General features: G+C 64.5%; 53 protein-coding genes and 1 tRNA gene (2 of these 54 cut by a window edge). 29 read left to right on the top strand and 25 right to left on the bottom strand.

Annotated elements, in window-relative coordinates:
- On the bottom strand, positions 1–40 hold the 5' portion of the coding sequence (locus tag GE253_RS00785) for an SOS response-associated peptidase (protein ID WP_153202240.1). Its footprint begins 665 nt before the window's first position; the window shows 40 of its 705 coding nt (coding positions 1–40); the start codon lies at positions 38–40; the stop codon falls past the left edge of the window.
- Between the two features lie 134 nt (positions 41–174).
- On the opposite strand from GE253_RS00785, the gene cysQ reads away from it, so the two are divergent.
- Both cysQ and GE253_RS00775 read left to right on the top strand, forming a co-directional pair.
- Entirely contained in the window at positions 175–957 is a 783-nt protein-coding gene (gene cysQ / locus GE253_RS00780; RefSeq protein ID WP_153202804.1) for a 3'(2'),5'-bisphosphate nucleotidase CysQ, read from the top strand.
- 137 nt (positions 958–1,094) lie between these two features.
- Positions 1,095–2,609: a hypothetical protein gene (locus GE253_RS00775; RefSeq protein ID WP_153202239.1), complete on the top strand. Its 1,515-nt coding sequence runs from the start codon at positions 1,095–1,097 to the stop codon at positions 2,607–2,609.
- Positions 2,610–2,815: 206 nt separating this feature from the next.
- On the opposite strand, the gene GE253_RS00770 is transcribed toward GE253_RS00775, so the two are convergent.
- The 6 genes from GE253_RS00770 to thrC form a co-directional block, all read right to left on the bottom strand.
- Positions 2,816–2,891, bottom strand: a tRNA-Ile gene (locus GE253_RS00770).
- Positions 2,892–2,971: 80 nt separating this feature from the next.
- Positions 2,972–3,682 carry a response regulator transcription factor gene (locus GE253_RS00765; RefSeq protein ID WP_153202238.1) on the bottom strand — a complete coding sequence of 237 codons (711 nt, stop codon included), beginning with the start codon at positions 3,680–3,682 and terminating at the stop codon, positions 2,972–2,974.
- A complete protein-coding gene (locus GE253_RS00760; RefSeq protein ID WP_173012425.1) occupies positions 3,679–5,781 on the bottom strand; it encodes an ATP-binding protein in 2,103 nt (700 codons plus the stop codon). The genes GE253_RS00765 and GE253_RS00760 overlap by 4 nt, the downstream gene beginning before the upstream one ends.
- A gap of 135 nt (positions 5,782–5,916) precedes the next feature.
- Positions 5,917–6,546 carry a GNAT family protein gene (locus GE253_RS00755; protein WP_153202236.1) on the bottom strand — a complete coding sequence of 210 codons (630 nt, stop codon included), beginning with the start codon at positions 6,544–6,546 and terminating at the stop codon, positions 5,917–5,919.
- 41 nt (positions 6,547–6,587) lie between these two features.
- Positions 6,588–7,805: a pitrilysin family protein gene (locus tag GE253_RS00750; protein ID WP_153202803.1), complete on the bottom strand. Its 1,218-nt coding sequence runs from the start codon at positions 7,803–7,805 to the stop codon at positions 6,588–6,590.
- Positions 7,806–7,898: 93 nt separating this feature from the next.
- Positions 7,899–9,302: a threonine synthase gene (gene thrC / locus GE253_RS00745; protein ID WP_153202235.1), complete on the bottom strand. Its 1,404-nt coding sequence runs from the start codon at positions 9,300–9,302 to the stop codon at positions 7,899–7,901.
- A 279-nt stretch (positions 9,303–9,581) separates the two neighbouring features.
- Between thrC and GE253_RS00740 the strand changes: the two genes are divergently transcribed.
- On the top strand, positions 9,582–10,163 hold the full coding sequence (locus tag GE253_RS00740; RefSeq protein WP_089367386.1) for a hypothetical protein: 582 nt from the start codon (positions 9,582–9,584) through the stop codon (positions 10,161–10,163).
- A 27-nt stretch (positions 10,164–10,190) separates the two neighbouring features.
- Positions 10,191–10,715: a hypothetical protein gene (locus tag GE253_RS00735; RefSeq protein WP_153202234.1), complete on the top strand. Its 525-nt coding sequence runs from the start codon at positions 10,191–10,193 to the stop codon at positions 10,713–10,715.
- A 4-nt stretch (positions 10,716–10,719) separates the two neighbouring features.
- On the opposite strand, the gene GE253_RS00730 is transcribed toward GE253_RS00735, so the two are convergent.
- A complete protein-coding gene (locus tag GE253_RS00730; protein ID WP_153202233.1) occupies positions 10,720–11,349 on the bottom strand; it encodes a DsbA family protein in 630 nt (209 codons plus the stop codon).
- Positions 11,350–11,532: 183 nt separating this feature from the next.
- On the opposite strand from GE253_RS00730, the gene GE253_RS00725 reads away from it, so the two are divergent.
- Complete coding sequence (locus GE253_RS00725; protein WP_153202232.1) at positions 11,533–12,063, top strand: GNAT family N-acetyltransferase; 531 nt, start codon at positions 11,533–11,535, stop codon at positions 12,061–12,063.
- A gap of 35 nt (positions 12,064–12,098) precedes the next feature.
- On the opposite strand, the gene GE253_RS00720 is transcribed toward GE253_RS00725, so the two are convergent.
- Positions 12,099–16,943 carry an NAD-glutamate dehydrogenase gene (locus GE253_RS00720; RefSeq protein ID WP_153202231.1) on the bottom strand — a complete coding sequence of 1,615 codons (4,845 nt, stop codon included), beginning with the start codon at positions 16,941–16,943 and terminating at the stop codon, positions 12,099–12,101.
- 251 nt (positions 16,944–17,194) lie between these two features.
- On the opposite strand from GE253_RS00720, the gene GE253_RS00715 reads away from it, so the two are divergent.
- Positions 17,195–18,223, top strand: coding sequence for a hypothetical protein (locus tag GE253_RS00715; protein WP_348770751.1), 1,029 nt, complete (start codon positions 17,195–17,197; stop codon positions 18,221–18,223).
- Between the two features lie 52 nt (positions 18,224–18,275).
- On the opposite strand, the gene GE253_RS00710 is transcribed toward GE253_RS00715, so the two are convergent.
- Both GE253_RS00710 and trxA read right to left on the bottom strand, forming a co-directional pair.
- Positions 18,276–19,757: a pyruvate kinase gene (locus GE253_RS00710; protein WP_153202229.1), complete on the bottom strand. Its 1,482-nt coding sequence runs from the start codon at positions 19,755–19,757 to the stop codon at positions 18,276–18,278.
- Positions 19,758–19,897: 140 nt separating this feature from the next.
- The gene (trxA, locus tag GE253_RS00705; protein WP_153202802.1) at positions 19,898–20,221 is read right to left on the bottom strand and encodes a thioredoxin TrxA; all 324 of its coding nucleotides are present in this window, start codon (positions 20,219–20,221) and stop codon (positions 19,898–19,900) included.
- Between the two features lie 246 nt (positions 20,222–20,467).
- On the opposite strand from trxA, the gene GE253_RS00700 reads away from it, so the two are divergent.
- Both GE253_RS00700 and GE253_RS00695 read left to right on the top strand, forming a co-directional pair.
- Positions 20,468–21,610: a hypothetical protein gene (locus GE253_RS00700; protein WP_153202228.1), complete on the top strand. Its 1,143-nt coding sequence runs from the start codon at positions 20,468–20,470 to the stop codon at positions 21,608–21,610.
- An 18-nt stretch (positions 21,611–21,628) separates the two neighbouring features.
- Positions 21,629–23,020, top strand: a complete 1,392-nt coding sequence (locus tag GE253_RS00695) for a hypothetical protein (RefSeq protein WP_153202227.1) — start codon at positions 21,629–21,631, stop codon at positions 23,018–23,020.
- A 14-nt stretch (positions 23,021–23,034) separates the two neighbouring features.
- On the opposite strand, the gene GE253_RS00690 is transcribed toward GE253_RS00695, so the two are convergent.
- Positions 23,035–23,427, bottom strand: coding sequence for a hypothetical protein (locus GE253_RS00690; RefSeq protein WP_153202226.1), 393 nt, complete (start codon positions 23,425–23,427; stop codon positions 23,035–23,037).
- Between the two features lie 112 nt (positions 23,428–23,539).
- Here GE253_RS00690 and fumC point away from each other — a divergent pair, with 112 nt between their 5' ends.
- A complete protein-coding gene (gene fumC / locus GE253_RS00685) occupies positions 23,540–24,934 on the top strand; it encodes a class II fumarate hydratase (RefSeq protein ID WP_153202225.1) in 1,395 nt (464 codons plus the stop codon).
- 7 nt (positions 24,935–24,941) lie between these two features.
- On the opposite strand, the gene GE253_RS00680 is transcribed toward fumC, so the two are convergent.
- The 3 genes from GE253_RS00680 to GE253_RS00670 form a co-directional block, all read right to left on the bottom strand.
- Positions 24,942–25,487 carry a hypothetical protein gene (locus tag GE253_RS00680; RefSeq protein WP_153202224.1) on the bottom strand — a complete coding sequence of 182 codons (546 nt, stop codon included), beginning with the start codon at positions 25,485–25,487 and terminating at the stop codon, positions 24,942–24,944.
- Between the two features lie 83 nt (positions 25,488–25,570).
- Complete coding sequence (locus tag GE253_RS00675) at positions 25,571–26,074, bottom strand: thermonuclease family protein (RefSeq protein ID WP_348770750.1); 504 nt, start codon at positions 26,072–26,074, stop codon at positions 25,571–25,573.
- Positions 26,075–26,232: 158 nt separating this feature from the next.
- Entirely contained in the window at positions 26,233–26,412 is a 180-nt protein-coding gene (locus GE253_RS00670) for a succinate dehydrogenase assembly factor 4 (protein ID WP_153202223.1), read from the bottom strand.
- 150 nt (positions 26,413–26,562) lie between these two features.
- Here GE253_RS00670 and htpX point away from each other — a divergent pair, with 150 nt between their 5' ends.
- Positions 26,563–27,489, top strand: a complete 927-nt coding sequence (gene htpX / locus GE253_RS00665) for a zinc metalloprotease HtpX (RefSeq protein WP_153202222.1) — start codon at positions 26,563–26,565, stop codon at positions 27,487–27,489.
- Positions 27,490–27,491: 2 nt separating this feature from the next.
- On the opposite strand, the gene GE253_RS00660 is transcribed toward htpX, so the two are convergent.
- A complete protein-coding gene (locus GE253_RS00660) occupies positions 27,492–28,373 on the bottom strand; it encodes a ribose-phosphate diphosphokinase (protein ID WP_153202221.1) in 882 nt (293 codons plus the stop codon).
- Between the two features lie 277 nt (positions 28,374–28,650).
- Between GE253_RS00660 and GE253_RS26435 the strand changes: the two genes are divergently transcribed.
- From GE253_RS26435 to GE253_RS00640, 4 genes are all read left to right on the top strand, one after another.
- Entirely contained in the window at positions 28,651–29,637 is a 987-nt protein-coding gene (locus tag GE253_RS26435; protein ID WP_173012424.1) for a protein phosphatase CheZ, read from the top strand.
- 9 nt (positions 29,638–29,646) lie between these two features.
- Entirely contained in the window at positions 29,647–30,921 is a 1,275-nt protein-coding gene (locus tag GE253_RS00650; protein ID WP_153202219.1) for a pentapeptide repeat-containing protein, read from the top strand.
- Between the two features lie 87 nt (positions 30,922–31,008).
- Positions 31,009–31,770, top strand: a complete 762-nt coding sequence (locus GE253_RS00645; protein ID WP_153202218.1) for an SDR family NAD(P)-dependent oxidoreductase — start codon at positions 31,009–31,011, stop codon at positions 31,768–31,770.
- 98 nt (positions 31,771–31,868) lie between these two features.
- A complete protein-coding gene (locus tag GE253_RS00640) occupies positions 31,869–32,312 on the top strand; it encodes a hypothetical protein (protein WP_153202217.1) in 444 nt (147 codons plus the stop codon).
- Here GE253_RS00640 and GE253_RS26635 read toward each other — a convergent pair.
- The 6 genes from GE253_RS26635 to GE253_RS00610 form a co-directional block, all read right to left on the bottom strand.
- The gene (locus tag GE253_RS26635) at positions 32,278–33,603 is read right to left on the bottom strand and encodes a divergent polysaccharide deacetylase family protein (RefSeq protein WP_153202216.1); all 1,326 of its coding nucleotides are present in this window, start codon (positions 33,601–33,603) and stop codon (positions 32,278–32,280) included. The two genes, GE253_RS00640 and GE253_RS26635, sit on opposite strands and share 35 nt — an antisense overlap.
- Before the next feature lie 48 nt (positions 33,604–33,651).
- Positions 33,652–35,112 carry a S41 family peptidase gene (locus GE253_RS00630; protein WP_153202800.1) on the bottom strand — a complete coding sequence of 487 codons (1,461 nt, stop codon included), beginning with the start codon at positions 35,110–35,112 and terminating at the stop codon, positions 33,652–33,654.
- Between the two features lie 2 nt (positions 35,113–35,114).
- Complete coding sequence (locus GE253_RS00625) at positions 35,115–36,344, bottom strand: peptidoglycan DD-metalloendopeptidase family protein (RefSeq protein WP_153202215.1); 1,230 nt, start codon at positions 36,342–36,344, stop codon at positions 35,115–35,117.
- Between the two features lie 150 nt (positions 36,345–36,494).
- Positions 36,495–36,944, bottom strand: a complete 450-nt coding sequence (locus GE253_RS00620) for a hypothetical protein (RefSeq protein ID WP_153202214.1) — start codon at positions 36,942–36,944, stop codon at positions 36,495–36,497.
- Between the two features lie 229 nt (positions 36,945–37,173).
- On the bottom strand, positions 37,174–37,710 hold the full coding sequence (locus tag GE253_RS00615) for a hypothetical protein (RefSeq protein WP_153202213.1): 537 nt from the start codon (positions 37,708–37,710) through the stop codon (positions 37,174–37,176).
- Between the two features lie 98 nt (positions 37,711–37,808).
- Entirely contained in the window at positions 37,809–38,135 is a 327-nt protein-coding gene (locus GE253_RS00610; protein WP_153202212.1) for a hypothetical protein, read from the bottom strand.
- Positions 38,136–38,337: 202 nt separating this feature from the next.
- Here GE253_RS00610 and GE253_RS00605 point away from each other — a divergent pair, with 202 nt between their 5' ends.
- Genes GE253_RS00605 through GE253_RS00595 form a run of 3 tightly spaced genes read left to right on the top strand, consistent with a single transcriptional unit; the run spans position 38,338 to position 41,508 of the window.
- Positions 38,338–39,618 (top strand): 3-deoxy-D-manno-octulosonic acid transferase, encoded by a 1,281-nt coding sequence (locus GE253_RS00605; protein ID WP_153202211.1) that lies wholly within the window; start codon positions 38,338–38,340, stop codon positions 39,616–39,618.
- Entirely contained in the window at positions 39,615–40,619 is a 1,005-nt protein-coding gene (gene lpxK, locus GE253_RS00600) for a tetraacyldisaccharide 4'-kinase (RefSeq protein ID WP_153202210.1), read from the top strand. Before GE253_RS00605 ends, lpxK begins: the two co-directional genes overlap by 4 nt.
- Positions 40,606–41,508: a lipid A biosynthesis lauroyl acyltransferase gene (locus GE253_RS00595; RefSeq protein WP_153202209.1), complete on the top strand. Its 903-nt coding sequence runs from the start codon at positions 40,606–40,608 to the stop codon at positions 41,506–41,508. Before lpxK ends, GE253_RS00595 begins: the two co-directional genes overlap by 14 nt.
- Positions 41,509–41,585: 77 nt before the next feature.
- Here GE253_RS00595 and GE253_RS00590 read toward each other — a convergent pair whose 3' ends face one another.
- Positions 41,586–41,948, bottom strand: coding sequence for a cupin domain-containing protein (locus tag GE253_RS00590; RefSeq protein ID WP_153202208.1), 363 nt, complete (start codon positions 41,946–41,948; stop codon positions 41,586–41,588).
- Positions 41,949–42,056: 108 nt separating this feature from the next.
- Here GE253_RS00590 and GE253_RS00585 point away from each other — a divergent pair, with 108 nt between their 5' ends.
- The 9 genes from GE253_RS00585 to GE253_RS00545 all read left to right on the top strand — a co-directional run bounded on the left by GE253_RS00585 (position 42,057) and on the right by GE253_RS00545 (position 53,516).
- Positions 42,057–43,340, top strand: a complete 1,284-nt coding sequence (locus tag GE253_RS00585) for a GAF domain-containing sensor histidine kinase (protein ID WP_173012423.1) — start codon at positions 42,057–42,059, stop codon at positions 43,338–43,340.
- A 116-nt stretch (positions 43,341–43,456) separates the two neighbouring features.
- Complete coding sequence (gene fliG, locus GE253_RS00580; protein ID WP_089287977.1) at positions 43,457–44,479, top strand: flagellar motor switch protein FliG; 1,023 nt, start codon at positions 43,457–43,459, stop codon at positions 44,477–44,479.
- Positions 44,480–44,622: 143 nt separating this feature from the next.
- Complete coding sequence (locus GE253_RS25745; protein ID WP_173012422.1) at positions 44,623–46,203, top strand: hypothetical protein; 1,581 nt, start codon at positions 44,623–44,625, stop codon at positions 46,201–46,203.
- 50 nt (positions 46,204–46,253) lie between these two features.
- Positions 46,254–46,628 (top strand): type II toxin-antitoxin system RelE/ParE family toxin, encoded by a 375-nt coding sequence (locus GE253_RS00570; protein WP_153202206.1) that lies wholly within the window; start codon positions 46,254–46,256, stop codon positions 46,626–46,628.
- Positions 46,625–46,951: a helix-turn-helix transcriptional regulator gene (locus GE253_RS00565; protein ID WP_153202205.1), complete on the top strand. Its 327-nt coding sequence runs from the start codon at positions 46,625–46,627 to the stop codon at positions 46,949–46,951. Before GE253_RS00570 ends, GE253_RS00565 begins: the two co-directional genes overlap by 4 nt.
- A 160-nt stretch (positions 46,952–47,111) precedes the next feature.
- Positions 47,112–48,788 carry an energy-dependent translational throttle protein EttA gene (ettA, locus tag GE253_RS00560; RefSeq protein WP_153202204.1) on the top strand — a complete coding sequence of 559 codons (1,677 nt, stop codon included), beginning with the start codon at positions 47,112–47,114 and terminating at the stop codon, positions 48,786–48,788.
- Between the two features lie 227 nt (positions 48,789–49,015).
- Complete coding sequence (locus GE253_RS00555) at positions 49,016–51,274, top strand: EAL domain-containing protein (RefSeq protein ID WP_153202203.1); 2,259 nt, start codon at positions 49,016–49,018, stop codon at positions 51,272–51,274.
- A 107-nt stretch (positions 51,275–51,381) separates the two neighbouring features.
- Positions 51,382–52,677 (top strand): phosphoribosylamine--glycine ligase, encoded by a 1,296-nt coding sequence (gene purD, locus GE253_RS00550; RefSeq protein WP_153202202.1) that lies wholly within the window; start codon positions 51,382–51,384, stop codon positions 52,675–52,677.
- Between the two features lie 329 nt (positions 52,678–53,006).
- Positions 53,007–53,516, top strand: a complete 510-nt coding sequence (locus GE253_RS00545) for a hypothetical protein (RefSeq protein WP_153202201.1) — start codon at positions 53,007–53,009, stop codon at positions 53,514–53,516.
- 49 nt (positions 53,517–53,565) lie between these two features.
- Here the strand turns inward: GE253_RS00545 and GE253_RS25740 are convergent, their stop codons facing one another.
- On the bottom strand, positions 53,566–53,970 hold the full coding sequence (locus GE253_RS25740; protein ID WP_173012421.1) for a GreA/GreB family elongation factor: 405 nt from the start codon (positions 53,968–53,970) through the stop codon (positions 53,566–53,568).
- A 226-nt stretch (positions 53,971–54,196) separates the two neighbouring features.
- Here GE253_RS25740 and GE253_RS00535 point away from each other — a divergent pair, with 226 nt between their 5' ends.
- From GE253_RS00535 to pncA, 3 genes are all read left to right on the top strand, one after another.
- On the top strand, positions 54,197–54,349 hold the full coding sequence (locus tag GE253_RS00535) for a DUF3309 family protein (protein ID WP_153202199.1): 153 nt from the start codon (positions 54,197–54,199) through the stop codon (positions 54,347–54,349).
- A gap of 74 nt (positions 54,350–54,423) precedes the next feature.
- Complete coding sequence (locus GE253_RS00530; protein WP_153202198.1) at positions 54,424–54,924, top strand: nucleoside deaminase; 501 nt, start codon at positions 54,424–54,426, stop codon at positions 54,922–54,924.
- Between the two features lie 28 nt (positions 54,925–54,952).
- Positions 54,953–55,603: a bifunctional nicotinamidase/pyrazinamidase gene (gene pncA, locus GE253_RS00525; protein ID WP_153202197.1), complete on the top strand. Its 651-nt coding sequence runs from the start codon at positions 54,953–54,955 to the stop codon at positions 55,601–55,603.
- 37 nt (positions 55,604–55,640) lie between these two features.
- Here pncA and GE253_RS00520 read toward each other — a convergent pair whose 3' ends face one another.
- On the bottom strand, positions 55,641–55,947 hold the 3' portion of the coding sequence (locus tag GE253_RS00520) for a methyl-accepting chemotaxis protein (protein ID WP_153202196.1). Its footprint extends 1,373 nt past the window's final position; only the last 307 of its 1,680 coding nucleotides appear in the window; its start codon lies off the right edge, out of view; the stop codon is at positions 55,641–55,643.

The following is a 55,947-nucleotide window of genomic DNA, read 5'->3' as shown; positions in this document are numbered from 1 at the left end:
CCAGTGCCGCCAGATCCTTTTGCACAAACCGCCCGCACATCGCCCTGTCCCCAAATGGAAACCGGCTGCCAGCATAGCAGCCGCCCGACGGCAGTGCAAAAGCCACCGGGCAAGGTGCTTGCCTCGCCCCCTGCCGCCGTTATGATCTCAGCCCTTAACAGATGGAGCCCCATGATGCTGAATCCGGATCAATTGGCTGCCCTGCTGCCGCCCGTGCGTGAACTGGCCGTGCAGGCTGCCGCCGCCATCATGGAATTCTATACCGATGACATGGAGACGGAGACCAAGGGCGATGGCAGCCCCGTCACCCGCGCCGACCGCGCCGCCGACGCCGTGATCCTGGCCGGCCTGCGCGCGCTGACCCCGGATATTCCCGTGGTGACGGAGGAAGAGGTGGCGGAAGGCCGTATCCCCGATATCAGCGCCGGCACCTTCTGGCTGGTCGACCCGCTGGACGGCACCAAGGAATTCATCAAGCGCAATGGTGAATTCACGGTGAATATCGCCCTGCTCCTGAATGGGGAGCCGGCGCTGGGTGTGGTGCTGCTGCCGGCCACGGGGGAGCTTTACGCCGCCGCCGGCCCCGGCACGGCCATCCGCAGCCGGCCTTTGGCCAAGGATGAACCGATTACCGTGCGTCCGGTGCCGGCGGCCGGCCTGACGGTGCTGTCTTCGCGCAGCCATGCCGATAATGCGGCGGTGGATGAGTTCCTGGCCGGCCGCCGTGTCGCCGCCCGGCTGGCCGCCGGCAGTTCGCTGAAATTCTGCCGTGTGGCCGAAGGGGCCGGCGATGTCTATCCCCGGCTTGGCCCCACCTGCGAATGGGACATCGCTGCCGGCCACGCCGTGCTGCTGGGCGCCGGCGGCAGCCTGACCCAGATTGATGGCGAGCCCTTGATCTATGGCAAGGCCCCCCGCTTCCTCAACCCGCATTTCGTCGCCTGGGGTGGGGTGTAATACCGGTTCCCAGTGAGTTCTGATCGTCAGGAACTGGTATGAGGCAGGAAATTGGCTCTATGAATAAATCGTGATTATCTTATTCCTGTCAGGCGGCGTGATTAAACGGTGCCACCTCTCCTGTTAGGGGGAATGACTTGCTTCATTCGCGCGTGTTCCTCCTGACTTGGGGTATCCTGTGTATCTGCGCTGCGGCTCAGACGGCGCAGGCTGTCGCTCAGCCCGTTTCGACAACGGAGGTCGGGCATAATATCTCCGGTTCCGACTTATCTGTCGCGGATTGGCGGAAACGGGCGACGGTTGATCTGGCTGCCTTTGCTGATGCGCTGCGGGAGAACTACATCTACGCCGCCTATCCAGATCCAGAGCGGTGGCGGGAGTGGTTTGGGCGCACGCTCAAGCTGGTGGAGGCTGAACTTCCGCTGGTCCGGGATGAAGCCGGCTATCAGGCTGTGATGCGGCATCTGGTTGCCACCTTTCAAGATGCGCATGTCAATGTCCGCTTCAATGCGTTATCGCCGATCCCGTCGAACTGGCCCGGTTTCCTTGCCCGGTTCGATAATGGTGCCTACAGCATTATGGCGTCGCGGCAGGCCCATATCGCCGACGGTGCCCAGGTGTCCGCCTGCGATGGCAAGCCGATATCATGGTGGACCGGGGTTATCGCGCAATATGAAATTGGCTTCCCCGACACGCTGGACGAGGTCCGCAACGAAGCGGCGTTGCGCCTTTTTGTCGATCGGGGCAGTCCGCTGAGGCCGCGACCAGCACAATGTGTGATCGGGGGCCAGTCGGTAATGCTGAATTGGGCCCCGGCACCAATGGCGGAAATCAATCAGGTCATCCGGTCATGGTCGGGATCTCGCCCGCCCGAGGTGAGCACGCGATTGATCGGCAATGATGGCGCCTGGGTAAGGCTCGGCTACTTTCAGCCGAACAGCGCGGCGCAGGCCGAAGCATTCCACGCAGCGATTGACGCTGCACCGTCACTTCGGGCCAAGCGCTTCATCGTCTTGGATGTGCGGGGCAATGGCGGTGGGCCCTATAAATGGTTCATGGCCTATCTGCGGGGGCTCTACGGTGAAGCCTATACCGACCATTATGCCACGGCGCGGCTGCATATTCGCGGCGTCTTCCGCCTGTCTCCGGCCTATCTGAAGCAGGAGGAGGATGGTGAATCGCAGGCGAGCGACTTCAAGGAGCCGCCTGACCCGCCACACGAGATCAACAGTGCCGTTGACAGCAGGCGCCAGGCAGCGGCGGTTGCCGCAGGTGAAACGATTTTCCGCACAACGCCAATTCCCCTCCCGCACAACGGCACAGCACCGGCGAACCCGGTCCGTGCCCAAGTTTACGTCCTTACAGATTACGGCTGCGGTAGCGCCTGCATCTCGTTTGTCGACGAGTTGAAACGATTTCCGGGCGTGCAGCAGATCGGGCTACCGACATCGGTGGACAGCCGGTCTGGCACCGCTGTCCAGATCAATTTGCCGAGTGGGCGGGCGACCGCCATGATCGCAACGATGACGCGAGATGGACGCATTCGCGACGACAATGAACCGCAGCTACCATCGATCAGGTTTACCGGCGACATTAGCGACGATAAAGCAGTGGAGACTTGGTTCCTCCGTGAGGTGTTCGCTGGCAACTGAATAGGGAACCCATTCAGCATACGACTTGGCCTAAACGGCTCTTCTTCATTTGATCGCCCTTTTCCGGGGATCAGGTCACCTGGAGAGCGAACCGGCTTTATCGCTGGCCTCCAAGGGTCATGTCCCATGACCCTTGCTATTAATGCCTCAACCCCGGTTTGCCAGCATCCGTCACCGTCCCGGTGACGCTGACCCCTTGAAAAGAGTGGTGGGCCCGGAGGGACTTGAACCCCCAACCAGACCGTTATGAGCGGTCGGCTCTAACCATTGAGCTACAGGCCCACGCGAGGACCGCAATTTGCACAAAACATTCGGCGAAATCAACAGCTGCAGTGCGGGAGAGTTACATATCCCCAAACGCGCTATTTCTCCCCCCGGCCTTCCACCGCATCGGACAGGGCATAGCCCGCCCCGCGGATGGTGGTAATGATCAGGCCGCCGCCCTGGGGCAGGTCCAGTTTGCGGCGCAGGCGGCCGATCAGCGTGTCCACCGTGTGCGCCGTCACCGAGCGCGGGTCGCGGTTGCTGATCACATCCAGCAGGAAATCCCGGTCCAACGGCTGCGGCCGGGCCGCCGCCAGGGCCGCCAGGATGTTGAATTCCCCCGTCGTCAGCGGCAGCAGGCTGCCGTCAGGGCGGAACAGTTCACGCCGGATCGGGTCCAGGTTCCAGCCGTCAATCTCCACCAGCACCACCGCCTTGGCGTCGCGCAGGCGGCGCACATTATTGATGCGGGCGATCAGCTCGCGCACCGAGACCGGCTTGGTCAGATAATCATCGCCGGCCTTTTCCAGCGCCAGGACACGATCCTCTTCCGCATCGCGGGCGGTGACGAAGATCAGCCCGGCCTTCTCACGCAGGCGCAGTTCAACCGCCGCCGTCAGGCCATCGCCATCGGGCAGGTTGATATCCAGCAGGATGACATCGGCCTTGGCCCAGGGCAGGCTGCGGCGCAGATCGGCCAGATTGCGCGCCCGCACCACGGCAAAGCCCTGATCCTCCAGCGCGCCGGCGATCAGTTCCAGCATTTCCGGCGCGTCCTCCACCACCAGGATGGTCGCGGACTTGTTCATGTCGGGGCTCCGTCCGGTTCCAGTACGCGGGTGATCTGGATCAGCAGCTTTTCTACCAGTAAAATCAAGGCGAAATCATCTGTGCCCATGCCGTCGGCCAGGGCCGTTTCCAGCGCGCCGGCGGCAATCGACAGGTCGCCATGGCCGAAACTGGCGGCAGAGCCGCGCAGCCGGTGGGCGCTGGCGGTCAGGGACGCGCCGTCGCCCTGCAGCAAGGCGGCTCGCAGGCGCGTTTGCTGTTCCCGGCACGCCTCCAGGAACAGGCCCTGGGCCGTGCCGGTACGGCTGGGCGGTTCCCGCATGGCGGCGGCGGGCAGGGGGCTGGCGGCGGGGGCGTAGCGGTGCAGCATGGCATAGAGCCGGTCCGGCTCCAGCGGCTTGGCCAGCATCTCATCCATGCCGGCTTCCAGATAGCGCGCCTCATCCAGCGGGCTGGCATTGGCGGTGACGGCAATGATGGGCAGCAGGGCCAGATCGGGATCGGGCAGGGCCCGCACCCGCTTTGTTGCCTCCACCCCATCCACGCTGCGCAGGCGGATATCCATCAGCACCAGATCGAACCGGTCGCGGGCCAGTGCCGCGCAGACCTCCCCGCCATCCTCCACCACCGCCACCCGGTGGCCCTGCGGTTCCAGCAGGCCGCGCAGCAGGGCCTGGTTTTCCGCTGCATCATCCACCACCAGAATGGACAGCGGTGCCAGCGGCGGCGCGACCGGTGCAGGGGCAGGCGGTTGCAGGGGCTGCGTGGGCCGGGCGGGAAAGCGGAAGCTGAACAGGGCCCCGCCGCCCGGCCGGTCGGCCACCGTCACCACCCCGCCCATCGCATCGGCCAGCCGCCGCACGATGGACAGGCCCAGCCCGGCCCCATCGGCCCGATCCGAGGCGCCATATTGACGGAACGGTTCAAAGATCAGCTGTTTGGCCGCATCGGGGATGCCGGGGCCGCGATCTGCCACGCTGAGCGTCAGTTCATCGCGCCCATCGGGCAGGGGCTGGCTGTGCAACCCCACCTCCACCGCACCGCTGGGCGCATATTTGATGGCGTTGGAGAGCAGGTTGATCAGCACCTGCTGCACCCGCAACCCGTCGGCCACATGGGCGGGGGCCAGGGGGCCGATATCCAGCAGGATGGCCAGCCCCTTTTCATCCGCCGCCGGGCGCATCAGGGCGGCCACCTCGTCCAGCAGGCGCGGCAGGTCCACCGGGGCCGGCTTCAGGCCGATGCCATCGGCCTCGAACCGCGACAGGTTCAGCGCATCATCCAGCAGATGCACCAGCCGCCGCCCGGCTGCCAGCATGATATCCAGCCGCCTTTCCTGATCCGACCGGGGAGCGTCGCGGTGCAGCAGGCCGGCCATCCCCATGATGGCGTTCATCGGCGTGCGGATCTCATGGCTCATCATCGCCAGGAAATCAGCCTTGGCGGAGGCGGTCAGCTCGGCCTGCCGCTTGGCCTCGGCCAGTTCGCGGTTGCTGGCCTGTTCGCGCAGCACATTCAGGAACTGTTCGCGCCGCATCCGGTTGGAACTGGCCCGCAAGACCCCGCCGACGCAAAAGGCCACGATGGTCAGGGCCACGAGGATCAGCAGATCAATCGGCGGTTTGGGCTGCTGGCCCAGCACCCCCCACCAGAGCAGGCTGACCCCCGCCCCATAGGCGGAGATCGCCATGGCCGGCGTGAAAGCACCGGGCAGGCTGGCCGACAGGCCGATGGCGATCAGCGGGAAGAAGGCCCCACCATGCACCTGCAGCGTCGGGTGATCGAAGACCAGGGCATTCAGGGTGAAGAAGACGAACTGGTGCAGGAAGGTGACGGCGGGCAGCCGTGCCGGACTGGCCCGGGCCATGGCCAGCAGCGACAGAACGCACCAGACCAGGATCAGGCCCCGGATGGAGAGGAACCAGCTCAGCCGCTGCGGATCGACGGTCAGGAAATCCAGGGGCGCGAACAGCAGGCTGGTCAGGGTGGCGGCAATGACGCAGACATGCGCCATGTTGAAATCCAGGCGCCGGTTGCGCAGGGCGAATGCTGCTTCCTGGTCTGTGTCGGTGAATTCACCGGTCCAGCGGAACTGGCTTTGTCCTGTCTGTCGCTTCACGGATGATCCTGCCCCGGGGCGGTGCGCCTGAGGCACCATCATGGCGCAGGACCAGGGGGAATTGCCAGTCACGCCATGCAATTACCGGCCGTCGCGGTCTGTGCAGGGCGGGAAAAGGGGGCCGATGTCGATCTTTCAAGGCACGCGGACCGGGGCCGGATTCGCCATCTCGCCACGTGCCGCCCAGTCATCGCGCAGAATCGCATAGAGCAGATGGTCCGCCCATTTGCCATCGATGCGCAGATATGCCCGCGCATAGCCTTCGCGGGTGAAGCCTGCCTTTTCCAGCAGCCCGCTGCTGGGAATGTTGCTGGGCAGACAGGCGGCTTCCACCCGGTGCAGCCCCAACTGCCCGAAGGCGAAGGACAGCATCAGCCGGGCGGCTTCGGAGATATAGCCATGGCGGGCATAAGGCTTGCCGGCCCAATAGCCCATGGTGCCCATCTGGGCCACACCCCGGCGCACATTGGTCAGGCCGATGCCGCCCACCACCGCGTCCCCCGATTGGGTGAAGACCAGGAAGCTATAGGCTTCGTCATCGCGCCATTCCCCGGCCTGACGGCGCAGCCGGCGGTTGAAGGCCTCACGCGTCAGGGCATCGGGGGGCCAGGTCGGTTCCCATGGCACCAGAAAATCGCGGCTGGTGTCGCGCAGCTCCGCCCAGGGGCGCCAATCCTTGGGCTGGGCCGGGCGAATATAGACACGGGCGCCATCCACGCGCAGCGCCGGGGGGCTCAATAACCCATCGGGGATCAATCTGATCAACGAAGCCGCCCCCCTTTGCTGTTCTTATTATTGTTATCGGCTCAGGCAACCAGACGACCGGTCACGTCGCCATAGCTTTCCAGCCCATCCAGCGGCCCCAGCGCCGTCAGGGTGGGTTTGCTGGCAAAGATGCGGTCGGCACAGGCGGCGATGGCGTCCAGATCCACCGCATCCAGTCTTGCCACCGTTTCGGCGGGCGGGATGTAGCGGCCATGTGACAGCATCTGCGATCCCAACTGTTCGGCCCGGTTGGTGGTGCTTTCCAGCCCCATCAACTGGCTGGCCTTCAACTGGGCGCGGGCGCGCGACACCTCTTCCTGGGTCAGGCTGCGCGCCAGCCGGCGCACCTCCTCGCACACCACGGGCACCAGTTCGCCCATGCTTTCCGGGCCGGTGCCGGCATAGATGGCAAAGACGCCGGTATCGGCCATCGACCAGTTGAAGCTGTGGATGGAATAGACCAGCCCGCGCTTTTCCCGCACCTCCTGGAACAGGCGGGACGACATGCCGCCACCCAGCAGGGTGGACAGCATCAGCGTAGCGTACAGATCGGGATCGGTGTTGGACAGGCCCTGGAAACCCAGCAGCAGATGCACCTGCTCCAGATCGCGTTCCTCGCGGAACTCCCCACCCTGATACAGCGCCTGTTCGGCCTGGATGGCCTCACCGGTCGGCAGGTCGGTGAACAGGCGGGCGGCCAGTTCCACCACCTGTTCATGGCTTACATTGCCGGCGGCGGCGACCACCATATTGGCCGGTACGTAGCGGCCATGCACATAATCCACCAGGGCGGTACGCGGCAGGGAACCGACAATATCCGCCGTGCCCAGCACCGGGCGGCCCAGCCGCTGGCCGGGGAAGGCGGTGGCCAGGAAATGGTCATAGACGATATCGTCGGGCGTATCCTCCGCCTGACCGATTTCCTGAATGATGACTTGGCGTTCCTTGTCCAGCTCCTCCTCATCGAACAGCGGGTGCTGCACCATGTCAGCCAGGATGCCCATGGCCAGCCCCAGATCCTCTTTCAGCACCTTGGCGTAATAGGTGGTCTGTTCGCGGCTGGTATAGGCGTTCAGGTGCCCGCCGACATTCTCGATCTCCGCCGAAATGGCGAAGGCGTCGCGCGTCGGCGTGCCCTTGAACAGCATATGTTCCACCACGTGGGCCACGCCATTGGCGGCCAGCGGTTCATGCCGGCTGCCGACACCGAACCACACGCCGACCGTCACGGTCTCCACATGCGGCATGGTGTCAGTCATGACCCGCAGACCGTTGGGCAGGGTGGTCAGGCGGATATTCTCAGGGGTCGGGAAAGCGAAGTTGCTCACGTACCAGTTTCTTCCATCAATGCCTTAGACGCCCAGAATGCGGGCGCGGGCTTTCACATGATCTTTCAATATCTGGATATCATTGGGAAGGATGTCCATCCTCTCCACCCGGTCATAAAGATCGGCCAGATGACGCGGCAGCGGGGGGCGCACGCCGGTGGCCTTTTCCACCGCATCGGGGAACTTGGCCGGATGGGCGGTCCCCATCACCACCAGGGGCACCGACGGGTCCAGGTTCGACGCGCGGGCGGCGGCCACACCGACCGCGCTGTGCGGATCGACCAGATAGCCAGAGCCGTCATAGGCATCCTTCATCACCGCCAGCGTTTCGGTGGTGTCGCAGCGATAGCCTTCGAACAATTCCCGCACGCGATCCAACTGACCCTGGCTCACCTCAAACCGGCCGGTTTTACGGAAACCATCCATACACTGGGCGACGGCGGCGCCGTCGCGGTCCATCAGGTCGAACAGCAGCCGTTCGAAATTGCTGGAGACCTGGATATCCATCGACGGGCTGATGGTCGGCACCACCCCGTCGGCCTGCATGGCGCCAGAGGCGAAGAAGCGGGCCAGAATGTCATTCTCGTTGGTGCCGACAATCAGGCGCTTCACCGGCACGCCCATCTGGCGGGCGGCATAGGCGGCATAGACATTGCCGAAATTGCCCGTGGGCACGGCAAAGGCCACTTCCCGGTCGGGTGCCCCCAATGCCACGGCGGCGGCAACATAATAGACGATCTGGGCCATGATGCGGGCCCAGTTGATGGAGTTCACCGCCGACAGGTTCAGCAAATCGCGGAACGGCTGGTCGTTGAACATCGCCTTCACGGCGTCCTGGCAATCGTCGAACGTGCCCTGAAGGGCGACGTTATGCACGTTGCTGGACAGAACCGTTGTCATCTGCCGGCGCTGCACTTCGGAGGTGCGGCCCTGCGGGTGCAGGATGACGATATCCACCCGTTCCCGGTCCCGGCAGGCCTCAATCGCGGCCGAGCCGGTATCACCGCTGGTGGCGCCGACGATGGTGACGCGGCTGTCCTTCTTGGCCAGCACATGGTCGAACAACTGACCAAGCAACTGCAAGGCCACGTCCTTGAAGGCCAGCGTCGGCCCGTGGAACAGTTCCATCATCCAGGTGCGCTGGTCGATCTGCACCAGCGGCACCACGGCCTTATGGGCAAAACTGCCATAGGCGGCGTTGACCAGACCGGCGAAATCTTCCTTTGCGATGGTGCCGTCCAGGAAGGGGAACATCACCTCCACCGCCAGTTCGGCATAGGTCAGGCCACGGAAACGACGCAGATCATCCGGGGTGAGCTGCGGCCACGCCGCTGGCACATAAAGCCCGCCATCGCGGGCAAGCCCCGCCAGCAGAACATCATCGAAAGCCAGGGACGGCGCCTGGCCGCGCGTGCTGATGTAAGACAAGTTCACCCCGTTACCCGGAATTCTCCCAAACCGCGATACCCTATCCAGCGCGGCGGCTCGCAGCAAGGACGGGGCGTCCGGCGGCACGCAAACCCGTCATGCCCGACACGCCCGGCGGGTGCCGCTTTGTTAATTTTTCACTTTCGGATGGGGCCTAGGCAGCAGGCGCTATATCGTTGGCACCCGAAGCGCGGGTATATTAGAGCGTGTAGGGTTTCTGCTGGCGGATATTCCAGGCGGCAGGGACGCATAACATGTTCGTGCGGACAGACAGGCCGGATGGCGATGGGTTATATGCACGGGATCATGGTGGGGGTGATGATGGGCTTCGGCGCCTATCTCTTCACCTATCTGCTGGGCCGCTTCGTGGAAAGCAGCATCCTGTCGCGTCCCGATCTGCGCCGGGCGGAGGAGGCGTTGCCCCGTCGTTCCCTGCTGGAAGCCAAGTTCGACACACGGCGCAGCGACCGCCGTGCCCGGCTGGGGGTGTTGACGGCGGAAATCACCGACCTGCGCCGCCGCCGTTTCCTGCAGGATAAGGCGCTGGCCGATGCGCGGCGGGAGGCACAGGCCCCCATTCGCGTGGTGGGGGCGGAAGGCCAGGCCTTCCTGAAATTCCGCGCCTGGCTGGTGAACCGGCAGGTGCAGATGGCGGTGGCCGACCGCAAGCGCCATCCCACCCTGGATGGTGAATGGGCCCAGCCGCAAATCGTGGAGGTCTGGGCCGATTCGCTGGGCGATGCCCGCAAGGAAATCCAGCGATTTTACCCTGTGCCGCTGGGTTTCAGTACGTTATCCATCTCCCTGGAGCAGGCGGGCCCCGCGGAGGGTCAGGAAACGGCCAAGGCTGTGGCCGGTTGAGGCTGGGGCGAACGGGAAGGGAGTGCGATGAACGTTTCGTTGCTCCTGGCGGCATTGCTGGTTTTCATGGCGGTGGCTATCGGCCTTGATCAGGCCATGCGCCGGGTGCGGGCGGCGCGCAAACGCTACCAGACCGTGATCGCCAAACAGGGCCAGCAGACGGAACGGCTGCGCGCGGCAGCACGAGAGAGCCTGACACTGGGCCGGGAGGTGCGCAATATTCAGCGCACCGCCGATCTGTTGAGCGAGGAGCTGATCCGTTTCGAGGAGGAGATGCACCAGCTGGCCCGACCGGAAAACCGCATCTTTGTGCTGGATGAACGGCGGGGCGTGCTGGACCGGGGCTGGCTTGTCATTGTGGACAGTGCCGGCCCGCAACCGGACAGCCGGCAGATGCCGCCCTGGGTGGGCAGCCGCCGCTTCCGTGTCTGGGCCGCAGACGAAGCAGCGGCGCGCGCCAAGGTGGAACGCCGCTATCCGCCCGATGGCGTCTATCTGATCCAGACCATTCAGCCACTAACGATGCCCACCCCGGCCAACAGCAGCGGATGATTGATCAGCTTGCCTGTTTGGCCTCCAGCACCGCCTGACGCAGCAATGACAGCCGGTCATTGCCATAGACCATTTCCTTGCCGGCCACGACAAAGCTGGGCACGCCGAAACAGCCGGCCTTGACGGCGGCAGAAACGAAGCCGGCGGCCTGGGCGGCGGTTTCCGGGTCGTTCAGCATCGGTTCGAACAGGTGGGGCTCGATGCCCACCGCGTCATTGGCGATGCGCAGGCACAGCGCATCATCAGCCGGGCTGGCCCCTTCCACGAAGATGGCCTTCATCAGGGTGCGGGCGAACACCTGCCCGGCATCGAACCGCCGCGCCGCCACGCAGGCCAGCGCCAGACGCGGCGGATTGGGCATCACCACATCCTTGTAATCACGGAAGGCCACGCCATAGAGCCGGGCGAAGCGTTCCAGATCGGTGCGGCGATAATCGGGGCGGAACTGGCCGGAATGCGGCACCGCCTGTTCCAGATCATAGCCCGCCGCCCGGTTCAGTGCCCGGGCAGAGACGGGATACCAATCCACCCGGCAGCCGGTTTCAATCTGCAGCTTCGACAATTGCGTGGATGCCAGATAGGCATAGGGGCTGGCCGGGCTGAAATAGAAATCGACGGTGACGGGGCCGGGCATGATGGCGGTCAGCTTTCAAGATGGTTGGGCCAAGGAACGGGGCCCAAGGCTTGCCAGCAAGCCCGCCCGGATGCAAGGGCTGAACAGGGGGATGTTTTTGCTGCTGTCCCTGGTGGGGCCTGCGATCAATGCCTATCTGACGTCAGCAGAATAAAACACAAGGCTGAGGCAGCAGAGATTTAAATGGACATGATCAAAACCGACCGGCTGATCCTGCGGAACTTTCAGACCGGGGATGCGGCGGATTTATGGGCTTATCTGTACAAGCCGACGGTGAGTTGTTTTTTCTCGCTCAAGCTGGATGATCTTGCCGCCGCCGAAGCGGAAGTGGAAAAGCGCAGCCAGGATGATGAGCATATTGCCGTCTGCCTGCGCGATGGCGGCCGCCTGATCGGCGACCTGTTTGCGATGTTCGAGGAGCCGGATACCTATTCCGTCGGCTGGAACTTCAACCCAGATGTCGCCGGGGCTGGATATGCGTCAGAGGCGGCGCGGGCCCTGTTTGCCCATCTGTTCACAGCCAAACAGGCCCGCCGGCTTTATGCCTATGTGGAAGACACCAACCTGCCGTCGCAACGCCTGTGCCAGCGGCTGGGGATGCGGCAGGAAGGGATGTTCATCGAATATGTCAGCTTCGGCAAGGATGCGAACGGCACGCCGCTTTACGAAAACACCATGCAATATGCCATTTTGCGCCGCGAATGGCAGGGGTAAGGGGCCGGTGCTGCCACCGGCCCCATTCCTGACTATCACCCGGCCAACAAGCCGCGCAATTGCCGGCTGGCGACGGCCAGCATGGCGATATCCACGCTGGATGCTGCGCGCAACTCGGTCAGCAGGCTGTTGATCCGGTCCAGCGGGCCCTGGCGCTGGGCGATCCAGCCCTCCAGCGGGTTGCCACCGGGCTGGGCCAGCACGCGGGCCGTCAACCGTGCCTGCAGACTGAACAGATCATCCAAGATGGCCGCCACGGCCTGACGTTGCCAGTGATTGTCGGCCTTCACATCCAGGGTGCGGGCGCGCAGCGTATCCAGCCCCAGCCGATCGCCCAGTTGGAAGTAAAGCGCTGCCACATCCGGTGCCGGCTTGCTGGTTTCCACCGTGACGGCGGCGATGTCGGTCGCCGCCGCCAAGGCGGGCAACTGGGCGATATGGGAGGCCAGATCGCCCGGCACCTGCTGTTCCGACCAGCGGCCCGCATGTTCGGCCACCCATTTCAGCGCCGCCGGGGAGAGCAGGCCGGCCAGATCGCCGGCCAGTTCCGCCACCACCGGGGCCAGCCGGGCGATTTCTGCCTGGATATCCAGCGGATAGGCACCATGGGCCAGCACCCAGGGCACGGCCCGGCGCATCAGATGCCCGGTATAGAGCATCATTTCCGTCTGGGCCTGGGCGGGGGCCTTGGTATCCAACGCCTCCACCGCGTCCCACAGGGCGCGCAGGCCAAAGGCATCGCGCACCACCAGATAGGCGCGGGCCACATCATCGGCCCCGCGCCCGGTCTGTTCCACCATTTCCCAGGTGAAGGTGGGGCCGACGCGGTTGACCATGCCATTGGTAACGGCGGTGCAGATAATTTCCCGCCGCAACTGGTGACCGGCCACGGCGTCGGGGAAACGTTCCTGCAATGCCTTGGGGAAGTAACGCACCAGATCGCCCAGCACGGCGGCATCGTCCGGCAGGCCGCTGGCCAGCAACTGGTCGTACAGGTCGATCTTGGCATAGGCCAGCAGCACGGCCAGTTCGGGCCGGGTCAGCCCCTGGCGGTTGGCCACGCGGGTGGCCACCTCCTCATCATCGGGCAGGAATTCGATGGCGCGGGACAGCTTGCCGGCCTTTTCCATGGCGCGGGCGAAACGGGTCTGATCCTCCAGTGCATCTGCGGCGTGCGCCTGGGCGATGGTCAGGGCCTGGGTCTGCTTGTAATTGTCGGTCAGCACCAGGGCGGCCACCTCATCGGTCATTTCCGCCAGCAGCTTGTCGCGCTGTTCGCGGGTCATGCCGCCCTTGTCCATCACATCCCGCAGCAGGATCTTGATATTTACCTCGTGGTCAGAGGTGTCCACCCCGGCGGAATTGTCGATGGCGTCGGTATTGATGGCGATGCCGACCTGGGCTGCTTCCACCCGGCCACGCTGGGTGAAGCCCAGATTGGCCCCTTCGCCCACCACCTTCACCCGCAGGTCGCGGCCATTGATGCGGATGGCATCATTGGCCTTGTCGCCGGCATCGGCGTTGCTTTCCTCGTGCGATTTCACATAGGTGCCGATGCCGCCCAGCCAAAGCAATTCCACCCGCGCCTTCAGGATGGCCTGCATCAGGGCCGCCGGGGTCAGCCGTTCATTCGGGATATCCAGGGCCTGACGGATTTCTGGGCTCAGTTGGATGAACTTGGCCGACCGGTCGAAAATGCCGCCACCGGCGGACAGCAGCGATGCGTCGTAATCGGCCCAGGAGGAACGGCCGAGATCGAACAGGCGCTTGCGCTCCACCCAGCTTGTTGCCGCATCCGGGTTGGGATCGATGAAGATATGGCGATGGTCGAAGGCGGCGATCAGCCGGATATGGCGCGACAGCAACATGCCATTGCCGAACACGTCGCCCGACATGTCACCCACGCCGACAGTGCTGAAATCCTCCCGCTGAATATCCTTGCCCCCTTCGCGGAAATGGCGCTTCACCGCCTCCCACGCGCCGCGCGCGGTGATGCCCATGCCCTTATGGTCGTAACCGGCGGACCCGCCAGACGCGAACGCATCATCCAGCCAGAAGCCGTAATCGCGCGACACACCATTGGCGATGTCGGAGAAAGTGGCCGTGCCCTTGTCGGCGGCCACCACCAGATAGGGATCGTCGCTGTCCAGCCGCACCACATCGATGGGCGGGATCACCTCCCCCTTCTTCAGGTTGTCGGTGATGTCCAGCAGGCCGCGCATCATGGTCTTGTAGCATTCGACCACTTCGGCCATCAGCGCTTCGCGCCCGGCGGTGGGCGGCGGCGGGTTTTTCACCACGAAGCCGCCTTTGCTGCCCACCGGCACGATCACCGCATTCTTGACGATCTGCGCCTTGATCAGGCCCAGGATTTCGGTGCGGAAATCCTCCTTGCGGTCGGACCAGCGGATGCCACCGCGCGCCACCTTGCCACCGCGCAGGTGGATTGCCTCCACGCGCGGGCTATAGACCCAGATTTCCCGCCAGGGGCGGGGCAGGGGCAGTTCGTCAATTCCGGTGCTGTCCAGCTTGAAGCTGACATAGGGCTTGGGCGATCCATCCGCGCCCTTCTGGAAATAATTGGTGCGCAGGGTGGAGCGGATCAGGTTCAGCATCCGGCGCAGGATGCGGTCTTCATCCAGGTTGGAGACACCATCCAGCGCATGGTCGATCTCCAGGATCAGGCCCTTGCGCTTCACATCCACCGCATCGCGGCCAAACTGCGCCAGGAAGGCCGGGTCGTGGCTGACACGGAACAGGTCGATCAGCCGGCGGGCGATGGGGGCATGGGCGGCCAGCGTATTCTCAATATATTCCTGGGTCAGGTCGAACTTGGCCTGTTTCAGGTACTTGGCATAGGCGCGGAAGACCACCACCTCGCGCCAGGACAGGCCGCCAGCCAGCACCAGCCGGTTCAGCCCGTCACTCTGCGCCTCCCCGGTCCAGACGCGCAGGAATGCATCCTCAAAGGCGGCCTTGATCTTTTCCAGCTCCACTGCCCGACCGTCGGTGGTCAGCATGTCGAAATCCTGGATGAAGATATTGGCCGGCTGGTCCGGTACCTCCACCTCGTAAGGGCCGCCTTCGGCCAGGATGCGCAGACCCAGATGTTCCAGCATCGGCAGAACCTTGGACAGTTCCACCGGTGAGCCGGACTGATAGACCTTGAAATAGAGCTGGTGGCTTTCTGCCTCCACCGGGCGGTGCAGGTTCAGCGCCAGGCGGCCGGTGGCCAGGGCCTGTTCAATGCGGGCGATATCCACCACCGCCTCATCCGGGCCATAGGCTTCCTGGTAAGAGGCGGGCAGGGCCTGGAGATATTTGCGGGCCAGCGCCAGCCCGGCGGCCTCCCCCTTTTCCTCCACCAAAGCCTGGGACAGCCGGTCACGCCAGCCGCGCGCCGCCTCAATCAGCTGGGTTTCCAGCTCCAGCACATCCACATCCGGCGGCGCGCCGTTGGTCTGGATGATCAGGTGGACGCGGGCCAGCACGCTTTCCGACAGGGTGACGTGGGCCTGGGAGGTGGTGCCGCCATAGGCCTTTTCGATCAGGCCCTGCAAGCGGCGGCGCAGATCGGTATCGTAACGATCGCGCGGAACATAGATCAGTGCGGAAACGAAACGATTGAACGGGTCTTTGCGCACGAACAGAGCCACGCGCTGGCGGTCCTGCAATTGCAGCACGCCCAGGGCAATCTCATACAGCTCGTCATCGCTGATCTGGAACAGCTCGTCACGCGGGAAGGTTTCCAGAATATGCAGCAGGGCTTTGCCATCATGGCCGCGCGGGTCGAACCCGGTGCGCACCATCAGCCGGTTCACCTTCTGCCGCAGATAGGGGATGTCGCGGGACGACCGGTTATAGGCGGTGCTGGTGAACAGGCCAACGAACAGCCGTTCGCCGATCTCCTCCCCCTGGTCGTTGAACAGCTTCACCATCACCGCATCCAGCGGTGCACGGCGATGCACGGTGCTGTCCTTGTTGGCCTTGGTAACCATCAGGAAGCGCTGCTGGCGCACAAAACTGCGCACTTCCGGCGGCAGGGTGGAGAAATGGCGCAGCCCGTCAAAGACGCTGACATCATCGTCGCGCAGCACGCCCAGCCCCTGGCCGGGCTGGATCTCCAGCGTCGCCTCGCCATTATCCTGGCCGAAGCGATATTCGCGCAGGCCGAGGAAGATGAAATGTTCTTCATCCATCCAGTGCAGGAAGGAGAGCCCTTCCTCCACCTCTTCCGTCGGCAGGGGCAGGCGGCTGGTGCTGCTGTCCAGCAGGGTTTCGGCCAGCCGTTCGCGCATGGCGGTAAAGTCGGCCACAGCGCCGCGCACATCGCCCAGCACCTTCAGGATGCCGCTGCGCAGCGCTTCCAGCTCCGCCGCACCGGCAATCTGGTCCACCTCAATATGCATCACCGATTCGGCAATGGCGTCGGCGGGGGCGGCCTCGGGCTCAAACAGGGTGGCGATCTTGCCATCAGCCCCGCGCGTCAGGCGCAGCACCGGATGCACCACCAGATGCACGGTCAGCCCATGGCGGTTCAGTTCAGCGGAAACGCTGTCCACCAGGAAGGGCATGTCGTCATTGACGATTTCCACCACGGTATGATGGGCATGCCAGCCGTCGGCATCCACGCGCGGGTTCATCACCCGGACCAGCGTTTCACCCGCATGGCGGGTACAGCCGAACTGCCAGATGGCGAGTGCAGCGCCATACAGTTCGTCAGCACTGGAACGCAGCATGTCTTCGGCTGAGACATTGCGGTAGAACTGCCGCACGAAGGTTTCGGCCAGCGCGGCCTTCTCCTTGGGCAGACGGGCGCGCAATTTGGCGACCACCTGTTCCACCAGCTCGGACTTCCGCTGTTCGAGCTTGTACGCCATGACTTCTCTCCCGATGTCACCGGCTCTCTGGCCGGATTCAGTCCGGCCCGGCACGGTTTGCGGACCATACCTTGCCCCATTTTCATGACAGTCAGGAAGGTGCAGACGGTTACAATCCCATGATCCGAAAGGCTTGTACTGTTGGCGGGCTGGCATACGGCATTCCATTGCTTTACAAGCGGCAACGGCTTTCTTTTCGAATGCGCCGCCATCGCCCGATTTTCGAAGCTGGGAGGAAGCACCCCTTGCCCGTGGCCGACTCGAGTGTGCTGGGCCTGACCGCCGTCATCGTCGCGGTGACGGATGAGGTGCCGCGCGTGCTGGTGGTGCGGCGCATGACGCATGACCTGGCCACGCCCGAACAGCGTGACGCGACGGAGGGGCTGGACCTGCTGCCCTTCGGCCCGTTCGCGCCGGAACGCGACCGCACGCTGGAACAGGGCTTGCGCCGCTGGGTGCAGGAACAGACGGGCCTGCCGCTGCGCTATGTGGAGCAGCTTTATACGTTCGGCGACCGCTATCGTGATCCGCGAGAGCTGGAGGGGGGGGCGCGCGTGGTGTCCGTCGGCTATATGGCCCTGGTGCGCGAAGCGCCGCTGTCGGGCAGCGGGGCGGCGGAATGGCACGACTGGTACGATTATTTCCCCTGGGAGGATTGGCGCGACGGCCGGCCGGAGATTCTGACCAGGGTTATCCAGCCTGCCCTGGAGCGCTGGATCGCCGCCGCCCCCGATGCCACCGCCGCAGCCGCGCGGGCGGAACGTGTCTCCACCACCTTCGCCGAAGAAGAGCTGTGGGATACGGAGCGGGTGCTGGAACGCTATGAACTGCTCTACAGCGCAGGCCTGGTGGCAGAGGCGCGACGTGACCGGGCCATCCGTCAGCGCCTAGGGCTGGCGCTGGATCAGGCGCATCTGGATGAACCCGATCTGGCGGCCCAGTTGGGCACGCCGATGGCGCATGATAATCGCCGCATCCTGGCGGTCGGCCTGGGCCGGCTGCGCGGCAAGCTGAAATACCGGCCGGTGGTGTTCGACCTGCTGCCGGCCCAGTTCACCCTGTTCCGCCTGCAGCGCACGGTGGAGGCCTTGTCCGGCGTGCAATTGCACAAGCAGAATTTCCGCCGGCTGGTGCTGGCTGGCGGGCTGGTGGAAGCCACCGGCACGCATGAGGCCAATACCGGCGGCCGCCCGGCCGAGTTGCACCGGTTCCGCCGCGACGTGCTGCGCGAACGGGTGGCGGCCGGTGTGGGCCTGCCGATGGTGCGGATGGTGGATTGACCCCGGTCGGTTCAAGGGCGGCCCTTGTCCATGGCCGCCCTTGAACCGACCCTCACCAGGATTTCAGCGGCCGCAGCACCGGCGTCTTCTTTAGCAGATGCCCATCCATGCTGCCCAGCAGCCGATCCAGCAGCGACACGGCGGTGCCCACAGCCGGGCCCTTGTTCAGCATCACGCATTCCGCCCGCGCGGCCATGGCGGCATCCGTCATCTCCCCGCGCGACGGCACGCCGGATTTCACCAGATCTTCCAGCACCTGGGTGGCCCAGATCACCGGAACGGCCGCCGCCTCGCAGATCCACAGGATTTCTTCCTGCATTTCCGCCAGCCGTTCAAAGCCGATTTCCGCCGCCAGATCGCCGCGCGCGATCATCACGCCGAAGGGGCGGTCGCGGCCGGCACGGGCGATCAGGTCGGGCAGGTTGCGCACTGCGTCCGGCCGTTCGATCTTGGCGACCAGTCCTAAGGGCGTTGCCCGCGTCGGCAGCCGGGCCAGGGCCGCGTCCAGCAGGTCGATATCCTCCGGTCGGGAGACGAAGGAATAGCCGATCATATCGGCACATTCGATCACGGCGGCAAGATCGCGTTCATCCTTGGCGGTCAGCGGTGACAGGCCCAGCGCGGTGTCGGGCAGGTTCAGGCCCTTTTCCGGCTTGGGCTTCAGCCCGCCTTCCTTCACCCGGCCCACCCGCACCAGGGCCGCCCCTTCCTGTACCGCCTCCACCAGCCCTTCCAGCTTGCCATCATCGTACAGCACGCGGTCGCCGACGGCGACGCGGTTGACGATTTCCGGCAGGGAGACGGCGACGGCATAGCCGCCACCCGGGGGCAGCGGTGCCCCTTCCACGGTCAGCCACAGGCTGTCGCCGGCCCGCAGCTTGCCTTTCTCCGGGGCGGCGACCAGATCGCCGGTGCGGATTTTCGGCCCGGCAATATCCATCAGGATGCGGATGGGCCGGCCAACATCCAGGCTGGCCGCCCGTACATGGGCGGCCATGCTGTGCCAGGCGGCGGCATCATCATGGGCACAGTTGATACGGGCGCAATCCATGCCCAGCCGGGCCAGTTCCAGCACCATGTCGGCGTCTGCGGCTGCCGCGCTGGGCAGCGTGACCATGATGCGGCAGCGGCGATGCGCGTGGGCTGGGCCGAACAGCCCCTCCGTTGCCGCTGCCAGCGCCTGTTCCCCGGCAAAGAATTGCCCCTCTGTCGGCAGAAGAATGGGGGCGGGTGCCCCCTGCAAGCCAGCCAGTGCCACCAGTACGGCATCCAGCGTCGGCAGCACCCGGCTTTCCAACCGGCCCAGCGAGGACAGGCCGAATCGCATCAGGCGGCGCTGCAACGGCCGCAGGTCATGATGGCGCAGCGCCAGATAATGGGCCAGATTGGCCAGCGGGCTTTCCGCTGCCGGCTGGCCCAGGCGGGCCAGGAACGGGGCCGCCCCTTCCAGAATGGTGGCGCGCAGGGCCGCCATTTCTGCCAACAACCCTGCCAGTTCCAGGCTGTCCCGACTGGTCGGCTGACCGTCATCCATGTCCGCTGCTCCCCTTGGGCGAAGATGGGGGCAGCATAGACCGTGCCTGTTACGGCCCCATGACCTGTCTCAAACAGTTAAAGAAAAGGGCTGGTTTCCCGTTACGGAAACCAGCCCTTCGCCTTGGGGGAACAGCAGGATCAGATGTTGTCGGCAATCCAGTTCTGCAGCTGGGTCTTCGGCAGCGCGCCAACCTTGGTGGCGGCAACCTGACCATCCTTGAACAGCATCAGGGTGGGGATGCCGCGCACGCCGTAACGGCCCGGGGTCATCGGGTTATCATCAATGTTCAGCTTGGCGATGGTCACCTTGTCGCCCAGGGTAGCGGCAATGTCATCCAGGGCCGGGGCGATCTGCTTGCAGGGGCCGCACCATTCAGCCCAGAAATCGACCAGGACCGGCCCGGACGCCTTCAGAACATCGGCTTCGAAGCTGGCATCGGTAATTTTGATCGGGGCAGTCATCATATCCTCGGCGGATTCGGGTTTCTGCGGCCAGCCGGCCGCCTCTCGACATGAAATGTAGGCAGTGCCCCGACCCCTGGTCAAGCCGAACGGATGTGCACGGCTGCACTGCGGCCAGTGGAGGGGGCTGGGAGGGAAAGCGAAGAGCGCCATAGGAGAAGACTGACATATTGCTCTGAATATGAAATATTAATCGAATGAATGCAGTGCTAAAGTCCCGGACAGTGATGTTGGGTGGCGGGCGCGATGACAGATGAGAGTGGTATCGCGCGGAATGCGCGGCTGGTGTCGGGCGATCAGCAGCCGGCAACCTTTCAGGAAAGGGGGATTTCCATCCCCTTCACTACGCCTTTGCTCAGCCAGGCCCGGTTACGCCGGGATGGCGACAATCGTTTTGAATTTCTGTTGCCCAATTTTACGACAGGCAGGGGCAATTATGTCATACCGATGAAGGGCCTTTCCTCGGTGATGACGCTGACAGTGCATGACCGTATCCTGTTTGAACAGATTGAGGCGCTGGAGAGCCATTCGCCGGAACAGGTGCGCCGGGCGGTGCTGGATGTGCAGGCCACCGGCATCTGCGGGCCGGATGCAGCGGCCCGCGCGGCAGAGCTGCTGGAGCTGGACAGCCAGTATCTGGTGCTGACCCAGTTCATCCTGGTCACCGAACTGTTGAAGCTGGTGGGGATCGGGGCTGCCGACCTGCTGCGCCCCGAGATGACCCCGGATGACAGCAAGCGCCTGGCCCGCCAGGCCTTGGCCAAGGTGGCTGGGATGGTGGGCATTGCCCCCGATGAACTGGCTGGTCGGGTAGATGATCTGGGTGTGGTGGTCGCCCCTGTGGGCCTGTCCCAATGCCCCCGGCCGGGACGCCTGCGCATCTTGAATATCCGGCTGGAGGCGTTCGGCACGGAACTGGCGGAATGGGCGGAACTGGATGGATCTGAGGCGGCACCGCTGGGGGCCTATTGCGCGACGGTGGCCCGTCAGACATTGGCCCAGGTGCAGCAGCGCCTCGGCCGGCTGGATGCCGCCTGTCGTGACCCGATGCAGATCGTGCACGATGCCCCTCGCCTGCGGAAGGAGATAACCGATCAGGTCGGGCGGATCGCCTGGTTGCTGGATGGCTGGGATTTCCTGCTGATCCTCTGGGAGAATGTCCGTAACGCCAGCCCGTCGGCCAAGCGTGAACTGGTGGGTGAACTGTCCTGTCTGCTGCCGGCGATCCCGCGGGAAGAGATCGGCCCCGTGCTGACAGCAACGGCGGATATTGAAACAATCAACCGGTTGCAGCGCCGCTGGGTGCGCGGCAACCAGGATATGGGTGCCGGCGTTCTGGATCTGGAGGCGGTAATGCGGCTTGAGGCACTCAAAGCCGTGATGGCGTGAGGGTGGGGGATGGCAGCGATGAACCGGCCCCCGCAGTCGGGCCAAAATCAGGCAACAGAGAATGCCGGCGGCGACTGGATGGCGCTGATGGGCGATGCCAATCGCCTGTCGGATACCAAGCTGTTGCAGATTTACCGCCTGTTGGATCAGGTTGGTGACAAGCCGGAGGTCAGCAGTGTTTTTGCCGCCCTTCGGCCGCGTCTGGCCAATCTGCGGCCACCGCGCCGGCAGACGGCCTGCCGGCTGTTCTTCCGCCCGGTGGAAGACCTGCTGGATGATCAGGAAAATTACAGCCGTCGCCTGGGCCGCATCAGCCGCAGCACGCTGACCCCCTGCTGGCGGGCGCTGAAAGACCGGATACCGACGGCCCTGCAACAGCAGGTACAGCAGGCGGTAAGCCGGATTGATCCCAATGATGGGGAGTTGCTGGCCAATCTCTGCGATCCGCTCTGGCAAACCGGCGCCGAAATCCTGGGTTGGGTGCTGGCAGAATGCGACGCCAATCTGAAACAGAAGGTGACCCTGTTCGGCCGTGACGATGATGTGATCCGCCAGTTGGAGGTGATCAAGGAAATCGTCAGCATTGCCGCACCGGTGGAAAAGCTGAAATCCACCCTGCCGCCCCGCCCCATTGCCACCCTGTCGGAAAGCCATCTGGAAACCCTGCGCAAGGTGCTGCTGGACATGGGGCGGGAGGATATGCGCCAGACCATGCCGCTGGTGCGCGTGCTGTCATCGCGGATGCAGCGACCGGGTGACCTGCTGCGCCTGCTGGGTGACCTGCGGCTGGGTGGCCCGCCGCAGGAGAAGGAGGTGATGACGCGGGAAATGTCCGGCTATATCGTCAGCAATCTGCTGCGCCAGACCAGTGGTCTGGTCTCTGACAGCCTGGTCCCCCGGCAGGCTGAACTGGATGGGCTGGCCAATGTGGCGGAGCGGCTGGCCGATGGGCTGGGCTCCATCCACGATATGGTGCAGGGGATGCGGGATAAGGAATTGTCCGGCAAGATGCAGACAGCACGGGGGGAAGTGGCCCAATTCGTGCTGAAGAATGTCTGCGACAAGGTCAGTACAGCGGCGATTGACGCGGTTTTCCCCAGCGACGGCCAGGCCGCCGATATTGACACCATCAAGAAGGCCGAACAGCAGATGCTGGCCCTGCGCCGCGCCGCCCGGATGGCGGGAGCGCTGGGCATTCAGAAAGAAGTTTCCAACCGCATCACCGATATCAGGCGGCGGCTGGAACAGCAGACCAACGCCGCCTTGCGCAAGACCCCCCGCAACCGTGACGGCACCCTGTCACCGGAGGGCGCCCGCCATATGTTCAACAGTCTGCGTCTGGTGGAAATCGTTGCCGGATCAGAAGAGGCGGCGCGGCTGTATAAGGAATGGCACCGGCAATATTGGTAAGCCGCCAGCCTGCCTCACAGCGGCATCCGCACACCCAGTTTCAGGCCCTTGCCGGCGACGCGGATACGGCTGGACAGTTCGCCGGGCACCTTTGGTGGCGGACCAAACGGATTCTCTGCTGTCAGCTGGGGGCGTAATTCCGGTTCCGTCGGGGTTACAGTGGGTGCCGGGGGCGGTGTTACAGCCGGTGGCTGATGCTTGCGGCGCGGTGTCCCGGCCTTGACTGGCTTCTCCTTCACCTGCCCGGCCAGGATAGTGGGTTTGCCCTGGCCCTTCTTCAGGTGGAACTGCGTCAGCCCGTTTTGTGGTTGGCTGTCGGCCAGGGCTGCCACCGGGGCAGTGCAGAGCCAGCCAGCGCAGCACACGACCACCCAACGGTAACGTTTATTTCCCGCTTGGCAGCGCATCGGATTTCCCCCTCCCATCGCGTCATCAGGTTCCCATATGAATGACGCGGCGGCAATGCCCCCGGTTCCCGCCCGACGCCCATCGCTGCACAATTTTCGAGGAGCAGGCCCCATGGCCGCCACTATCCGCATCGAAACCGACAGTTTTGGCCCGATTGAGGTGCCGGCAGACCGTTACTGGGGGGCGCAGACCCAGCGGTCGCTGCAGAATTTCAAGATTGGCGGGGAGCGGATGCCCAAGCCGCTGATCCGCGCGCTGGGCATCGCCAAGAAGGCTGCCGCCAAGGCCAATGTCGCGCTGGGCACGCTGGAGCCGAAGCTGGGCCAGGCCATCGCCGCTGCGGCGGAAGAGGTGATCGATGGCAGCCTGGATGATCATTTCCCCCTGGTGGTCTGGCAGACCGGTTCCGGCACCCAGACCAACATGAATGCCAATGAGGTGATCTCCAACCGCGCCATTGAGATGCTGGGCGGGGAGATGGGGTCGAAGAAGCCGATCCACCCCAATGATCATGTCAATCGCGGCCAAAGCTCCAACGACACTTTCCCCAGCGCCATGCATATCGCGGCGGCGGAACAGTTCCACCATGCCTTGATCCCGGCGCTGGAGCAGTTGCAGGCAGCATTGGCGGCCAAGGCGACGGAATTCAGCGCCATCGTCAAGATCGGTCGCACGCATCTGCAGGATGCCACGCCGATGACGCTGGGCCAGGAATTTTCCGGCTATGCCCAGCAGCTGGCCTATGGGGTGGAGCGGGCCAGGGCGGCCCTGCCGGCCCTGCTGCGACTGGCCCAGGGCGGCACGGCGGTGGGCACCGGTCTGAATGCGGCCGTGGGCTTTGATGTGGCCTTTGCGACGGAAGTGGCCGATATCACCGGCCTGCCCTTTGTGACGGCCCCCAACAAGTTTGAAGCCTTAGCCGCCCATGACAGCATCGTGGAGGCCTCGGGCGTGCTGAACACGCTGGCCGTCTCCTTGATGAAGATCGCCAATGATATCCGCCTGCTGGGCAGCGGCCCGCGCAGCGGCATCGGGGAGATCAGCCTACCGGAGAATGAGCCGGGCAGTTCCATCATGCCCGGCAAGGTGAACCCCACCCAGTCGGAAGCCATGACCATGGTGTGTGCCCAGGTGATGGGCAACCATGTCACCATCACCCATGCTGGCGCCACCGGCCATTTTGAGCTGAATGTCTTCAAGCCGGTGCTGATCTACAACCTGTTGCAGTCGGTCCGGCTGATCGCTGATGCCAGCCGCAGCTTTGCCGAGAATTGTGTGGTGGGCATCACTGCCAATACCGACCGCATCGCCAAGCTGATGAGCGAAAGCCTGATGCTGGTCACGGCACTAAACCCGCATATCGGTTACGACAATGCCGCCAAGATCGCCAAGAAGGCGCATCATGAGGGCACGACGCTGATGGAGGCTGGGCTGGCGCTGGGCCTGCTGACGGAGGAGCAGTTCCAGCAATGGGTCGTGCCCGCCCATATGGTGCATCCGGGCTGACCCCCGATCAGGGGGCGACCACCGGTGCGGCCGCCCCCACGCCCGGCAGCACGTTAAAGCCGCTGGGGAACAGCTGTTTGGCCACATCGGCCACCAGGAAACGGAAACTGGCCTGTTGCGGGCCGGTTTCTCCCACCGTCTGGTCCCGCGCGATGGCGCGGGCCTTGTCATTCTCGCAGAAAGCCGCCACCAGATGGGTGGTGCTGCGCAGATTCTTCAGGTCGGCCGGCGGGGCCGGCAATGTCTGGGCCTGCGCGGCAGTACAGAGATTACCCGTTGCCGCCTCCTCCGCGCCGCGATGGAACAGCAGCACCATCCGGTAACGTCCGTCGCGCTGATAGCCGTCAGCACCGGTGAAATTGCGCGCCGGGTCCAGTAGATCGGCCGGCAGGGCGGCCAGCACGTCGCGGCGGAACTGTTCAGGCGGGATGTCCGTCGGGCCGCCCCGCACCTCCAGCGTGAAGCCGGGATCAGGCGGCTGGTCGGCGGTTTGCGCCAGGGTGGGGCTTGTCAAAGACACGGCGACGAGGGCGGTCAGCAGAATTCTGGACAAGGCGAAAGGCCTCCATGGGTTCGCGCCAGGGATGGTTATCCGCGTGAAGAACGCGCCATCGCCCGCAATAGTTCCCTTCGGATTCAGCCTTCTTCATCCCGCGCGCCGCCGCCGCCGGCATCGGCCACCCCGCACCAGGGCTGGCGCTTGCCGCCATTATAGGCGCGGGCGGCCCCGGCGCGGATCAGCGCCTCTGACACATCGGTGCCGTCGGCCAACCGCACCTGCGCCCGCACCCGGCCGCCATATTTATCATAGACGACGTTATAAAGCGTGATGGTGCCCTTGCCCTGATCCACCATGGCCTCCCGCACCAGTCCGGCCAGCTTGTCCTTGGCAGCGCGGGCCATCGCCTTTTCGGTGGCACAGGTGGAGCGGCTTTCCGGCGTGTCGATCCCTTCCAGCCGCACCCGCGTCACCACCTCCTGGTCCAGCCAAACGGTGACGCGCACGGCCAGCGTATCGCCGTCCACCACCTCGACCACCCGCGCCTCCACCGGCCCGTTCAGGCGCGGGGCAGCAGAACTGGCGCCGGGCAAAGCCAGCGCCAGGGCAAACAGGGTGGTGGGAAGCCAGCGGCGGAACACGGGGAAGGGGGCCTTGGGTGCAGGATATGACCGCCCCAAACCTACCGCATTATGCGCCGCTACAGAAGTGATTTTGAGATCATTATCCTAAAGCGTACACAAGAGGGGATGATCATCCCCTTCATGCATACAAGTAGGTACAGATACAACCGGGAAGGTTAGAAGTCGCTGCACCGGCCATTCACTTCCCAATCGCCATAGCGGGTTGGTTCCGGCCCCTCGCGCCCGCCAATTTCACCGGGTGGCTGCGGGATGGCGGCCGGCCGGGCGGGCGGCGGCGTGTTTTCTGCCGTTGGCGTGGCCGCGCCGGTGGTCTTTTCCTGATTCTTTTCCGTCATGGTCCGGGCCTTTCAGTCTGGTCTGCTGTTGATATGGCGCGGCCCCGCCATTCTGCCAAGCCTTGATGGAACGGGGGCGGCATTCCCATATCTTCAGCGACGGGGCGGCGATCCGCCCTTCTAATGACGGCGCAGAGCCGGAGGAGAGAGATGAGCGGCTATTTCCGTACCGCAATATTGTTGGCGGGTCTGACCGGCCTGTTCCTGGCGGTCGGATTCATGCTGGGCGGCCAGGGCGGCATGATGATCGCCTTGGGTCTGGCGCTGGCCACCAACCTGTTCGCCTATTGGAACGCGGACAGGATGGTTCTGGGCATGTACGGCGCTCGCCAAGTGGATGCCGCCAGCGCCCCGCAATTTTACGGCATGGTGCAGCGCCTGTCGCAGCGCGCCGGCCTGCCCATGCCGCGCGTCTTCATCATCCAGAATGACCAGCCCAACGCCTTTGCCACCGGCCGCAACCCGGAAAATGCTGCCGTGGCCGCCACCACCGGCCTGCTGGAACGGTTGAGCCCGGAGGAGGTGGCGGGCGTGATGGCGCATGAGCTGGCGCATATCAAGAACCGCGACACGCTGATCATGACCATCACCGCCACGCTGGCGGGTGCCCTGTCCATGTTGGCCAATTTCGGCCTGTTCTTTGGCGGGCATGATAACCGCAACAATCCGCTGGGGATTGTCGGGTCCATCCTGGTGGCCATTCTGGCACCGCTGGGTGCCATGCTGGTGCAGATGGCCATCAGCCGGTCCCGCGAATATGAGGCTGACCGCATCGGCGCCGAAATCTGCGGTCGGCCCGACTGGCTGGCCGATGCGCTGGAAGGCATTCATGACGGGGCGCGGCTGGTGCCCAACATGGCGGCGGAAAATAACCCCGCCACCGCGCATATGTTCATCATCAACCCGCTGCATGGGCGCGGGTTGGACAGCCTGTTTTCCACCCATCCCAGCACGGCCGAGCGGGTGGGCCGCCTGCGGGCCATGGTGACGGGCAGCAGCCCCTTCAGCCCCCGCCGGTCCGGCGGCAGCGTGCCCAGCGCCGGCGGGGGTGGCCGCCGGCCCGGGCCGTGGGGTTGAGCCTAAACCGTCACCAGGCTTTCAGCGATCAGGTCGGCCAGACCGATGGCATTGGTGGGGTGGGGGATGCCGTCGGCAGATACCACCGTGCCAATGCCTGCCGCCTGGAAGGCCGCCATCCGTTCCATCGGGAATACGGCATGGACGGTGGCGGCCAGCACCCGGGCGGCACCATGGGCATAGGCCACCTTGGCCGCATCGATCAGGGTGCTGCCGGAACTGACAATATCATCGACGAGCAGCACGGTGCGGCCGGTCAGGTCGGTTCCTTCGGGCAGGCCGACGGAGACATCATGGTCGCCGCGCCGCACCTTCAGCCCCACCAGCGGCTGGGCACCGGCGGTCTGGGCGGCACCCTGCACCAGATGCGCCGATTCCTCGTCCGGCCCCAGAATCACCCAACTGGCATCGGCCCCCTGGCGGCGCGCCCAGTCGCCCAGCAGGGGGCCGGCGGTCAGGGCGGCGCAGCGGCTGCCGGGGAATACCTCCCCCAGATCATGGGTGCGGTGCAGATGCGGATCGACGGTGACGATACAGTCGAACAGGCCCCCCAGCCAGCGCCCCATGATGCGCTGGCTGACCACCTCGCCGGGGTTGAACTCCATATCCTGGCGCATATAGGCCAGATAGGGGGCAACCAATGTCAGCTCCGTGCAGCCGCGTTCGCGCAGCGCGCCGGCCAGCCATTGCAGCTCCACCAGCTTGTCATTGGGTTGATTGAGCGAACGGACGATGATGGCCCGCGTCGGTGCCGCCTCCAGCCGCACCAGGCTTTCGCCGTCGGGGAAACGGTGCAAGGCCGCCTGATGCAGTGGCAAGGCCAGCGCCTCGGCCAGCCGGGTCGCCAGCATTTCCCCTTCTGGAAAGCCGATCAATATCTCCATCGCCTCGTTCCTCAGTAAATCCTTTGCCCAGCGCGCGGCTGGTGACGATTTCTTTAACGCTTGCAGCGTACACCGGCCTTGCGACGGATCAAATCACCTCTGTGAGGTCCGCCAACACTTGTTGGTGGCGCGGCGCGGTGAAACGATTTATCCCGGTATCGATCATATGCTTTAGGATATACCGGTTTCGCTGGTCTTTGCGTGTGCCCCCGGTGACGTTGAAAGGGGGTGTCATGTATGATCAACGTTGCACCGGATGGCGGCAAGGGGTGGGCCCATGATCGGGCTTGGAGGCGTAATGGATCCGTTGGAGCTTTCCGAGAAGGAATACACGGCGCTGGAGGAAGCGCTGCTGGCTTCCGCCCGGGGGCGCGCCTTCCTGCGTATGCGTGACCGCCAGACCCGCATCGTCGCCCAGGATGACTGGCGGGCCCTGCTGTCCCAGATGACGGAGCAGGTGGGGCGCCTTTCGCAGGCCGGCACGCCGGCCGCCGTGGCCGATACCCAGAGCCCGCATCTGCATATCATGCGGGAGGAGCTGAAACAGCTCTCCAACTATATCGAGCAGACGCGCCAGGAAATCGCCCAGCTTCGCCCCATGGATGCCGGTGCCAACCGCATCATGGCCGCCACCAACGAGCTGGACGCCATCGTCACCGCCACCGAACGCGCCACCTCCGACATTCTCAATGCCACGGAGCGGATACAGGCGCTGGTCGCCCGCCTGCCGCCCAGCGACATCACCAATGATATCGATGCCCAGACCATCGAGATCATGACCGCCTGTTCCTTCCAGGACATTACAGGTCAGCGCACCACCAAGGTCGTCAACACCCTGCGCTATATCGAGCAGCGGGTGAACACGATGATCGAAATCTGGGGCGTGGAGGATACCGACGCCGGCGCCAAGAAGCTGGGTGCCGACGGGTTGATCGCGCTGCGCCCCGATGATGACAGGCCGGACAAGCATCTGCTGCATGGCCCGGCGCTGGAAGCGGTGAGCCAGGCCAATATCGATGCCCTGTTCGACAGCCTGGATTCCAGCCCGCCGGCTGCCGGTGGCGGGGACATGACATCCATGGATGATTGGGGCCTGACGGAAGAGGAGATGGCACCGCCGCCGCCCCCTCCACCGCCGCCGCCGCCGCCTCCTCCCCCACCGCCGCCCCCTCCACCGCCTCCGCCGCCTCCGCCCCCGCCGCCCCCACCACCGTCTTCGGGGGGGACGGTTTCACAAGCCGATATCGACGCCTTGTTTGGATAAGCAAAGCCCATGGGAACAGATGCCAATCATGTCGCCCCCCGCGTGCGTCTGACCCAGGCGCAGTTGGACCGTGCGTGCGAGCGACATCTGGCCTATCTGTCCGGCATAGCGGGGGGGGCCAAGCTCAGCCTGCCTTTCTTTGATCTGTCGGGCATGTCCTTCAACGGACGCAACCTGACCAATGCCAACCTGTCGGGCGCCATCCTGCGCCGCACCAGCTTTACCGGGGCCAAGCTGGATTATGCCGACCTGTTCGGTTGTGACCTCAGCGAGGCGGACCTCAGCCGCGCCCAGCTGCATCGGACGGATTTGCGGGCGGCAACGCTGCGTGGGGCCGTGCTGACGGGCGCGCGCATGGTGGAATGCGACCTGCGGGACGGGGCCATGGCCAGCGCCACCCGCACCGATTTCCGCATTCTGGGGATGGAGATCGGGCCGGCTGATATCAGTGCGGCCGTGATGGTGGATGCCGATTTGACCCGCGCGCGGCTGAGCGGCTCCACCGCGCGGGCGACGGATTTTTCCGGTGCGGTGCTGGCCGGCGCGCAGCTGACCCGGCTGGACCTGCGCGACGCCAAGCTGGTGCGGGCCAATCTGGATGGGGCCGATCTGGCCGATGCCGATCTGCGCGGCGCCAATCTGGCCGGGGCCAAGGTGCGGGCCGAGGCGTTGGCGGCTTCCATCCGCACCGACGCCGATATGCGCCGCCGGGAGGCCCCAGCCGAACCGGTGGAAGAGGCGGCCTATGAGCCGGAGTCCACGGCCCCCGCCATCACCCGCCCCAATGCCGAACAGTTGGAGGCAATGCTGACCGCCCATGCGCAATGGGTGGGCAGCGCCGGCCGTACCGGGCACCAGTTGGATATCAGCGGCCAGGATCTGTCCGGCATGGACCTGTCCGGCCGGGTGCTGACCCTGATGAAGGCCAATAATACCCGCCTGCGCGGCGCCGATCTGCGCGGCGCCCAGATGCAGGCCGTGCAGATGTCGGGCGTGGATTTGCGGTCCAGCGATCTGCGCTTTGCCGATCTGCGGGGTGCTGTGATGGACCGCGCCAACCTGATCGACGCCAATCTGGAACGGGCCGACCTGTCCATGCTGAAAACCGCGCGCGGGCACGAGGTGCGCACCTCCCTGGTCCGCGCCCGGCTGGCCGCCGCCATCTTCCGCCAGGCCAAGCTGGTGGGGGTGAATTTCAGCGGTGCCGATCTGACCGGTGTTGTGCTGGACGGGGCCGACACCAACGGCATGATGCTGGACGGCGCACGCGGGTTGCAGCATTAACGCTGTGTTCGGTTGACCGGCAATGGCTTGGGCGACGACCGTCGCCGCGTTGCCCAAAGCTGTCTCCTGCTTTTGGATTTCAATCCCATGCGCAACCCCGCCCATATCATGATCACCGGTGCTTCCAGCGGCATCGGGGAGGCGCTGGCGCTGGATTATGCCGGCCCTGGCATCCGCCTGTCGCTGACCGGGCGGGATGCCGGGCGGTTGGCCTCGGTGGCCGATGCCTGCCGGGCCAAAGGGGCGCTGGTGACAGCGGATGTGCTGAATGTGGCCGACCGCGCCGCTATGGCGGATTGGCTGGCCGCCCGCGATGACGAGGCCCCCATCGACCTTGCCATTGCCAATGCTGGTATTTCGGCGGGCAGTGGTGGGGCGGTGGAAAGTGCTGAACAATCGCGGGAGATTTTTGCCGTCAATCTGGATGGGGTGCTGAACAGCATCCATCCGCTGATCCCGGCCATGACGGCGCGGGGGCGGGGACAGATTGCCCTGATGGCCTCGCTCGCCAGTTTCCGGGGCCTGCCGGGGGCGGCCTCTTATTGCGGGTCCAAGGCGGCGGTGCGGGTCTATGGGGAGGCGCTGCGGTTGGACCTGGCCCCGCAAGGGGTGGGCGTGACGGTGATCTGCCCTGGCTTCGTGGTCAGCCGCATCACGGCCAAGAACCGCTTCCCCATGCCGTTCCTGATGCAGGCAGCGCCGGCCGCCCGGCTGATCCGCCAGCGCCTGACCCGCAACCCCGCCCGCATCGCGTTTCCCTGGCCCACCTATGTCGTCTCCTGGCTGCTGGGCGTGCTGCCGCCGGGGCTGGTGGATGGCGTGCTGATGCGGGCACCGCGGAAGGGGTAATGCCAGGGTTTTGGTCACTTATTCGCAAGGGCGGGAAAAACGTGAATTTTTCTGCCCTAATCTACTTGATGGTTTCAGGCATCTGGTAGGCGGGTTCGATGAATTGGAAATTCTTGCTCAGCGATAAGGAGATGAGCCGCTTCTCCCATTTGGGATTTTCTGTTCCTGCCTTTTCTGGCCGGCCAGGAAACATGAATAAATGTTCGTCTGCCTGCTTGTTCAGGAAAATTCTTATGATTTTGGCTGTTGCGGTAGAGGTGCTGCTGATGTCGTTTTTCTGGGTACGCTACCCAGAGCATTTTTTCACAATGCCGAACTTTATCGTAAATTTAATTGTTGATTATGGGGCTGGTTGTTGTGAATCGGTCGCGGACTATGAGTTCGTGGTTGTTTTTGTTTTTTTCATTTATATCTATTTCGATCTTTTTGTTTCTTCTTTCGGCGACAATGCGCTTTATCAGAGGCAAGTGATACGGGCGTCCGGGAACGGAAATCATCTCTTCTCGCTCACCGATCCGCCTGCCGGTTCACCACCGCCGTGACCGGGGCCAGCACGATGCCCCGGTCGCGCAGGGTGCCAGCCCAGAGCGACAGCCGTTCGATCACCACCGGGTTCTGCGCTTCCGCAAAGCCCACGGCCACACCATTGGCCTGGGCCAGCCGTTCCAACTGCGCCAGTTGTTCATCAATGCCGATGGCCGATGGCATCCGGTCGATCTGCAAGTCACTGAAGGCGCGGGGCAGGGAGAGTTCCTTGGCGAGCGGGGCCACCTTGCTGCCCTGCACCTGCCACAGGTCCAGATAGACCAACCCGCGCCGCTGCACCTGTTGCAGCACGGCGCGCAGATTGTCCCGCTGGGTCAGGAAGGCCGTGCCGCTGTCCGTTCGGCTGGTCAGGCCAACATAGCCGGTGAAGGCGGCGAGCGTCGCCTCCAGCCGCTGCACATTTTCCTCGTCCGACAGGGTCGTCAGCAGGGTGTTGGCGCCGGGGTCGCTGGCGGGATAGCTCTGGGGTTGCATCGGCACGGACAGCAACACCTCATGTCCCTTTTCCCGCGCCTCATCCACCAGGGGTTGGGGCTGCGGGGTAGTGGGGGCAAAAGCGAAGCTGATGGCACCGGGCAGGCGAGCGATGGCCGCCTGGGTGGCGGCGGCGGACTGGCCCATGCCCGTCACCACAATGGCGATGCGCGGGCGCTTGTCATCCTGCGGGAAAGGGCGGGCATAATGCTGCCAGGGGGCGGTGCCGTCCGCCGCCACCTTGGGCACCAGCCCCACGCGCAGCCGTTCCAGCAACAGGTCGTTGCGCGATGGCTGTAACGTCACCGGCATATCCACCGGGTCCAGCGGCGCTTCTTCTGCCTTGGCGGCTTCCACTTCCGCTGGTGTCGGCGCATCGGGGAAGCGGGGGGTGCCGTCAGGCAGCAACACGGCCAGCTTCGGTCCCACCTGGCGCGATGCGGTCAGCCGGTCGGCCGTGTCATGCGCCATCACCGCCAACCAGACGGCAGTGCCGGCCAGCCCCAGCAGAAAAACCCCCGCCACCGCCCCGGCAGCGATCAGCGGTTTGGATGCCGGTGCCCGATCCCCCTTCGCCGCCGCCACCTTACTCCGCCTTTTGGGGGCGGGCAGCTCATCGCCATCGCCATCGGCAGCGGCATCCAGATTGATGAAGGGATCGTCCTTGGCCTTTGCCTTGCCTTTGCCCTTCCCCTTGCTTTCATTGCCGCCCGCCTTGCCCACGCCAAAACGGGCCGCCAGCACGGCTGCGCTGTCGTCCTTGGCCTGTTCGGTGCCCACCTTGGGCTTCTTACGGAGAAGGGAGAGGGCCACGGATCAGCGGTTTCGTTTCAGCGAGGGGGACGGGGCGGACGGGCAGGGTCAGTTGGCGTTGGATGCGGCGGGGGCAACGGCCGCCGCCTGCTTGGCATGATTGAACATGGAAACCCCGCGCAAAAGATCGATGGCGCGCAGCAGCTGGTAATCGACCGGTGCCGGTTCCGGCTGGCCATTGACGTTGGCGGCGGTGACCGGCGGCACCGCACCATTGGCCGGCGGCGTGCCCGGTGCCTGCACCTGCGGCGCGCTGTCATTATTGCCGGGGGCCGGGGCTGCCGGCGGCGTTGTCGGCGTGCCCTGCGGGTTGGCCTGGCGCTGCTGGGCGGCCGGATCGGTATTGCGCAGGGCCTTGGGCAGGTCCGCCTCCCGCCGGCGACCGGCCTGGGCCAGCTCTTCCACCTTGGCGGGTTGCACCTCGATATCGGGGGTGATGCCCAATTGCTGGATGGAGCGGCCGGACGGCGTGTAGTAACGCGCCGTGGTCAGGCGCATGGCGCTCTGGTTGCCCTGCAACGGGATGATGGTCTGCACCGAGCCCTTACCAAAGCTCTGCGTGCCCAGGATGATGGCGCGCTTATGGTCCTGCAGCGCGCCCGCCACGATTTCCGACGCAGAGGCCGAACCGCCATTGATCAACACCACCAGGGGCAGACCGCCGGTCGCATCACCCGGCTTGGCGACGTAACGGTCGCCTTCCTTGCCGCCACGGCCGCGGGTGGAGACAATCTCCCGCCCCTTTTCCAGGAAGGTATCGGAGACGGAAACCGCCTGATCCAGCAGGCCGCCGGGATTGTTGCGCAGGTCCAGCACATAGCCGATCAGCTTATCGCCCAGCTGGCCCTTGATGCTGGTGATGGCCTTGTCCAGCCCCGGCTGGGTCTGTTCATTGAAGCTGGAGATGCGGACATAGCCGACATTATCTTCCACCCGGAAGCGCACCGACTGCACCTTGATGCTGGCCCGGATCATGGTGAGGTTGATGGGCTGCGACAGGTCACCCCGGCGGATGGTGACCTTCAGGCTGCTGCCCACGGGGCCGCGCATCTTCTCCACCGCCTCGTTCAGGCCCATACCCATGATGGATTCGTCGTTCAGATGGGTGATGTAATCACCCGCCTGCACACCGGCCTTGGCGGCGGGCGTGTCATCCATGGGGGAGATCACCTTGACGACGCCGTTTTCCTGCGTCACCTCAATCCCAAGGCCGCCAAATTCGCCCTTGGTCTGCACCCGCATGTCGGCAAAGCTTTTCTTGTCCAGATAGCTGGAATGCGGGTCCAGCGAGGTGAGCATCCCGTTGATGGCGGCAGAGATCAGATCCTCGTCGGAGACCTCCTCCACATATTCGGAGCGCACCCGCTCGAACACATCGGCGAACAGGTCAAGCTGCTTGTAAGTCTCCGACTTCAGCGGCTCCCGCGCGGTGGCGGCATGGGGCGCCAGTGCCACCGGAGAGAAGGCCAGAAGGGCCGCCAGCGCGGCCGAGGAGAGAAGCTTCTTCATCATCAACCATGCCCTTTGCCGTCGGAGCCTGAAAGGCCGCGTGTGGGGTTGACCGGCTGACCACCACGCCGCAGTTCGAAATAAAGCGTCGGGGCCCCATCCCCCGACAAAAGACCCACCGGTTCCCCGCCCAGCACACGTTGACCGAGCTTGGCGTCAATCCGCCCCATCCCGGCCAACAGGGAATGATATCCGTTGGGATGTTCCAGGATCAAGAGCAGCCCATAACCTTTGAAGTGACCCGCGAACATCACCGAGCCATCCGCCGGGGCCACCACCGGGCCGCTGGCGCGGCCGCGATAGGTCAGGCCACGGCTGACCGCCCCCACCTCGTCCGCCTCCCCATAGCGGACAACAACCGTTCCACCGACAGGTGCCACCATACCCCCTAATTGCGGCGGGGTGGGGGCGCGTTTCAGGGTGGCCACCTTCTCCTTGGCGCGGCGTTCGCGTTCGGCCTCTGCCGCCTGGCGGCGGGCAGCCTCTTCGGCGCGCTGGCGGGCCAATGCGGCCTTGCGCTCCGCCTCCAGCTTCTCGATCAGGTCTTTCAGGTCGCTGGCCCGGCCGGCCAGCGCGGTGACCGTGCCGGTCAGCTGTTCGCGCTCGGCATCGGTGGCGCGGGAGATTTCTTCCCGCCGCGCCACCAGATTGGCCAGATCCTTCTGGCGCACGGCCAGGCTGGCGGTGGCCTTTTCCGTCTTGGTCCGCTGGGTGTCCAGCTTGGCACGCAGGCTGGACAGATCGGTCAACTGATTGGCCAGCGCATCGGCGCGCGCCTTCAGTTCCGGCACGGCGCTGCGCAGCAGCAGGGCCGTCTTTACCGTGTCGCCCGGCGGTTGCGGCCGGGCGATCAGCGCTTCCGGCGGCAGTCGGGACAGGCGCTGCAGGGCGCCCAGCAGGTCCGCCAGGGCGGCCCTGTCCGCCTCGATCTTGGCCAGCCGTTCCTGTTCCTGCTGGCCCAGATCGGCCAGGGCTGCTTCCAGCCGGGCCAGTTCATCGGACTGGGCACGCTGCTGCTCGGCCGCCTCAATCGAACGGGCGCGCAGGTCGGCCAGCTCCTTCTCCAGCGCTTCCGCCTTGGCATCCAGGGCGCTTTTGCGGCTGTCGGCCTGTTTCAGGTCGCGCTGCACTTCCTGCAGCTGTTTTTGCGCCTCGTCCGGCTTGTTCTGTGCAGGGGCGGTCCCGGCAGCAGCCAGTGACAGCAGACAGAAGGCAAACGGCGCGATCCTCAAATCTTCCTCTGGCGGCGGCGGGCCCGAATCACCCACCGGCCCAACGGGTCAGGACGGGTGGATTAAGTGGTTGAATCCTGCCGGATTGTTCCCGGCCGGTCCATTCGGCCCCCATAGTAGGCGTAACCGCCCGCCCGGTCGATACTGCTTTCACTGCCAGGTGAGGAACAGGCCGGCATCGCCTGGAATGTCATCCGGAAATTCCAGGATGCGGGCCGTAATGCCATAGCCCAGATCGCGCAGTTCCGCCTGCCAGAACAGATAAAGCTGCAGGGCGACGCCCGCGAGCGTCGCCGGCCAGGTCTCTTCATTATTGTTGATGGCGCGGCCGCGATCGACGCAGAGATCGCTGGGGAAACGCTCCAGCATCAACTGATATTCACCGCGTTCCACCACCTCTTCCAGGCCGGTCAGCCGATGGCGGATTTCTGCCGGACCCAGGCGGCGCTTGCGCTCAGCCTCCAGCGCAGCGCGGCGAGCCTCCTCGTTCTCCGCATGATGGCGGGCGCGGCGGGCACGCTCACGCGCCTCCTCCGTGCGTTGGCGCAACTCTTCCGATGAGGGAATGTGAATCTGGATTTGGTCGGCCGTCTCCGACATCTCTGCTGCTCCTGCGAAATGGATTGGCGCCACTTCATCCCGCCGGCGGGTTGATGTCCTTGATCCATATCACAGCAGATGATCACCAGCCGAATGGTTGCTTTGCGGTACAGGCGGGACTGATGCAATATTCCCGTTATGTGCTGCGGTTATGTACAAAAAAGCCCGCCGCCGTTTTCTGAACAGAGCGGGCCTTTACCATCAGGCAAGGAGACGTAAGACAGTCGTCTCAGCGGCGCCCGTCCCAGAATTCCAGCGGTGCGGAAACCGACGGTACACCGGCAATATTGCCATTATACATGTGCCGCAGGAAGGATTGGTTATATTGAATGGTCGGCGGCGGCGGGCGGTAGCCGCTATAGGGGCTGTAATAGCCACGATTGTTCGAATAAAACGGCTCCGCATTATAAACGGCAATACCGTCGCCCAGCAGTTCATTGGAACGGCGGGAACCCATCGAATTGACGTTGCCCCAGCCGGCCCGGCTGCCGCCGCTCATATAGAATTGCACGCCGTTGCGTTCGCTGCTGTCGCTGTCACCCGTGATGCCCAGCATGGCACCGCCGGGGGTGGCGCTGGGGCGGGCATAGGACTGGGCCGCCGCGCGCTCACCCGGCGTCACCGACCGTTCGATGGGCTTGAAGCCATTTACCTTCGGTGCCGCTTCCTCCGCCAGGGCGGGGGTGGAAGCCAGTACCAGCAGGGTGGCAATTCCGGCGGCAAGGCGCGCGATGGCGCGCGGCCCATGGGCTGGAACGACGTTCATGGTAAACTCCATAGCCTGTCGAGACGGAGAACGGGCCCCGCCAGCAAGACCTATAAGGTCGTGCCGACGGGGCCCCGCGTCAAGTCTTTCCGACGGTTTTAGCGCCGCCCGTCGATATGGACTTTCAGGTTGAAGGAATTGCCGGTCGGGTAATCCCGGTAAATGTCCCGATAGATCACCGTGGCGGGCGGGCGCGGCGGCGGCGCGTAATGGTGATAGACCACGGGCGGCGGGGGTGGCCGGTGATAATGGTGGTGGTCATGATGATGCGGCCGGCCGCGCGGCGGGTCGCGGTCATAATAATAATGGTGATGTTCGTGATGGCGGCCGCCGCGACGGTGATCGTCGCCGGCAAAGGCTTCGCCCATCGGGGCCAGGGCCATCATCGTGGCTGCCATCGCGGCGAGGGAGAGTGTGTTTTTCATTGTCGTTCCTATCCGATCCACTGCCTGGGGGATGACACAGGCTGACCCGGCATCTGGGCGGGATTGCGGCAGCCGGGCGGCGGAAAGCGCCATAGCCTGTGACAAGTTTGCGCCGCGGCGCCATCGGATTGCTGGCATGGCGGTGCCGATGCTGCCCATGCTAAACAGGCAGGCCCCTGGCCCCGGAGAAGTCCCCCGTTCCATGCTTGAGCTGATTTATCGCGGATTGACCCATCTGGCCGGCCCGGCCGTGCGGCGGCTGTTGGACCGGCGGGCGTTGCGCGGCAAGGAAGACAAGGCCCGCCGGGGCGAAAGGCTGGGCCGGCCCGGCCGGGCCCGGCCGCCGGGGCCGCTGGTCTGGGTCCATGCCGCCAGTGTGGGGGAATCGCTGGCGGTGCTGCCGCTGGTGGATCGGCTGTTGGCGGCGGACCCGGCCTGTCAGGTGATGGTCACCACCGGGACGGTCACCTCGGCCGAACTGATGGCCAAGCGGCTGCCGGGGCCGCGCGCCTTCCATCAATATGTGCCGGTTGATCTGCCGGGGGCAGTCGATGGGTTTCTGGACCATTGGCACCCGGATCTGGTGCTGTGGATCGAGTCTGAATTCTGGCCCAACCTGCTGGCCGGCATCCGCCGCCGCGCGCTTCCCTGTGTCCTGGTCAATGCACGGCTGAGTGCCCGCAGCTTTCGCAACTGGCGCCGCGCCCCGGCATCGGCACGGCGCCTGCTGTCGGTGTTTCAGCTGGCCCTGGCGCAGACGCAGGTGGAGGCGGATTATCTCAGCACCCTGGGCATCGGCGATGTGCGGGCGCTGGGTAATCTGAAATATTCCGCCGCCCCGCTGCCGGCCGATGCGGGGGAACAGGCGCTGCTGGCCGCCCGGCTGGCGGGGCGGCTTCCCTGGTGTTTTGCCTCCAGCCATGCCGGGGAGGAGGCGGCGGCCATTGCCGCCCAGCGACGGTTGCGCGCCAACCATCCCAAGGCCCTTTTGGTACTGGTGCCGCGCCACCCGCCGCGCGGCGATGCGGTGGCCGATCTGCTGGCATCGGCCCATCTCTCCGTCGCCCGACGGTCGCGGGGGGAACGGCCGGGGCCGCAGACGGATGTGTTCCTGGTCGATACGCTGGGGGAATTGGGGTTGGTGTTCCGGCTCTGCCCGGTCAGTGTTGTCGGTGGTTCCTTTGTGCCGGTGGGTGGCCATAACCCGATTGAACCGGCGCTGCTGGGCAGTGCCGTGCTCTATGGCCCGCATATGCATAATTTCGCGGAGATCGCGGCGGCGTTGGAACAGGCGGGCGGGGCGCGCCGGCTGGCGGGACCGGATGATCTGGCACCGGCTTTGGCCCGGCTGTTCGATGATGCCAGTGCCCGGCAGGCCCAGGCCGATGCCGCCCGCGCCGTGGCAGAGGCCAATGCCCAGGCCATTGACCGGGTGATGGCCGCCCTGGCCCCGTTGCTGCACCAAGCCGGGATCGGCCGATGAAGGCGCCGGGCTTCTGGTATCGCCCGGCGGGGCTGGCGGCTGCCGCCCTGGCGCCGCTGGCCTGCCTGTGGGCGGGCGTGACGGCCCGGCGGCTGCGGCAGGGGGGGCCGGTCAAGGCGGGTGTGCCGGTGATCTGCGTCGGCAATCTGGTGGCCGGCGGGGCCGGCAAGACGCCGCTGGTGCGCTATCTGGTGGAACGGTTGCGGGCGCGCGGCTTGAATGCTGCGGCCCTGTCACGCGGGCATGGCGGGCGGCTGGCCGGGCCGCTGCGGGTTGACCCGGATCGCCATACGGCCGGCGATGTGGGGGATGAGCCCCTCTTGCTGTCCCGGCATATCCCGGCCTGGATTGGCCGGGATCGGGTGGCAGCGGCAAGGGCGATGCGCGATGCCGGGGTGCAGGCCATCATCATGGATGATGGTTTCCAGAACCCGGCCCTGGCCAAGGATTTTTCCCTGATCGTCGCCGATGCCGGGGCCGGATTCGGCAATGGAAGGGTGATCCCCGCCGGCCCCCTGCGGGAGCCGGTGACGGCTGGGCTGGCCCGCGCCCAGGCCGTGCTGCTGATGGGCCAGGAAGGGCCGGCGGCTGTGGGCGTGCGCGACGCGACGGCGGCGGCCGGGTTACCCTTATTGACCGCCGCGCTGGTGCCCGATGCGGTGGCGGCCAGCCGGCTGGCCGGGCGGCGGGTGCTGGGTTTCGCCGGGATCGGCCGGCCGGAAAAATTCTTCGATACGCTGCGCCGCATCGGCGCCATGCCGGTCGCCACCCTTCCTTTTCCCGACCATCACCCTTACATGGCGGATGAACTGGCGGCATTGCTGCGCCGGGCGGCGGCGCTGGACGCGCTGCCGGTGACGACGGAAAAGGATGCCATGCGGCTGCCGCCGTCGCTGCGGGCGCAGGTGGAAATCCTGCCGGTGCAGGTGGCGCTGGGCGATGCGGCGGCGCTGGATCGTCTGTTGGATGGTGTGATCGGGGTAGGCAATGGCGACGCATAGCCAATTGCGGCGAAAACTCAACCGCTTGGTGCTCTATCGGCTGGAAGCGGTGCTGGCCTGGATCTTCATCAAATCCATGCGGCTGCTGGGGCCGGTGGCGGCGTCCAATACCGGCGGCTTCATCATGCGCACGCTGGGCCCGCGGCTGCCATCATCGGCCCGGATGCGGCGCGCCGTTGCCCGCGCCCTGCCGGAATTGGACGGGCCGGCGGTGGAAAGGGTGGTGCGGCAGGCCTGGGACAATCTGGGCCGCACCTTGGGTGAATATGTGCATCTGGACCATATCGCCGCCCGCTATACCGATCATGTTGAACTGGTGGGGGCGGAGCATTTGCAGGCGCTGGCCGATGACGGGCGGGCCGGCATCGTCTTCACCGGTCACTTTGCCAACTGGGAAATGTGCGGCATCACCGCATCCCGTTTCGGGCTGGACCTGACCTATGTTTTCCGCCGGCCCAACAACCCCTATGTCGCCAAGATGCTGGCCCGCGCCCGCGCCGCGCTGGGCGGGCACATGGTGCCCAAGGGGAAGGAGGCGGCGCGCGGTCTGGTTGATGCCGTGCGCGCTGGCAACCATATCGGCCTGCTGATCGACCAGAAACTGAACGAAGGCATTCCCGTGCCCTTCCTGGGGCGGGACGCGATGACGGGCACGCTGCTGGCCGAACTGGCCCTGCGCTATGACATTCCGGCGGTGCCGCTGCGGGTGATCCGGCTGGGGCCGGCGCGTTTCCGGGTGGAGGCGCTGCCCCCCTTGCGTTTTGCCCGCAGTGGCGACATGCGGGCAGACGCGGCGGCAGTGATGCACCAGCTTAACGATTTGCTGGGCGACTGGGTGCGCGACGACCCCGGCCAGTGGATGTGGCAACATCGCCGCTGGCCGGATTGAAGGCGGCGGATGCCGCCGCCCAGCGCTTGTGGAACGCGAAATCCCCCTTGATCGGTCACGATCAAGGGGGATTGGTATTATTCATACACCGCGTAATATTTGCGCGCCGGCTCCAGCACCTCCCAGGTGCCGGTGAAGCCGGCGGGCATGACGAAGGCATCGCCCGCCTGGAAGCGGCGCTGCTGCCCGTCATCGCCGGTCACCAGCACCACCCCTTCCAGCCACTGGCAGAACTCATTCTCGCTGAAAATCACCCGCCATTTGCCGGGCTGGCAGCTCCAGACCCCGCAATTGAAGCGCCCGTCGGCGCTGGCAAAGCGGTTGGAGACGGTCTGCACCGGATCGCCCGCCAGGATGCGATCCGCCGGCGGGCGATAGCTTTCCGGTGCCGGCCCGGCATCGTCCAAAACCACGATGGGGGGAAGAGCAGGGGGGTGCATGATCGTCTCCATTCCGTTGATGCAGATGTCCGCATGGCGCCTATCGTCAAGCACGCCAAAGCAGTTTATACTCTCGTGAATATTTTACGGAACAAGCGGCTTACCCGCATGATGAAATTGCCGCCAGTACCAGAAGATGAAGGGGAGCGCGTCGCCAGTCTGCATGGCTATGCTATTCTGGATACCGGCCCAGAGGATTCCTTTGACCGGCTGGCCCGAATGGCGGCCACCCTGATCGGCACCCCCATCGCCCTGGTTTCCCTGGTGGATGAGACGCGGCAATGGTTCAAGGCCCGCTATGGGCTGGAGGCCCCGCAGACGCCGCGCGAAATGGCCTTTTGCGCCCATACGATCCTGGGCACCGACATTATGGAGGTGGAAGACGCACTGTTGGATGCGCGCTTCGCCGATAACCCGCTGGTGACGGGCGCGCCGGATATTCGTTTTTATGCCGGTGCCCCGCTGCTGACCCCCAACGGGCACCGGCTGGGCACGCTCTGCGTCATCGACCGCCAGCCCCGCCATTTGTGCGACCGTGACCGGCAGGTGCTGCGCGATCTGGCCCAGACGGCGATGCAGCTGATTGAGCTGCGCCATGCCGGGATGCAGGCAGTGGCAGAACTGGCTGCGCGCCGGAAGGCGGAAGCGGAAAGCCGGCAGGCCCAGGAGCAGGCGGAGGCGGCATTGGCCGCCCGCTCCCTGTTCCTGGCCACCATGACCCATGAATTGCGCACCCCGCTGACGGCGGTGATCGGCTTTTCCGGCCTGATGGCGGGGGAGGTGATGGGGCCGCTGGGCGACCCTGCCTATAAGGAATTTGTCGAGAATATCCGTTCCAGCGGCCAGCATCTGCTGGATCTGGTCAATGATATGCTGGATATCGCGCGGGTGGAGGCCGGCAAGCTGGAGCTTTGCGCCGCCACCTTTGACAGCCAGGCCCTGGTTAACCAGGTGGTGCGCCTGGTGCGCGGTCTGGCCTTCGAACGCAAGGTGACGATCGAACTGCTGCCGGAGGGCGACTGGCAACTGGTGCAGGTGGATGCAAGGGCCATCAAGCAGGTGCTGTTGAACCTGCTCTCCAACGCGGTGAAATTTACGGCGGCTGGCGGTGTGGTGCAGATATCGGCCCATCGCCGGGGGCGGCGGCTGGTTCTGACGGTCCGGGATAATGGCGATGGCATCGCGCCTGCCGATCTGGCCCGGTTGGGCCGGCCCTATGAACAGGCCGGTGATGCCGACAGCCGGTCCAAGGGCACCGGTCTCGGCCTTGCCCTGTCGCACCAGTTGATACATTGCCACGGGGGGCAATTGCGCCTGGAAAGTGAGCTGGGGCGGGGGACCATCGCCAGTTTCGACCTGCCGCTGGCCCCCTATGGCAGCCGCCCGACCTGAACAGGCGCGTGCACAAGGCAGATTAACCTGTCAACCGGCCTATGCTAGAGTTAGAGGTCAATCGTCACTTTGATGCCTGATCCGACAGGTTTTGCGTTTCCGGGGAGTTTGCCGTCATGGCCATGCGCGTCCGTGAAGATTACCGCGGTCTGACTGGTCCCGAAAAAGCCGCCATCCTGATGCTGGCGCTGGGGGAGGAAATCGCCTCCAAGCTGTTCGCGCTGATGGGCGATGACGAGATCAAGGAACTGTCGCAGACCATGGCCAATCTGGGCTCGGTCAGTTCCAATCTGGTAGAACGTCTGTTCGTGGAATTTGCCGAGCAGATCAGTTCCACCGGTTCCCTGGTTGGTACCTTCGACAGCACCGAACGCCTGCTGACCAAGGTGCTGCCCAAGGACAAGGTCGACCAGATCATGGAGGAAATCCGTGGTCCCGCCGGTCGTACCATGTGGGACAAGCTGACCAATGTGAATGAGCAGGTGCTGGCCAACTATCTGAAGAATGAATATCCGCAGACGGTGGCCGTGATCATGTCCAAGATCAAGGGTGACCATGCCGGCCGCGTGCTGCAGCTTCTGCCCGAAAGCTTCGCCATGGAAGTGATCATGCGCATGTTGCGCATGGAGGCGGTGCAGAAGGAAGTGATCGACGATATCGAGCGCACGCTGCGCACCGAATTCATGTCGAACCTGGCCCGCACCAACCGCCGCGACGCGCACGAGATGATGGCGGAAATCTTCAACAGCTTTGACCGCAATACCGAAAGCCGCTTCCTGGCCGCCTTGGAAGAGCGTAACCGCGACAGTGCCGAACGCATCCGCGCCCTGATGTTCACGTTCGAAGATCTGTCCAAGCTGGACCCCAGCGGCATCCAGACCCTGCTGCGCAATGTCGACAAGCAGAAGCTGGCCACGGCGCTGAAGGGCGCGTCGGACACGCTGAAGGACATGTTCTTCACCAACATGTCCGAACGTGCCGCCAAGATCATGCGCGAGGATATGGGCGCCATGGGCCCGGTGCGCCTGCGTGATGTCGACGAGGCGCAGATGTATATGGTGCAGCTCACGAAGGACATGGCCGCGCGCGGCGAAATCGTCATTGCCAGCGGCAAGGGCGAGGATGAGCTGGTTTATTGAGTCTGGTGGGGCGGGGGAGGGGGCAGAACCCTGCCCGCCCGCATTGCCTCACACCCCCCATAAGGACGAACCGGCGTATCGGTTGATGATCGGTGCTGACGCAACCATCCCAGTTGCGCTACCCTGGCGGGAGAAGGGCAGGGGTGGCGATGGCGTTGGAATTTACGAAACCGGAACAGCTTGAGAAGTTTCTGGCGGACAAGCCGGCGCAGTGGTCGCACCTGATCGCGGCCCGTGCGGCTCTGCGGGTGCTGCCGATGGCGCTGGCCGGCTTGTCGGAAGAGCATTGGTTGGCGGTGCTTCGGGCGTGCTACATATCATGGGCCGCCGGCAAATATCCGGCCCATGATATGACCCGTTCCGCCGCCCGTTCCGCCGCCCGTTCCGCCGCCTTTTCCGCCGTCCGTTCCGCCGCCCGTTCCGCCGTCCGTTCCGCCGCCCGTTCCGCCGCCCGTTCCGCCGCCTTTTCCGCCGCCGGTTCCGCCGTCCGTTCCGCCGTCCGTTCCGCCGCCGATTCCGCCGCCGATTCCGCCGTCTGGAGAGCAATTAGGACAGACGTGGACTGGCTAAGGACGCGCGGAGAGGGCCAATCCTTTGCCGGTTTGGCTTTGTCACCGCTCTGGCCGGGTGAGGCCCCGCCCTCGGTGACAGAGCCATGGCAAACCATTGCTGGCGGGAAACTGGCGACAGACCACGCCCCCTGGATCAACTGGTATCAAGCCCTCCTTACCGGCAACGGTCCCAGCGCCGACTATTTCGGCCCCGACCTGACCTTGCGTATCGCCCAACAGCCCGATGAATGGTGGAACCGTCCGGCGGCATTGGTGAATGCTGATATCGCCGCGTGGCTGAAGCTGCGGGATTCAGAAAAACTGATTATTCCAGAAACGGAACCAGGAATAACGCTCGGCGTGGCTGAAGATGGTCGCATCGGTGTTGTGCCGTCCGGCGTGCCGACGCTAACGGAGCAGAACGCCAACGAAGGCATTTTGGAAATATTGAATGAAACGGTTGAGGAGCTGCAGGTACGACTCTCTGGCTCCAACGCGTTTGCCATGCTGCTGGGGGATGTAAATAAATACGCGGCCTGCTTGCGACGTCAGCCCCTTTCAATTGATCAGCTTTATCTTCGTGGCAATAATCTTGAAATCGCCCGCGCCCATTTGACCAAGGCTATTGCTGCGCGTGATATGCCAGATATGCCAATAGGCGTGGCCGCGGGGCTGGATTCTGTACTGTCAACCCACGGCCTCCTTATCGCTTCGACCCATCAGGGGCAGGTGCTTCTGGAACGCAGCCACCAGTATGAAAATAAGAATGCCGATATTGCTGCCCAGCGGCTGGCGGCACGGCAATTTGCCGACGCGATTGCGGGGGCTGATAAGTTATTCAGCGATCAGGTGCGGGAGGAATGGCCAGGCATGGCCGACGGTGTTGGGCGCGGACCTTACCCGGAACGCTCAACCCAGGTTGCCATGTCGGCCAACCGAAATCTGTTTATCACCATCGCTACCGTTGTTGTGTTTGAGACGCTGAAGGACGGTTTGGCGGCCAGCGTCGTTGGAACAACGATGACGGGGGCAACGGCGGAAACGATTAACTATGCCCTCGCATTTTTGACAAACCATCTGCCCACCATCCGTGAACTCGCTGCTGTCTCTGGCCCGCATTTGCAATGGATGGAACCCTTGCTTCGCTATCTCCAGCGACGGATGACGTCATGATTATTCGGGATTTCTGATTTTTATGGCGGAACCACCATATTGGGGATAACATGCGTCCGGTCGATTGGGTTGGTTCCGCCTATAAGGATTTCTGCGCCTTTCCGCCAGAGGTACAGGATATCATGGGTTTCGCGCTTCATCTGGCGCAGGCCGGTGGCCTCCATGCCGACGCGAAGGTGTTGAAGGGCTTTGGTGGTGCCGGCGTTCTGGAGATTGTGGAGGATCATCGCGGCGATACATTTCGTGCCGTCTACACGGTTCGGTTTGAGCGCGCGGTGTATGTCCTACATGCCTTCCAGAAGAAATCAAAAAGCGGGATCAAAACCCCCGCCGAAGACCTGGATTTGATCAAGCGGCGGTTGAAGGCAGCAGAGGCCGACCATCATCGGCGGCTGTTGGAACAAGGTGGGGAGGCCAAGACATGACGGATGCAGACATCCCTATCCAGCGTGGCACTGATAATGTCTTCGCAGACCTGGGCTTTCCTGATGCCGACAGCCATCTGTTGAAGGCGCAACTGGTGGCGCGTTTGGCGGCCATCTTGAAGGATTTGGGCCTGACCCAGGTTGAGGCGGCCCGGCGTATGGGGGTGAGCCAGCCGGATATTTCGCGGTTGCTGCGTGGTCAATTCCGGGATGTGTCCGTTGAACGGCTGTTGCGCATGATGGTGAAGGTGGGGTGTGCCGTCGATATCGTGGTGCATCCCACGCCCGGCGGGCCGCCTGCCGCCCCGATCCCGGTGGCGTGATCGCCTCTCCCCCACGGGTATCAGCCTTCGCGGCGGATGCCGACAGACATGCCGCAAGTACCTTACGGGCCGCGCGCGTTACCCCCCGATTGCACCGGGCTGCCCGCTGCGGTACAAGGCCAGCAAACCTTATGCAGATGCTTACCTGAAGGATGCCGCCATGGCCGCGTATCAATATGTCTATGTGATGAAGGGTGTGACCAAGGTCTATCCCGGCGGCAAGAAGGTGTTCGAGAATATCTGGCTGTCCTTCTATCCCGGCGCCAAGATCGGCGTGCTGGGCGTCAACGGCGCCGGTAAGTCCACCTTGCTGAAGATCATGGCCGGGCTGGACAAGGATTATAATGGTGAGGCCTGGTCCGCCGATGGCGTAAAGGTGGGTTATCTGCCGCAGGAACCACAATTGAACCCGGACAAGAATGTCTGGGACAATGTGATGGAAGGCGTGGGCGAGACCAAGGCGCTGCTGGACCGGTTCAATGCCGTGTCGGAAGCCATGGGCGATCCGGATGCCGATTTCGACACACTGATGGCCGAACAGGCCGAATTGCAGGAAAAGATCGACGCGGCCGACGCCTGGGATCTGGACCGCACGGTCGAAATCGCCATGGACGCGCTGCGCTGCCCGGCCGGTGACGCCGAGGTGGCCAAGCTGTCGGGTGGTGAGAAGCGCCGCGTGGCGCTCTGCAAGCTGCTGCTGTCCAAGCCCGACATGCTGCTGCTGGACGAACCGACCAACCACCTGGATGCCGAAAGCGTCGCTTGGCTGCAGCGCTTCCTGGCCGAATATCCCGGCACCGTCGTGATGGTCACCCACGATCGTTACTTCCTGGATGCCGTCACCGGCTGGATTCTGGAACTGGATCGCGGCTCGGGCATCCCCTACGAGGGCAATTATTCCGCCTGGCTGGAACAGAAGCAGAAGCGTCTGGAACAGGAAGGCCGGGAAGAGGGTGCCAAGCAGAAGCAGCTGGCCCAGGAACTGGAATGGGTGCGCGCGTCGCCCAAGGCGCGTCAGGCCAAGTCCAAGGCCCGTATCCAGGCTTACGAGGAATTGCTGGCTTCCGCCAACCAGAAGGAAGCCATTGGCGAAACCCGCATCGTCATCCCCACGCCGCCGCGTCTGGGTAATGTGGTGATCGAGGCGGAGAACCTGCGCAAGGGCTTTGGCGACCGGTTGCTGATCGACGATCTGTCCTTCCGCCTGCCGCCGGGCGGCATTGTCGGTATCATCGGCCCCAACGGTGCCGGTAAGACCACCCTGTTCCGCATGATCACCGGCGCACAGCAGCCCGATGGCGGCACCTTCCGCGTGGGTGAGACGGTGCAGTTGGGCTATGTCGACCAGAGCCGTGACAGCCTGGATGACAAGAAGAATGTCTGGGAGGAAATCTCCGGCGGGCTGGACGTGATCGAGCTGGGCAAGAAGTCCATGCCTAGCCGCGCCTATGTCAGCGCCTTCAACTTCCGCGGGCCGGATCAGCAGAAGAAGCTGGGCCAGCTGTCGGGTGGTGAGCGCAACCGCGTGCATCTGGCCAAGATGCTGAAGTCCGGCGCCAACGTCCTGCTGCTTGACGAACCGACCAACGATCTGGACGTGGAAACCCTGCGCGCCCTGGAAGAGGCCTTGTCCACCTTCCCCGGCTGCGCCGTGGTCATCAGCCACGATCGCTGGTTCCTGGACCGTCTGGCCACCCACATCCTGGCGTTTGAGGGTGACAGCCAGGTGGTCTGGTTTGAAGGCAACTATGCCGATTACGAGGCGGATAAGCGCCGCCGTCTGGGGGCAGAGGCCGATCAGCCCCACCGTATCAAGTACAAGCCACTGGAGCGCTGATCCGTTCCCAGCCTTTCCGATGCTGACAAGCGCCCCCGCCGGTTATCCGGTGGGGGCGTTTTGTTTCGGCGCTTTGACCCCGCCTTCCGAAATATTGGATTGGTCAAATTTTAGGGAAATTCTGTAGCCACTGGCATTGGCAGCCGTACTTCTTTATGTTTCCTTAACCGGACAAAGGGCGTGCTGGGCGGGCCTGGGGGAGTGGGCCCAGCGGGGGGAAGTGGCCGATGGAAGAAGACCTTCTGGTGTTTGCGGCGGAACCGGACCCGGCCCAACCCACGCCCGCTCTGTCTCCCTGGCTGATTCTGATTGTCGATGACGATCCTTCGGTTCACAGCGTCACCAAACTGGCCCTGCGCGATCTGGTTCATGCCGGCCGCAAGCCCTTGTTTCTGTCTGCCTATTCGGCAATAGAGGCCCGGCGGATCCTGGCGGCATACAGCGATATCGCCCTGGTTTTGCTGGATGTGGTGATGGAGAGCGAAGATGCGGGGCTGGACCTTGCCCGCGCCATCCGGGAGGAATTGGGCAATCAATATGTCCGCATCATCCTGCGCACCGGCCAGCCCGGCCAGGCGCCGGAGCGGGAGGTGGTGGCCCGCTATGACATCAATGACTACCGCGCCAAGGATGAGCTGACGGCTGGCCGGCTCTGGACCTCGGTGCTGACCGCCTTGCGTGCCTATCAGCAGATCCGCGCGCTGGAGGCAAACCGCGCCGGACTGGCCCATATCCTGGATGCCACGGCCCGTCTGTTTGAACAGCGCGACGTCAACCGTTTTGCTGCCGGTGTGGTGGACAGCTTGCTGGCCCTGGCCGGCCCTGGTACCGGCGCCCTGCTGGCACGGGTGGAAATGGTGGAGGGGGAGCCGGTGGGCGAACCCCGCCTGCTGGCCGGGCGGCTGCGGGGCGGCGGCGATGTCCGGCCGCTTCTGCCGGCGGGGCCGCTGTCCCATGCGGCGCCATCGGAAATCTGCCAGCAGATTGTGCAGGCGCTGGCCCAGCCGGCCGGGGTGCAGGGGGCTGGCTGGCTGGCGATTCATACCTCCGTCTCGCCCAGCGTTGCTGTCATCGTCCATCTGTCCGGCCTGCAGCCGGACCATGGGCCCGATCAGCGGGTGATGGCGCTGTTTGCCCGTACCATCGCCATCGGGCTGGACAACGCCCTGCTGGTGGAACAGCTATCGCGTGACCGCACCCATGACCGGGCCACCGGCCTGTTGAACCGCACCGGGCTGGTGGCGGCCGTTGGGGCCCGGCTGGGCCTGTTGGGGGAGGATGGGGCCGGTTCCTGTGCCGTTGCCCTGATCGATCTGCGGCGCTTCCGCGATTTCAATCAGGAACTGGGGGTGGCCTGGGGCGACCAGCTGCTGGGCATCACCGCCCGCCGGGTGGTACAGGCGGCGGGCCCGGCGGCGGCCTGTGCCCGCACCGCCGGCGACCAGTTCGCCATCATGCTGCCCGGCGGGCCGGATCTGGAGATGGCACGCGCGCAGGTGCGGGCGATCCTGGCTGCCGTGTCGGAACCGGTGATCCTGGCGGGGCGGGAGGTGCATCCATTGGTAACGCCGGGCTTGGCTTGGTGCAACCTTCCCGACCGCCATGCGGAGGAAATGCTGGCCCGGGCGGAGGAGAGCCTGCACGCCTCCAAACGCGCCTTCGGCCGTTTGCAGGAGGTTCTGGTCGGCAATGACAGCGACCAGAATCGGCTGGGCCTGACGATGGAGCTGAATGCGGCCCTGAAACAGAACCAGTTTGAGCTTTATTATCAGCCCATTGTCGATGCGGTGACGCGCAAGGTGGTGGCGTTTGAGGCGCTGGTGCGCTGGAAGCACCCGGCGCGCGGCATCATGGTGCCCGCCTCTTTCATCCCGGCGGCAGAGGAAACGGGGCTGATCGTGCCCATCGGCACCTGGGCGATGCGGGAGGCAGCCACCCGCATTGCCGAATGGACCCGGGCCAGCGGCCGGCCCATCTGGGTCAGCGTCAATATCTCCGCCGCGCAATTGTCCGAACCGGGCTTCCTGGACCATGTGAAACGGGTTGTGGAGGAAAGCGGGGTTGATCCCACGCTGCTGAAACTGGAAGTGACGGAAAGCACCATCATCGGCGATCCGGCTCATGCGGCGGAAATTCTGTCGGGCCTGCGCGATCTGGGCATCCGGCTCTGCATGGATGATTTCGGCACCGGCTATTCCAACCTGTCGTACTTGCAGACCTTGCCGTTTGATTTCCTGAAGGTGGACCGGGCCTTCGTGTCCAGCATGATCGACCGGTTTGAAAGCCGCACCATCCTGCGCACCATGCTGGCCTTGGCCCAGCAACTTTCCCTGGAGGTGGTGGCCGAAGGGGTGGAGACGCTGGAACAAGCCGATGAGTTGGAACGGCTGGGCTGTGGTTTTCTGCAGGGCTTCCTTTATGGCAAGCCGATGCCGGCCGAGCTGGCCGGCGCCATGCTGGGGGTGCCGTCGGGGCCGCTGGGCTGAGAGCCCCCCGTTCCATCCAAGCAAAGGCGGTATCCGCAGCCACCGGGTGCCCAGCGGCACCCACCCGTGCTAGAACCCCGCCGCCATAGCGAGAGAGGGAGGCGGCGATGAAGATCCTGGTCGTGGGTTCGGGTGGGCGTGAACATGCGCTGTGCTGGGCCGTCGCCCGTTCGACCCTGTGCGACAAGCTTTATTGCGCGCCCGGCAATGCCGGCATCAAGGCCGTGGCCGAATGTGTGGATATCGCCGCCAACAAGATTGACGCCCTTGCCGATTTCGCCACGGCCAACGCCATTGATTTTGTGATTGTCGGGCCGGAAGAACCGCTGGTGCTGGGGCTCGCGGACAAGCTGCGCGCCGCCGGTATTCCTACCTTTGGCCCGTCGGCTGCCGCCGCCGCCCTGGAAGGCTCCAAGGGTTTCATGAAGGATGCGGTGGCGCGGTTCGGTGTGCCTACCGCCGCCTATGGTCGCTTCACCGACCGCGACGCCGCCCGTGCCTTTGTGGCCAAGCAGGGTGCGCCGATTGTGGTGAAGACTGACGGGCTGGCCGCCGGCAAGGGTGTGACCATCTGCCAGAATGTCGATGAAGCCTATGCCGCCATTGACGAGGCGATGGTAGGCCGCCGCTTCGGCGATGCCGGGGCCGAGCTGGTGATCGAGGAATTCCTGGATGGGGAGGAAGCCAGCTTCTTCGCCATCTGCGACGGCACCAACGCGGTGGCCCTGGCCGGTGCGCAGGACCATAAGCGCGCCTTTGATGGCGATCAGGGGCCGAACACGGGCGGTATGGGCACCTATAGCCCCGCCCCGGTGCTGACGCCGGCTATTGAGGCGGAGATCATGGACACGATGATCCTGCCCACGGTGCGCGGCATGGCGGCAGAGGGCAAGCCGTTTGTCGGCGTGCTATTCGCCGGGATCATGGTGGTGAACGGGCCGGATGGAAAGCCGGTGCCCAAGCTGCTGGAATATAATGTCCGCTTCGGCGACCCGGAATGCCAGGTGCTGATGCGCCGGCTGAAATCCGATCTGGTGGAACTGCTGCTGGCGGCGGCCAAGGGCGATGTTTCTGGCCAGCAGCCGCAATGGCATGACGAAGCAGCACTTTGCGTGGTGATGGCGGCGGGAGGCTATCCGGGCGATTACCAGAAGGGTACGCGCATCAACAATCTGGCCGCCGCCGGACAGGTGCCGGGTGTGGAAATCTTCCATGCCGGCACCAAGCCGGGACCGGACGGCGCGGTGCTGGCCAATGGTGGCCGCGTGCTGGGCGTGACGGCGGGGGCCGTTCGCATCGCCGAGGCGCGGGAACTGGCCTATCGCGCGGTCGATCTGATCGACTGGAAAGAAGGCTTCTGCCGCCGCGATATCGCCTGGCGGGCGATGGCGCGCGGTCTTTAAAGCAGAGGGCGCTTAGGGAACCTGATCGGGCTGTCACAGTTCGATCGGGTTGCCCTCCGGGGCATGGATGCGGGCGAAGCGCCCGACGCCGGGCATGTCCATTCCGGCTTGCGGATGATCTCCACCCCGGCGGCGTGCAAGGCGGCATGGCCCCCCTGTTCGTTTTCCCGATTATGTCCGTCGAGCGTGCCACCAGGTTACCATGGTTGCAATAAGGGGCTGGTTACCCAACCGTTTCAGGGGACAGCATCGCCGCAGCGGCGCTTTCATTGCGCTGCGGCAGGGGCTATACAGGGGACCGTTCTGTTGGTTAACCGAAGTCCCTGTTGATGGCGATCAAGCGCACCTATACCCGCAAAGAAGTGGAAGGACTGATCGGCGCCCTGGAAAAGCAGGCACGCGACGCCATGCGCCTGGCCAAGCTGGCGGAGGAAGAGGCCGCCAAGGACAGTTTCCAGGCCTATAATGAGTTTCGCAACAAGGTGGGGGAATTCCGCGCGCTCTGCATCCTGATCGAAGGAAGGCTGAAATCGGTGGAAGCGGTGCGGGTGGACGATCTGCGTGAAGAATATGCACGGCTGGATACGCTGATGCTGGGCCTGCTGGTGCGGGCCTCCATGCGCTTTTTCTTCGTGCTGTCGGCCAAGACCATGCTGCCCATGGGCGCGCGGGATATTTTCGTTTCCGAACTGCACAGCCTCTACGATGCGGCGGAAAAGCTGCGCCGGCCGGAATATCAAAAACAGCTGGGTGACAAGCTGAAGGGCGATCTGGATACGGCGGAAATGATCCTGGAAGAAATCATTGATAAGGCGCCCAGCCTGTTGAAATTCGGTTGAGTTCCCTCGACGCGGCCGGAAGGGTCCGGCCGCGTTGGTGGAAACCCCCTTACCCGGCAGGCGCCCGCACATCCAGCACGGTCAATTGCTTGGATCGGCGGTCAATCGTCTCATAGGTGATGGTCTGGCCCCGGCTCAGCCCCAGCAGGGCGGCCCCCACAGGGGTCAGGATGGAAATGCCGTCGGGTGGTGCCTCCTGCCGCTCTTCCGGCAGGTGCAGTGTACCGGCATGGCGGGCACCGTCCTCATCGCAAAAGGAAACCCAGGAACCCAGCTGGATGAAGGGTCGCCGGGTCTGGCGGTCGACCAGCTCGGCGCGCATCACCTCGTTCTGCAGGAAAAGCGAGACACGGGCATAGGCGCGGTGCAGATGGTCCAGCAGGTTTTCCAACTTTTCCAAATCATTGCGCAGGATGCGGATGGGCGGGTCGCCGATCAGGGTTTTGCGGTTCATGATGCATGGTCCAAAAGGTTGCAAAGGTGCCGGCATGGGCGCCGGTACCAGTGCAGCAAAGCGGTTGGCAGCGGTTCCGTCAATCCCCATCGCCCTTTCGGGTATTATCAGCCATCTGCGGCATTCGTGCGGGTTAATCCCACCGCAGGCGGGAGCGCTGGCGGCACCAGAGCGTTCAGCAAACATAGCCGCTGGGCACTGAACGATAAGAAGGAGCCGCCGGGCCATGACCACCATCCTGTTGATCGTCCTGATTCTCATCCTGATCGGCGCGCTGCCGGCCTGGCCGCATTCCCGTGCCTGGGGCTATGGGCCCAGCGGGCTGCTGACGGTGGTGGTCGTGGTGCTGCTGATCCTGTTGTTGATGGGGCGCATCTGATGCCGCTGGCGTGAGCGGTTGATTGGAGGGTAGCCTTGGATGAAGCTGCGGCGACGCATAGCAAGGGAACCCCGATGACCGATCACGCCGATAACCACCCGGATGCCCAGGACCAGCATTTCCTGACCCTGGCGGCCGCGTTGTCCCGCCAGGGGATGGAGGCTGGCGATGGTGGCCCCTTCGGCTCCGTGGTGGTGCTGGACGGGCAGGTGGTGGGGCAGGGCTGGAACCGCGTCACCTCCACCAACGATCCCACCGCCCATGCCGAGGTGGTGGCCATCCGGGACGCCTGTCAGCGCCTGTCGCGCTTTGATCTGCGGGGGGCCACGCTCTATGCCAGTTGTGAGCCTTGCCCGATGTGTCTGGCCTCGGCCCTGTGGGCGCGGGTGGATCGTATCGTCTATGGCAATACCCGCGATCAGGCGGCCGCCATCGGCTTTGACGATGCGCTGATCTATGAACAGGTGCCGTTGCCGCCCGATGCCCGGATCATCCCCTGCCAGCATCGCCCCAGCAAGGCTGCCCTCTCCGTCTTTAATGACTGGATTGTGAAGGCGGACCGTGTCCCCTATTGATGGAGTTTGGCAACGACGGGTGGCAGCCATGCGCACAACTCTTGATCCAGAGGCGGGCGATCTGCTGGTGCTGGTGGATATCCAGAATGATTTCTGTGGCGGCGGGGCACTGGCCGTACCAGACGGGGACGCTGTGGTGCCGCTGGCCAATGACCTGATCCGCCGCTTCAAGGCGGCGGGGGCGGGGATTGTGCTGACACAGGATTGGCACCCGGCGGGCCATTCCTCCTTCGCCTCCGTTCATCCCGGCCGGGCACCCTATGATATGGTTGGGATGCCATATGGCCCCCAGACCCTTTGGCCCGACCATTGTGTGCAGGGCACGGCGGGGGCGGAATTCCACCCCGATCTGCTGACGCTGGCCGCCGATATGGTGGTGCGCAAGGGCTTCCGCCCCGCCATCGACAGCTATTCCGCCTTCTTTGAAAATGACGGCATCACCCCGACCGGGTTGACCGGCTATTGCCGGGAACGCGGCTTCCGCCGGCTGTTCTTTGCCGGGCTGGCGCTGGATTACTGCGTCTCCTATTCCGCGGAGGATTCGGCACGCTGCGGCTTTCAGCCCATCGTATTTGAGGATGCCTGCCGTCCCATCGACATGAACGGGTCGCTGGATCTGGCCCTAGCCCGGATGAATGCCATCGGGGTGCAGTTCACCCGTGCGACCTGCGGGAAATAGCAGGCCGTACGGGTGAATGGGTGGGAGCCAGATCGACTCAGGCAGCCTTGATGGCGGTCAGGAACCGTTCCACCGCCTGTTTCAGGCTGTCCGACTGGCTGGACAGGCCGGCGGCGGCCATCAGCACCTGGCCGGCCGCCTCGCCCGACTCCGATGCAGCCTGCATCAGCTGGTCGACATTGCCGGAAACGTTCCGCGTGCCGGCCGCGGCCTGGGTGACATTGCGGCTGATCTCCGCCGTGGAAGCGCCCTGTTCCTCCATGGCGGCGGCGATGGAGGTGGAGATATCGTTCACCTCGTCGATGGTGCGGCCAATGGCTTGAATGGCACTGCAGGTTTCGCCG

Source organism: Niveispirillum sp. SYP-B3756, from assembly GCF_009495745.1.
Lineage (GTDB): Bacteria > Pseudomonadota > Alphaproteobacteria > Azospirillales > Azospirillaceae > Niveispirillum.
This window is presented reverse-complemented; position numbering and strand designations above follow the sequence as displayed.

What these genes read in the sequence shown, in the direction of transcription:
- GE253_RS00595 (WP_153202209.1), top strand. Translation starts at nt 40,606, where the DNA reads ATGGCGACGCATAGCCAATTGCGGCGAAAACTCAACCGCTTGGTGCTC.
- cysQ (WP_153202804.1), top strand. Translation starts at nt 175, where the DNA reads ATGCTGAATCCGGATCAATTGGCTGCCCTGCTGCCGCCCGTGCGTGAA.
- pncA (WP_153202197.1), top strand. Translation starts at nt 54,953, where the DNA reads ATGCGCACAACTCTTGATCCAGAGGCGGGCGATCTGCTGGTGCTGGTG.
- GE253_RS26435 (WP_173012424.1), top strand. Translation starts at nt 28,651, where the DNA reads ATGATCGGGCTTGGAGGCGTAATGGATCCGTTGGAGCTTTCCGAGAAG.
- GE253_RS00670 (WP_153202223.1), bottom strand. Translation starts at nt 26,412, where the DNA reads ATGACGGAAAAGAATCAGGAAAAGACCACCGGCGCGGCCACGCCAACG.
- htpX (WP_153202222.1), top strand. Translation starts at nt 26,563, where the DNA reads ATGAGCGGCTATTTCCGTACCGCAATATTGTTGGCGGGTCTGACCGGC.
- GE253_RS00615 (WP_153202213.1), bottom strand. Translation starts at nt 37,710, where the DNA reads ATGAACGTCGTTCCAGCCCATGGGCCGCGCGCCATCGCGCGCCTTGCC.
- GE253_RS00610 (WP_153202212.1), bottom strand. Translation starts at nt 38,135, where the DNA reads ATGAAAAACACACTCTCCCTCGCCGCGATGGCAGCCACGATGATGGCC.
- GE253_RS00740 (WP_089367386.1), top strand. Translation starts at nt 9,582, where the DNA reads ATGGCGATGGGTTATATGCACGGGATCATGGTGGGGGTGATGATGGGC.
- GE253_RS00555 (WP_153202203.1), top strand. Translation starts at nt 49,016, where the DNA reads ATGGAAGAAGACCTTCTGGTGTTTGCGGCGGAACCGGACCCGGCCCAA.
- GE253_RS00700 (WP_153202228.1), top strand. Translation starts at nt 20,468, where the DNA reads ATGACAGATGAGAGTGGTATCGCGCGGAATGCGCGGCTGGTGTCGGGC.
- GE253_RS00590 (WP_153202208.1), bottom strand. Translation starts at nt 41,948, where the DNA reads ATGCACCCCCCTGCTCTTCCCCCCATCGTGGTTTTGGACGATGCCGGG.
- GE253_RS00605 (WP_153202211.1), top strand. Translation starts at nt 38,338, where the DNA reads ATGCTTGAGCTGATTTATCGCGGATTGACCCATCTGGCCGGCCCGGCC.
- GE253_RS00690 (WP_153202226.1), bottom strand. Translation starts at nt 23,427, where the DNA reads ATGCGCTGCCAAGCGGGAAATAAACGTTACCGTTGGGTGGTCGTGTGC.
- GE253_RS00645 (WP_153202218.1), top strand. Translation starts at nt 31,009, where the DNA reads ATGCGCAACCCCGCCCATATCATGATCACCGGTGCTTCCAGCGGCATC.
- GE253_RS00720 (WP_153202231.1), bottom strand. Translation starts at nt 16,943, where the DNA reads ATGGCGTACAAGCTCGAACAGCGGAAGTCCGAGCTGGTGGAACAGGTG.
- ettA (WP_153202204.1), top strand. Translation starts at nt 47,112, where the DNA reads ATGGCCGCGTATCAATATGTCTATGTGATGAAGGGTGTGACCAAGGTC.
- GE253_RS00630 (WP_153202800.1), bottom strand. Translation starts at nt 35,112, where the DNA reads ATGAAGAAGCTTCTCTCCTCGGCCGCGCTGGCGGCCCTTCTGGCCTTC.
- purD (WP_153202202.1), top strand. Translation starts at nt 51,382, where the DNA reads ATGAAGATCCTGGTCGTGGGTTCGGGTGGGCGTGAACATGCGCTGTGC.
- trxA (WP_153202802.1), bottom strand. Translation starts at nt 20,221, where the DNA reads ATGACTGCCCCGATCAAAATTACCGATGCCAGCTTCGAAGCCGATGTT.
- lpxK (WP_153202210.1), top strand. Translation starts at nt 39,615, where the DNA reads ATGAAGGCGCCGGGCTTCTGGTATCGCCCGGCGGGGCTGGCGGCTGCC.
- GE253_RS00765 (WP_153202238.1), bottom strand. Translation starts at nt 3,682, where the DNA reads ATGAACAAGTCCGCGACCATCCTGGTGGTGGAGGACGCGCCGGAAATG.
- fliG (WP_089287977.1), top strand. Translation starts at nt 43,457, where the DNA reads ATGGCCATGCGCGTCCGTGAAGATTACCGCGGTCTGACTGGTCCCGAA.
- GE253_RS00640 (WP_153202217.1), top strand. Translation starts at nt 31,869, where the DNA reads ATGAATTGGAAATTCTTGCTCAGCGATAAGGAGATGAGCCGCTTCTCC.
- GE253_RS00660 (WP_153202221.1), bottom strand. Translation starts at nt 28,373, where the DNA reads ATGGAGATATTGATCGGCTTTCCAGAAGGGGAAATGCTGGCGACCCGG.
- GE253_RS00545 (WP_153202201.1), top strand. Translation starts at nt 53,007, where the DNA reads ATGGCGATCAAGCGCACCTATACCCGCAAAGAAGTGGAAGGACTGATC.
- GE253_RS25740 (WP_173012421.1), bottom strand. Translation starts at nt 53,970, where the DNA reads ATGAACCGCAAAACCCTGATCGGCGACCCGCCCATCCGCATCCTGCGC.
- GE253_RS00735 (WP_153202234.1), top strand. Translation starts at nt 10,191, where the DNA reads ATGAACGTTTCGTTGCTCCTGGCGGCATTGCTGGTTTTCATGGCGGTG.
- fumC (WP_153202225.1), top strand. Translation starts at nt 23,540, where the DNA reads ATGGCCGCCACTATCCGCATCGAAACCGACAGTTTTGGCCCGATTGAG.
- GE253_RS00725 (WP_153202232.1), top strand. Translation starts at nt 11,533, where the DNA reads ATGGACATGATCAAAACCGACCGGCTGATCCTGCGGAACTTTCAGACC.
- GE253_RS00650 (WP_153202219.1), top strand. Translation starts at nt 29,647, where the DNA reads ATGGGAACAGATGCCAATCATGTCGCCCCCCGCGTGCGTCTGACCCAG.
- GE253_RS00750 (WP_153202803.1), bottom strand. Translation starts at nt 7,805, where the DNA reads ATGACTGACACCATGCCGCATGTGGAGACCGTGACGGTCGGCGTGTGG.
- GE253_RS00585 (WP_173012423.1), top strand. Translation starts at nt 42,057, where the DNA reads ATGATGAAATTGCCGCCAGTACCAGAAGATGAAGGGGAGCGCGTCGCC.
- GE253_RS00530 (WP_153202198.1), top strand. Translation starts at nt 54,424, where the DNA reads ATGACCGATCACGCCGATAACCACCCGGATGCCCAGGACCAGCATTTC.
- GE253_RS00730 (WP_153202233.1), bottom strand. Translation starts at nt 11,349, where the DNA reads ATGCCCGGCCCCGTCACCGTCGATTTCTATTTCAGCCCGGCCAGCCCC.
- GE253_RS00620 (WP_153202214.1), bottom strand. Translation starts at nt 36,944, where the DNA reads ATGTCGGAGACGGCCGACCAAATCCAGATTCACATTCCCTCATCGGAA.
- GE253_RS00695 (WP_153202227.1), top strand. Translation starts at nt 21,629, where the DNA reads ATGAACCGGCCCCCGCAGTCGGGCCAAAATCAGGCAACAGAGAATGCC.
- GE253_RS00565 (WP_153202205.1), top strand. Translation starts at nt 46,625, where the DNA reads ATGACGGATGCAGACATCCCTATCCAGCGTGGCACTGATAATGTCTTC.
- GE253_RS00710 (WP_153202229.1), bottom strand. Translation starts at nt 19,757, where the DNA reads ATGGATGACGGTCAGCCGACCAGTCGGGACAGCCTGGAACTGGCAGGG.
- GE253_RS00535 (WP_153202199.1), top strand. Translation starts at nt 54,197, where the DNA reads ATGACCACCATCCTGTTGATCGTCCTGATTCTCATCCTGATCGGCGCG.
- GE253_RS00570 (WP_153202206.1), top strand. Translation starts at nt 46,254, where the DNA reads ATGCGTCCGGTCGATTGGGTTGGTTCCGCCTATAAGGATTTCTGCGCC.